The organism is Thermoanaerobacter siderophilus SR4, from assembly GCF_000262445.1.
GTDB classification, from domain to species: Bacteria; Bacillota; Thermoanaerobacteria; order Thermoanaerobacterales; family Thermoanaerobacteraceae; genus Thermoanaerobacter; species Thermoanaerobacter ethanolicus.
The window spans coordinates 1207487-1265157 of sequence record NZ_CM001486.1 but is presented as its reverse complement, the minus strand read 5'-3'; the positions used below and the strand labels follow the sequence as shown (position 1 = coordinate 1265157).

The 57671-nt window shown below is 33.1% G+C and carries 51 protein-coding genes, 5 pseudogenes and 1 other annotated feature (2 of these 57 running past the window's edge); of the genes and pseudogenes, 43 read left to right on the top strand and 13 right to left on the bottom strand.

What is annotated here, in order from left to right:
- The 3 genes in view from THESIDRAFT1_RS06105 to ilvN are tightly spaced (at most 19 nt apart) and all read right to left on the bottom strand, a layout consistent with a single transcriptional unit that may run on beyond the window.
- Positions 1-930 carry the 5' portion of a 2-isopropylmalate synthase gene (locus THESIDRAFT1_RS06105; RefSeq protein WP_003869981.1) on the bottom strand. The gene continues 267 nt to the left of window position 1, outside the view, so the window shows 930 of its 1197 coding nt (coding positions 1-930); the start codon lies at positions 928-930; its stop codon lies beyond the left edge, outside the window.
- Between the two features lie 19 nt (positions 931-949).
- Positions 950-1945, bottom strand: a complete 996-nt coding sequence (gene ilvC, locus THESIDRAFT1_RS06100) for a ketol-acid reductoisomerase (RefSeq protein WP_006569852.1) — start codon at positions 1943-1945, stop codon at positions 950-952.
- Positions 1945-2448 (bottom strand): acetolactate synthase small subunit, encoded by a 504-nt coding sequence (gene ilvN / locus THESIDRAFT1_RS06095; protein ID WP_003869983.1) that lies wholly within the window; start codon positions 2446-2448, stop codon positions 1945-1947. The genes ilvC and ilvN overlap by 1 nt, the downstream gene beginning before the upstream one ends.
- Positions 2449-2487: 39 nt before the next feature.
- Positions 2488-2726 (bottom strand) — a binding site (T-box leader).
- Between the two features lie 275 nt (positions 2727-3001).
- Between ilvN and namA the strand changes: the two genes are divergently transcribed.
- Positions 3002-4015 (top strand): NADPH dehydrogenase NamA, encoded by a 1014-nt coding sequence (gene namA, locus THESIDRAFT1_RS06090; protein ID WP_003869984.1) that lies wholly within the window; start codon positions 3002-3004, stop codon positions 4013-4015.
- Between the two features lie 25 nt (positions 4016-4040).
- Here the strand turns inward: namA and gyrA are convergent, their stop codons facing one another.
- Together gyrA and gyrB are read right to left on the bottom strand one after the other, a co-directional pair.
- Positions 4041-6464: a DNA gyrase subunit A gene (gene gyrA, locus THESIDRAFT1_RS06085; RefSeq protein WP_006569851.1), complete on the bottom strand. Its 2424-nt coding sequence runs from the start codon at positions 6462-6464 to the stop codon at positions 4041-4043.
- A 14-nt stretch (positions 6465-6478) separates the two neighbouring features.
- Positions 6479-8380 (bottom strand): DNA topoisomerase (ATP-hydrolyzing) subunit B, encoded by a 1902-nt coding sequence (gene gyrB, locus THESIDRAFT1_RS06080; RefSeq protein ID WP_003869986.1) that lies wholly within the window; start codon positions 8378-8380, stop codon positions 6479-6481.
- A 192-nt stretch (positions 8381-8572) separates the two neighbouring features.
- Between gyrB and THESIDRAFT1_RS06075 the strand changes: the two genes are divergently transcribed.
- From THESIDRAFT1_RS06075 to THESIDRAFT1_RS06065, 3 genes are read left to right on the top strand one after another with little or no spacing between them, the layout of a single operon-like run.
- On the top strand, positions 8573-8902 hold the full coding sequence (locus THESIDRAFT1_RS06075; RefSeq protein WP_003869987.1) for a tRNA-binding protein: 330 nt from the start codon (positions 8573-8575) through the stop codon (positions 8900-8902).
- Positions 8903-8933: 31 nt separating this feature from the next.
- Entirely contained in the window at positions 8934-10289 is a 1356-nt protein-coding gene (locus tag THESIDRAFT1_RS06070) for a Mur ligase family protein (RefSeq protein WP_003869988.1), read from the top strand.
- Positions 10286-11017, top strand: coding sequence for a type 1 glutamine amidotransferase (locus THESIDRAFT1_RS06065; RefSeq protein ID WP_006569850.1), 732 nt, complete (start codon positions 10286-10288; stop codon positions 11015-11017). The genes THESIDRAFT1_RS06070 and THESIDRAFT1_RS06065 overlap by 4 nt, the downstream gene beginning before the upstream one ends.
- Positions 11018-11034: 17 nt before the next feature.
- On the opposite strand, the gene THESIDRAFT1_RS06060 is transcribed toward THESIDRAFT1_RS06065, so the two are convergent.
- The 6 genes from THESIDRAFT1_RS06060 to dnaA all read right to left on the bottom strand — a co-directional run bounded on the left by THESIDRAFT1_RS06060 (position 11035) and on the right by dnaA (position 17580).
- The gene (locus tag THESIDRAFT1_RS06060; RefSeq protein WP_006569849.1) at positions 11035-13293 is read right to left on the bottom strand and encodes a glycoside hydrolase family 31 protein; all 2259 of its coding nucleotides are present in this window, start codon (positions 13291-13293) and stop codon (positions 11035-11037) included.
- A gap of 12 nt (positions 13294-13305) precedes the next feature.
- On the bottom strand, positions 13306-13563 hold the full coding sequence (remB, locus tag THESIDRAFT1_RS06055) for an extracellular matrix regulator RemB (protein WP_003869991.1): 258 nt from the start codon (positions 13561-13563) through the stop codon (positions 13306-13308).
- Positions 13564-13574: 11 nt separating this feature from the next.
- Positions 13575-14663 carry a DNA replication/repair protein RecF gene (recF, locus tag THESIDRAFT1_RS06050; protein ID WP_006569848.1) on the bottom strand — a complete coding sequence of 363 codons (1089 nt, stop codon included), beginning with the start codon at positions 14661-14663 and terminating at the stop codon, positions 13575-13577.
- A gap of 10 nt (positions 14664-14673) precedes the next feature.
- On the bottom strand, positions 14674-14880 hold the full coding sequence (yaaA, locus tag THESIDRAFT1_RS06045) for a S4 domain-containing protein YaaA (protein WP_003869993.1): 207 nt from the start codon (positions 14878-14880) through the stop codon (positions 14674-14676).
- 20 nt (positions 14881-14900) lie between these two features.
- Entirely contained in the window at positions 14901-16013 is a 1113-nt protein-coding gene (dnaN, locus tag THESIDRAFT1_RS06040) for a DNA polymerase III subunit beta (RefSeq protein WP_004399505.1), read from the bottom strand.
- Positions 16014-16248: 235 nt separating this feature from the next.
- Positions 16249-17580 (bottom strand): chromosomal replication initiator protein DnaA, encoded by a 1332-nt coding sequence (gene dnaA / locus THESIDRAFT1_RS06035; RefSeq protein WP_004399506.1) that lies wholly within the window; start codon positions 17578-17580, stop codon positions 16249-16251.
- Between the two features lie 509 nt (positions 17581-18089).
- On the opposite strand from dnaA, the gene rpmH reads away from it, so the two are divergent.
- The 17 genes and pseudogenes from rpmH (at position 18090) to cphA (ending at position 34083) form a co-directional block, all read left to right on the top strand.
- Complete coding sequence (gene rpmH, locus THESIDRAFT1_RS06030; protein ID WP_003867410.1) at positions 18090-18224, top strand: 50S ribosomal protein L34; 135 nt, start codon at positions 18090-18092, stop codon at positions 18222-18224.
- A 36-nt stretch (positions 18225-18260) separates the two neighbouring features.
- Positions 18261-18610 (top strand): annotated as a pseudogene (gene rnpA, locus THESIDRAFT1_RS06025) (ribonuclease P protein component).
- The gene (gene yidD, locus THESIDRAFT1_RS06020; protein WP_004399512.1) at positions 18607-18816 is read left to right on the top strand and encodes a membrane protein insertion efficiency factor YidD; all 210 of its coding nucleotides are present in this window, start codon (positions 18607-18609) and stop codon (positions 18814-18816) included. Before rnpA ends, yidD begins: the two are co-directional and overlap by 4 nt.
- 17 nt (positions 18817-18833) lie before the next feature.
- Positions 18834-19454 (top strand): YidC/Oxa1 family membrane protein insertase, encoded by a 621-nt coding sequence (locus THESIDRAFT1_RS06015; RefSeq protein WP_006569847.1) that lies wholly within the window; start codon positions 18834-18836, stop codon positions 19452-19454.
- Position 19455: 1 nt separating this feature from the next.
- Positions 19456-20076 (top strand): RNA-binding cell elongation regulator Jag/EloR, encoded by a 621-nt coding sequence (gene jag / locus THESIDRAFT1_RS06010; protein ID WP_006569846.1) that lies wholly within the window; start codon positions 19456-19458, stop codon positions 20074-20076.
- A gap of 94 nt (positions 20077-20170) precedes the next feature.
- The gene (mnmE, locus tag THESIDRAFT1_RS06005; RefSeq protein WP_208854066.1) at positions 20171-21553 is read left to right on the top strand and encodes a tRNA uridine-5-carboxymethylaminomethyl(34) synthesis GTPase MnmE; all 1383 of its coding nucleotides are present in this window, start codon (positions 20171-20173) and stop codon (positions 21551-21553) included.
- Positions 21554-21562: 9 nt separating this feature from the next.
- Entirely contained in the window at positions 21563-23464 is a 1902-nt protein-coding gene (mnmG, locus tag THESIDRAFT1_RS06000) for a tRNA uridine-5-carboxymethylaminomethyl(34) synthesis enzyme MnmG (protein WP_006569844.1), read from the top strand.
- Complete coding sequence (rsmG, locus tag THESIDRAFT1_RS05995) at positions 23445-24167, top strand: 16S rRNA (guanine(527)-N(7))-methyltransferase RsmG (protein ID WP_006569843.1); 723 nt, start codon at positions 23445-23447, stop codon at positions 24165-24167. The genes mnmG and rsmG overlap by 20 nt, the downstream gene beginning before the upstream one ends.
- Before the next feature lie 442 nt (positions 24168-24609).
- Complete coding sequence (locus tag THESIDRAFT1_RS05990; protein ID WP_003870002.1) at positions 24610-25056, top strand: NUDIX domain-containing protein; 447 nt, start codon at positions 24610-24612, stop codon at positions 25054-25056.
- Between the two features lie 101 nt (positions 25057-25157).
- Positions 25158-25965, top strand: a pseudogene (gene noc / locus THESIDRAFT1_RS05985) (nucleoid occlusion protein).
- A 121-nt stretch (positions 25966-26086) separates the two neighbouring features.
- Entirely contained in the window at positions 26087-26854 is a 768-nt protein-coding gene (locus tag THESIDRAFT1_RS05980) for a ParA family protein (protein ID WP_003870004.1), read from the top strand.
- A gap of 24 nt (positions 26855-26878) precedes the next feature.
- Positions 26879-27739, top strand: a complete 861-nt coding sequence (locus THESIDRAFT1_RS05975; protein ID WP_006569841.1) for a ParB/RepB/Spo0J family partition protein — start codon at positions 26879-26881, stop codon at positions 27737-27739.
- Between the two features lie 256 nt (positions 27740-27995).
- A pseudogene (locus tag THESIDRAFT1_RS05970) lies at positions 27996-29137 on the top strand (aminotransferase class V-fold PLP-dependent enzyme).
- A gap of 19 nt (positions 29138-29156) precedes the next feature.
- Positions 29157-29660, top strand: coding sequence for a DUF4446 family protein (locus THESIDRAFT1_RS05965; protein WP_006569839.1), 504 nt, complete (start codon positions 29157-29159; stop codon positions 29658-29660).
- 19 nt (positions 29661-29679) lie between these two features.
- Positions 29680-30552: a diacylglycerol/lipid kinase family protein gene (locus THESIDRAFT1_RS05960; protein WP_003870008.1), complete on the top strand. Its 873-nt coding sequence runs from the start codon at positions 29680-29682 to the stop codon at positions 30550-30552.
- Positions 30553-30635: 83 nt separating this feature from the next.
- Complete coding sequence (locus THESIDRAFT1_RS05955) at positions 30636-31457, top strand: cyanophycinase (RefSeq protein WP_003870009.1); 822 nt, start codon at positions 30636-30638, stop codon at positions 31455-31457.
- A pseudogene (gene cphA / locus THESIDRAFT1_RS05950) lies at positions 31454-34083 on the top strand (cyanophycin synthetase). Before THESIDRAFT1_RS05955 ends, cphA begins: the two are co-directional and overlap by 4 nt.
- A 2-nt stretch (positions 34084-34085) precedes the next feature.
- On the opposite strand, the gene yyaC reads toward cphA, so the two are convergent.
- Positions 34086-34643 (bottom strand): spore protease YyaC, encoded by a 558-nt coding sequence (gene yyaC / locus THESIDRAFT1_RS05945; protein ID WP_006569838.1) that lies wholly within the window; start codon positions 34641-34643, stop codon positions 34086-34088.
- Between the two features lie 149 nt (positions 34644-34792).
- Between yyaC and mscS the strand changes: the two genes are divergently transcribed.
- The 19 genes from mscS to THESIDRAFT1_RS13940 all read left to right on the top strand — a co-directional run bounded on the left by mscS (position 34793) and on the right by THESIDRAFT1_RS13940 (position 52764).
- Positions 34793-35647 (top strand): small-conductance mechanosensitive channel MscS, encoded by an 855-nt coding sequence (gene mscS / locus THESIDRAFT1_RS05940; RefSeq protein WP_003871387.1) that lies wholly within the window; start codon positions 34793-34795, stop codon positions 35645-35647.
- Positions 35648-35725: 78 nt separating this feature from the next.
- Positions 35726-35932 (top strand): DUF951 domain-containing protein, encoded by a 207-nt coding sequence (locus THESIDRAFT1_RS05935; RefSeq protein WP_003867429.1) that lies wholly within the window; start codon positions 35726-35728, stop codon positions 35930-35932.
- 67 nt (positions 35933-35999) lie between these two features.
- Positions 36000-36287, top strand: a complete 288-nt coding sequence (gene rpsF, locus THESIDRAFT1_RS05930; protein ID WP_003871386.1) for a 30S ribosomal protein S6 — start codon at positions 36000-36002, stop codon at positions 36285-36287.
- A 31-nt stretch (positions 36288-36318) separates the two neighbouring features.
- On the top strand, positions 36319-36771 hold the full coding sequence (locus THESIDRAFT1_RS05925; protein ID WP_006569837.1) for a single-stranded DNA-binding protein: 453 nt from the start codon (positions 36319-36321) through the stop codon (positions 36769-36771).
- Between the two features lie 15 nt (positions 36772-36786).
- Positions 36787-37053, top strand: coding sequence for a 30S ribosomal protein S18 (rpsR, locus tag THESIDRAFT1_RS05920; protein WP_003867432.1), 267 nt, complete (start codon positions 36787-36789; stop codon positions 37051-37053).
- Positions 37054-37133: 80 nt separating this feature from the next.
- Positions 37134-37442 (top strand): MazG-like family protein, encoded by a 309-nt coding sequence (locus tag THESIDRAFT1_RS05915; RefSeq protein WP_006569836.1) that lies wholly within the window; start codon positions 37134-37136, stop codon positions 37440-37442.
- A gap of 8 nt (positions 37443-37450) precedes the next feature.
- A complete protein-coding gene (locus THESIDRAFT1_RS05910; protein WP_006569835.1) occupies positions 37451-38359 on the top strand; it encodes a YybS family protein in 909 nt (302 codons plus the stop codon).
- Between the two features lie 18 nt (positions 38360-38377).
- Positions 38378-40345 (top strand): DHH family phosphoesterase, encoded by a 1968-nt coding sequence (locus tag THESIDRAFT1_RS05905; RefSeq protein WP_006569834.1) that lies wholly within the window; start codon positions 38378-38380, stop codon positions 40343-40345.
- Positions 40342-40785, top strand: coding sequence for a 50S ribosomal protein L9 (gene rplI / locus THESIDRAFT1_RS05900; RefSeq protein WP_006569833.1), 444 nt, complete (start codon positions 40342-40344; stop codon positions 40783-40785). Before THESIDRAFT1_RS05905 ends, rplI begins: the two co-directional genes overlap by 4 nt.
- Positions 40786-40807: 22 nt before the next feature.
- Positions 40808-42136: a replicative DNA helicase gene (dnaB, locus tag THESIDRAFT1_RS05895; RefSeq protein ID WP_003871293.1), complete on the top strand. Its 1329-nt coding sequence runs from the start codon at positions 40808-40810 to the stop codon at positions 42134-42136.
- A 36-nt stretch (positions 42137-42172) separates the two neighbouring features.
- The gene (locus THESIDRAFT1_RS05890) at positions 42173-42850 is read left to right on the top strand and encodes a Crp/Fnr family transcriptional regulator (protein WP_006569832.1); all 678 of its coding nucleotides are present in this window, start codon (positions 42173-42175) and stop codon (positions 42848-42850) included.
- A gap of 504 nt (positions 42851-43354) precedes the next feature.
- Complete coding sequence (locus tag THESIDRAFT1_RS13380) at positions 43355-43528, top strand: hypothetical protein (protein WP_003871591.1); 174 nt, start codon at positions 43355-43357, stop codon at positions 43526-43528.
- A gap of 253 nt (positions 43529-43781) precedes the next feature.
- Positions 43782-45116, top strand: a complete 1335-nt coding sequence (locus THESIDRAFT1_RS05880) for a radical SAM/SPASM domain-containing protein (protein WP_006569831.1) — start codon at positions 43782-43784, stop codon at positions 45114-45116.
- Positions 45117-45469: 353 nt separating this feature from the next.
- Positions 45470-46861, top strand: a complete 1392-nt coding sequence (locus THESIDRAFT1_RS05875; protein ID WP_039929221.1) for a S41 family peptidase — start codon at positions 45470-45472, stop codon at positions 46859-46861.
- 30 nt (positions 46862-46891) lie between these two features.
- A complete protein-coding gene (locus THESIDRAFT1_RS05870) occupies positions 46892-48541 on the top strand; it encodes an ABC transporter ATP-binding protein (protein WP_006569828.1) in 1650 nt (549 codons plus the stop codon).
- Positions 48542-48910: 369 nt separating this feature from the next.
- Complete coding sequence (locus THESIDRAFT1_RS05865) at positions 48911-50638, top strand: ABC transporter ATP-binding protein (RefSeq protein ID WP_006569827.1); 1728 nt, start codon at positions 48911-48913, stop codon at positions 50636-50638.
- Between the two features lie 459 nt (positions 50639-51097).
- Entirely contained in the window at positions 51098-51427 is a 330-nt protein-coding gene (locus THESIDRAFT1_RS05860) for an ATP-binding cassette domain-containing protein (RefSeq protein ID WP_004399565.1), read from the top strand.
- Positions 51428-51593: 166 nt separating this feature from the next.
- Positions 51594-52028 carry an ABC transporter transmembrane domain-containing protein gene (locus THESIDRAFT1_RS13945; RefSeq protein ID WP_157632013.1) on the top strand — a complete coding sequence of 145 codons (435 nt, stop codon included), beginning with the start codon at positions 51594-51596 and terminating at the stop codon, positions 52026-52028.
- The gene (locus THESIDRAFT1_RS13940; RefSeq protein WP_244262778.1) at positions 52018-52764 is read left to right on the top strand and encodes an ABC transporter ATP-binding protein; all 747 of its coding nucleotides are present in this window, start codon (positions 52018-52020) and stop codon (positions 52762-52764) included. The genes THESIDRAFT1_RS13945 and THESIDRAFT1_RS13940 overlap by 11 nt, the downstream gene beginning before the upstream one ends.
- Before the next feature lie 418 nt (positions 52765-53182).
- On the opposite strand, the gene THESIDRAFT1_RS05840 is transcribed toward THESIDRAFT1_RS13940, so the two are convergent.
- Entirely contained in the window at positions 53183-54466 is a 1284-nt protein-coding gene (locus THESIDRAFT1_RS05840) for a helix-turn-helix domain-containing protein (RefSeq protein WP_006569826.1), read from the bottom strand.
- A 203-nt stretch (positions 54467-54669) separates the two neighbouring features.
- Here THESIDRAFT1_RS05840 and THESIDRAFT1_RS05835 point away from each other — a divergent pair, with 203 nt between their 5' ends.
- The 3 genes and pseudogenes from THESIDRAFT1_RS05835 to THESIDRAFT1_RS05825 form a co-directional block, all read left to right on the top strand.
- Positions 54670-55374 carry an ATP-binding cassette domain-containing protein gene (locus tag THESIDRAFT1_RS05835; RefSeq protein ID WP_003871196.1) on the top strand — a complete coding sequence of 235 codons (705 nt, stop codon included), beginning with the start codon at positions 54670-54672 and terminating at the stop codon, positions 55372-55374.
- 77 nt (positions 55375-55451) lie between these two features.
- Positions 55452-56453, top strand: a pseudogene (locus tag THESIDRAFT1_RS05830) (MFS transporter); the annotation flags it as partial.
- Positions 56454-56848: 395 nt separating this feature from the next.
- Positions 56849-57671 carry the beginning of an ABC transporter ATP-binding protein gene (locus THESIDRAFT1_RS05825; RefSeq protein ID WP_006569825.1) on the top strand. It continues 863 nt past the right edge of the window, so only the first 823 of its 1686 coding nucleotides appear in the window; the start codon lies at positions 56849-56851; its stop codon lies off the right edge, out of view.

Genomic DNA, 57671 nt, shown 5'->3' with positions numbered 1-57671 from the left:
AGCTCTGTTGTTTATAACTCCATGTTGGTGAATTCCCGCTTGATGTCTAAAAGCATTAGCACCTACAATTGCTTTATTAGGTTGGAGTTTAATTCCTGCAAGTTCGCTTACCAATTTGCTTGTATTGTATATCTCTTTAGTGTTTATTCCGTGAACAAGGCCAAAATAATCTTTTCTCGTATTTAATGCCATCACTACTTCTTCCATAGCTGCATTTCCTGCCCTTTCTCCTATTCCGTTTACAGTCACTTCTACCTGAGTTGCTCCGTTTTCTATGGCAGACAAAGAATTCGCTACAGCCATTCCTAAATCATTGTGACAATGAGCACTTATCATTACTCCATCGATGTTGGGAACATTATTTCTGATGTATTTTATGAGTTCTCCAAATTCTCTTGGCATCGCATATCCCACAGTATCGGGCACATTTATTACATTTGCTCCTGCATCAATTACCTCACTAAAAACTTTTACTAAGAAATCCCAATCAGTCCTTGAAGCGTCTTCTGCTGAAAATTGAATCTCATCAAATTTTCCTTTTGCGTATTTTACCATTTCAACGGCTTTTTCAAGCATTTCTTCTCTTGACATCTTAAGTTTGTATTTAAGATGTATATCAGAAGTTGCGATAAAAACGTGTAATCTCGACCTTTCAGCATTTTTCAAAGCGCTGCTAGCTCTGTCTATATCCTCTTTTACAGACCTTGCCATTGCAGCAATAGTAACACCTTTCAATTTATCAGCAATATTTTTAACTGCTTCAAAATCTCCATTAGAAGCTGCTGGAAATCCTGCTTCTATGACATCAACTCCTAAGGATACCAACTGTTTTGCTATTTCAAATTTATCGTTAATGTCAAAGTTGACGCCAGGAGTCTGCTCACCATCTCGTAACGTAGTGTCAAAAACAATGACTCTTTTGACCCCCATCGCCTATCTACCTCCTTATTCATTCTTTTTTAATCCAAGCCATCATTTCTCTCAAACCTTTGCCGACTTTTTCAATAAGATGATTTGCCTCTTTATCTTTTATAGCATTATACTGTGGTCTTCCTACCTGATTTTCTAAAAGCCACTCTTTTGCAAATTTTCCTGATTGTATTTCTGACAAAACTTTTTTCATCTCTTTTCTTGTTTCCTCTGTTATTATCCTCTTGCCTGTCATATAATCTCCAAATTCTGCAGTATCAGAAATAGAATATCTCATATAACTAAAACCGCCTTCGTATATGAGGTCAACTATAAGTTTCATTTCATGCACACATTCGAAATAAGCTATTTCTGGCTGATAACCAGCTTCTACCAATGTTTCAAATCCTGCTTTCATGAGTTCAGTAACTCCACCACAAAGGACAGCCTGCTCCCCAAAGAGGTCTGTTTCTGTCTCCTCTTTAAAAGTAGTCTCAATAACACCTGCCCGTGTACCTCCTATTCCTTTTGCATAGGCTAAAGCTATTTCAAAAGCTTTCCCTGTATAATCCTGGTATACTGCTACAAGATTTGGAACTCCTTTCCCTTCCTGGTATACTCTCCGAACTAAATGTCCCGGACCTTTTGGAGCCACCATAAACACATCCACATTATCAGGAGGAACAATCTGTTTAAAATGAATGTTAAACCCATGAGCAAAAGCGAGAGCTTTACCTTCTGTAAGATTTTTTTCTATGCTTTCTTTATAGACTTTTGCCTGCTTTTCATCCGGTATCAGCATCATTATGATATCTGCTACTTTAGCTGCTTCCTCAACTGTATAAACTCGCAGCCCTTCTTTTTCTGCCTTTTCTTTTGATTTGCTTCCCTCGTAAAGGCCAACTACTACATCAAGTCCAGAATCTCTTAAATTTAGTGCATGAGCATGACCCTGACTTCCAAAACCTATTATTGCGATTTTTTTGTTTTTGAGTAAATTTAAATCTGCATCTTTGTCATAATACATCTTTGCCATTACAATTCCCCCTCATATTCTTTTAATGCTTTATTGCCTCTTTCCAAAGCTACAAGGCCTGTTCTTACCAGCTCTTTTACTTCAAATTTGCTTATGAGATTTATAAAAGCATTAATCTTTTCACTATCTCCGGTAATTTCTATAATCAATGAGTCCATTGAAATATCTATAACTTTTGCTCTAAAAGTATCTACAATGTGCATTATGTCATCCCTTGTATTTGAATCATAACCTACTTTAACTAACAACAATTCTCGAGAAACATTATCCCTTGCTCCTATGTTTTGTACTTTCAGCACATCTACAAGTTTATTAAGTTGCCTTATCACCTGGATAACTGTATAATCATCTCCTTTCACTGTCAAAGTTATCCTTGAGATGTCTTCTCTTTCTGTCGTACCTACTGCAAGGCTTTCAATATTATAGCCTCTCCTTGAAAAAAGACCTACTACCCTTGACAAGACTCCTGGATGATTGTTCACAAGGACAGATATAATGTGCAAATTATCACCCCCTATATAAAAATCATTCCCCGCCCTAAATTACAGGGCGGGGATTTCCTCCACGCGGTACCACCTGTTTTCGCTATTACCTCACGGCAATAGCCTCACCAAGTTATACAACTTGACCTGTAACGGGTAATCCCGGTATAGCCTAATAAGCTTACCGCCGTTCAGCTATACAGCTCCAGAGCGATCTAATATGCGCCTCGGCACCGGTTTGCACCATCCACCGGCTCTCTTGAGCCTCAACGCATACCCCTCACCTTCATCGCTTTTATCCTTTATCATTTTAAAAATACAAATCCAAATAAAGTTACTTGTTATTTTAGCAGCATCTTTTACTTTAGTCAACTAAATTATTTGTAAATTTTCAATAATCTATCGTTTACATTTACTAAAAAATTTTAAATATCTCCCAAAAAAATTACTCTTTTTTTAACTATCATTAAAAATTGCTTAAATCGCATGCAGCTTAAACATTTTTGTCAAATTTGGTTTTTAAAAAGATATGTATTATGATTAAAATTAGAAAGTTCAAGAAGGGAGAGTGTTTATGAGTATTTTACATATGCCTTTAAAGATAAAGGATATTACAATAAAAAATAGAATCATGATGTCTCCTATGTGTATGTACTCAGCTTCTACAGATGGGATGCCAAATGACTGGCATATAGTTCATTACGCCACAAGGGCTATTGGTGGAGTAGGACTCATTATGCAAGAAGCCACAGCTGTTGAGAGCAGAGGAAGAATAACTGACCGTGACCTTGGGATATGGAATGATGAGCAAGTTAAAGAATTAAAAAAAATTGTAGACATCTGTAAAGCAAATGGCGCTGTAATGGGAATACAGCTTGCTCATGCAGGAAGAAAATGTGATATACTTTATGAAGATGTTGTAGGACCTTCCCCTATTAAAGCAGGAAACCACTACAAACTTCCAAGAGAATTAACCATTGACGAAATAAAATCTATAGTAAAAGCTTTTGGGGAAGCTGCTAAAAGGGCTAACTTAGCAGGTTATGATGTAGTTGAAATACATGCAGCTCACGGCTATTTAATCCACGAATTTCTTTCTCCTCTTTCAAATAAGCGAAAAGATGAATACGGTGGTAGCATTGAAAATAGAGCAAGATTTTTAATTGAAGTGATAGATGAAGTTAGAAAAAATTGGCCTGAAAATAAACCTATTTTCGTGCGGGTATCTGCAGATGATTACATGGAAGGCGGAATAAACATAGATATGATGGTAGAATATATCAACATGATAAAAGACAAAGTTGATTTAATTGATGTAAGCAGTGGAGGACTTTTAAATGTTGATATAAATCTATATCCTGGATATCAAGTTAAATACGCTGAAACAATTAAAAAGCGCTGTAATATAAAAACTTCTGCGGTAGGATTAATAACGACACAAGAGCTTGCAGAAGAAATTCTTTCAAATGAAAGGGCAGACTTAGTTGCACTTGGAAGAGAACTTTTAAGAAATCCCTATTGGGTTCTGCATACCTACACTTCAAAGGAAGACTGGCCAAAACAATATGAAAGAGCTTTTAAAAAATAAGCCCCCAAAAATTGAGGGCTTATTTTTATTCTTCATTTTCTATTCTTGCAGTAGAAACAACCCTGTCACCATCATCAAGCTTCATAAGGGTTACTCCTCTTGTATCTCTGTGCATCTTAGAAATATCTGACACCTTCATTCTTATAAGAATCCCATTTGCAGAAATTATCATAAATTCATCTTCTGGATTTACTGACCGTATAGACACCAATTTACCAGTCTTTTCGCTAAGCCTTATTGCAATTATTCCCTTTCCTGCTCTTGTTTGAAGCCTGTATTCCTCTAAGTCCGTTCTCTTCCCAAATCCATTTTCTGTTACTACTAAAATTTCGCTGTTGGGATGAACAAGGTCCATTTCTACCACTTCATCGTCTTCTCTCAAGGAAATAGCTATTACACCTTTTGCTACTCTTCCCATAGGTCTTATGTCTTTTTCATTAAATCTTATAGCATAGCCTCTGGCAGTCCCTATTATTATTTCTCTTTCTCCATTTGTTAATTTTACATTTATAAGCTCATCACTTTCTTCCAACGTGATAGCAATTATACCATTTCTCTTAATTGACCTGAACTCTTCTATAAAAGTCTTTTTAATTATGCCTTTTTTAGTGCACATCACAATATACTTAATATCTTCTGACTTTTTAAGAGGAATAACCGCTGTGACTTTCTCTCCTTGAGCTATCTGTATGAGATTGACAATAGCCGTGCCTTTTGCTTGTCTTCCTGTCTCAGGAATGTCTATTGTCCTTAAACTATATACTTTCCCTTTGTTTGTAAAGAACAACAGTCTGTCATGGGTTGTAGTGATAAATATATCCTCTACAAAGTCATCTTCTCTTGTAGATATACCTAATATGCCTTTCCCTCCACGTTTTTGAGCCTTATAAGTATCAAGAGGCATTCTCTTTATATATCCATAGTGTGTCATTGTCACTACAACATCTTCCAATTGAACCAAATCCTCTAAATCTAACTCTTCTTCTTTTGCCACAATGCTTGTCTTTCTCGGAGTAGCATATTTATCTTTTATTTCCAAAAGCTCTTTTTTGATTATTTCCAGCACTTTTCTTTCATCTGCCAAAATTTCCTTTAATTCTTTTATCTTTTCAATTAACTCCTTAAGCTCATCTTCTACTTTTTGCCTTTCAAGCCCAGTCAACCTTCCTAATCTCATGTCAACTATCGCTTGTGCTTGTTTTTCGCTTAACCCAAACTTGTCCATTAAATTTTGTTTAGCAATTGCTTCTGTCTTCGAACTTCTTATTATGTTTATCACTTCATCAATGTGGTCAAGGGCGATTTTTAACCCTTCTAAAATATGGGCTCTTTCTTCTGCTTTTCTTAAGTCAAACTTGGTCCTTCTCGTTACAACATCCGCTTGATGGTCCACATACTTTTCTATAATCTGCTTTAAATTTAGTATTTTTGGCTCTCCATCTACAAGAGCTAACATTATAGCTCCAAAGGTCTGCTGCATTTGTGTGTGCATATAAAGTTTATTAAGTATCACCTTTGGATTGACATCTCTTTTTAGCTCTATTACAATTTTCATTCCATTCCTATCAGATTCATCTCTCAAATCAGAAATCCCTTCTATGTGCTTGTCACGGACTAACTCAGCTATTTTTTCAATTAACTTAGCTTTTAAAACCATATAAGGAATCTCTGTAATTACAATTCTCGTCTTACCGTGGTGTTCTTCAATTTCTGCCTTTGCCCTAACGACAATTTTACCTCTTCCTGTCTCATAAGTCTCTTTTATACCGTCTCTTCCTAGAATTATTCCTCCTGTAGGAAAGTCAGGTCCTTTTATATATTTCATCAGTTCATCTACTGAAATATAAGGATTGTCTATATAAGCGACAATTCCATCTATGACTTCTCCTAAATTGTGAGGAGGAATATTCGTAGCCATACCTACAGCAATTCCTTGAGAGCCGTTGACTAAAAGATTAGGAAATCGAGAGGGAAGTACAACTGGTTCCTTTAAAGTCTCATCAAAGTTTGGTACAAAATCTACTGTCTCTTTGTTGATATCTGTAAGCATCTCAAGGGCAATTTTTGAAAGCCTCGCCTCTGTGTACCTCATGGCAGCCGGAGGGTCTCCATCTATGCTTCCAAAGTTTCCGTGCCCATCTATCAAAGTTTCTCTCATTGAAAAATCCTGTGCTAGTCTCACTAAAGTATCGTAAACAGCTGCATCACCGTGAGGATGGTATTTTCCTAAAACTTCACCAACAACTGCAACGCTCTTTTTATATGGCTTGTCAGGGGTTAATCCCAACTCATTCATAGCATAGAGAATCCTTCTATGAACTGGTTTTAAACCATCTCTCACATCTGGCAATGCCCTTCCAACAATTACACTCATCGCATAATCTATATAAGATTTTTTCATTTCATCTTCAATGTCTACTGGGATTACTTTCTCTTTTTCTTCACTCATCTATTTCACCTCTTTTATATGTCCAAGTTTCTAACTGTTTTTGCATATTTTTCTATAAATTCCCTTCTTGGTTCGACTTTATCCCCCATCAAAATGGTGAAAATTTCATCTGCAGCTATCGCATCCTCTAATGTAACTTTAAGCATCGTCCTCTTCTCTGGATCCATAGTTGTATCCCATAACTGGTCAGCATTCATTTCTCCAAGACCTTTATACCTTTGAACAGTATAATTTTCCCTTCCAATTTCATTTAAGATCTTGTCTAATTCTCTATCCGAGTAAGCATAATATACCTTTTTGCCCTTTGTAATTTTATATAAAGGTGGTTGAGCAATGAACACATTTCCATTTTCAATTAAAGGTCTCATAAACCTATAGAAAAATGTTAAAAGTAATGTCCTAATATGGCTTCCATCTACGTCTGCATCTGTCATTATAACTATTTTGTGGTACCTTAACTTACTTATATCAAAATCATTCCCTACGCCAGTACCTAAAGCAGTTATCATTGCTCTTATCTCTTCATTAGACAATATCTTGTCAAGTCTTGCCTTCTCTACATTTAAAATTTTTCCTCGGAGTGGAAGTATCGCTTGAAATCTACTGTTTCTACCTGATTTAGCAGAACCTCCTGCAGAGTCACCCTCTACCAAGAAAAGCTCACATTTGGAAGGGTCTTTCTCCGAACAGTCGGCAAGTTTACCCGGCAAAGTAGTATTTTCAAGAGCAGACTTTCTTCTGGTAAGCTCTCTGGCTTTTCTCGCAGCTTCCCTTGCTCTTGCTGCTTGAGTAGCTTTTTCTACTATAACTTTTGCAACTGAGGGATTTTCTTCTAAAAAAGCCGAGAGTTTTTCTGTTACTACATTTTCTACAATAGACCTCATTTCAGAATTTCCTAATTTTGTTTTAGTCTGTCCTTCAAACTGTGGATTTTTTAATTTTACACTTACAATAGCTGTAAGTCCTTCTCTTACATCTTCACCCTGTAAATTTTTCTCGTTATCTTTTATAATCCCGTATTTTCTTGCGTAATCATTAATGACTTTAGTCAAAGCTGCTTTAAAGCCTACTAGATGGGTACCGCCTTCTCTAGTATCAATATTATTAGCAAAACTAAAGATATTTTCATTATAGCTGTCATTATACTGCATGCAAACCTCTACTTCATAGTCGCTATTTTTCGCTTCCATGTATATAGGCTCTTCATGGAGGACTTCTTTATTTCTATTTAAATACTTTACAAAAGATATAATTCCACCTTCGTAGTTAAAGACCTCTTCTTTTCCGTGTCTTTCGTCTATAAGCTTAATATTTATACCCTTATTTAAAAACGCTAATTCTCTCAATCTTTGAGCTAATACATCATAGTCGAATACAGTTTCTTCAAAAATCTCCTTATCCGGCTTAAAAGTAATAGTTGTACCTGTCTCTTCTGTCTCTCCAATAACCTCTAAATCCGTTTTTGGAACTCCTCTTTCATATATTTGCCTATAAATTTTCCCATGTTGTTTTACAATAACTTCTAATTTTTCAGATAATGCATTTACAACAGAAACACCTACTCCATGCAATCCTCCAGATACTTTGTAAGCGTCATTATTAAATTTTCCACCTGCATGTAACATCGTTAAAGCTACTTCTACAGCCGGTTTTCCAACTTTTGGGTGAATATCTGTAGGTATACCTCTTCCGTCGTCTTCAACCGTTATAGAATTATCTTTGTGTATAGTAACTACTATATTTTTGCAATAACCGGCCAATGCTTCATCTATACTATTATCGACTACCTCGTATACAAGGTGATGCAGTCCTCTGCTACCAGTAGAACCTATATACATTCCTGGCCTTTTTCTCACAGCTTCTAAACCCTCTAATATTTGTATTTGACTTGCAGTATAAGTTTCATCCTTTGCCATATTCACAACCTCCGCAAATTTATCCAACAGTTTTATTTTATCATTCTTTTAAGAATTGCTCAATTCAAAACATTTCCCGAAAAATTTCCCGGGAAATGAAGAGGAAATAATTTTATTTTTATTATTGCCTATAATATAATATACTTAACAAATATACCTATAATATAATATACTTAAATTGAGGTGAATTCAATGGCTACTTATGAAGATTTTTTAAAACTTGACATACGTGTAGGAAGAATAATTGAGGTAGAAGACTTTCCAAAAGCAAAAAAACCTGCTTATAAGTTAAAAATTGACTTTGGCGAATTAGGAATCAAAAAGTCCAGCGCTCAAATAACAAAATTGTACAAAAAAGAAGAGTTGTATAATAAATTGGTGGTCTGCGTAGTTAATTTTCCTCCAAAGCAAGTAGTAGATTTTATATCTGAAGTATTGTTGCTTGGAGTTGATGACGAAGATGGGAATGTCGTCTTGCTTCAACCAGAAAGAGAAGTAAAAATAGGCAATAAAATCTATTAATGGTTTTATTTTTTATGGAAGGTGGTAAATAGTGAAATTTTTAGGTGTCAACATAGGTAAACTCATCAACATATCCTGCAAAATCACAGGAAAAGGTGGAACATCTCTTCCCGGAAAAATCGCACTAAAGTACGATTCTAAATTAATTGAAAAACTAATAGGGCCCATAAAAAACAACAAAGTAATAATAACAGGTACAAATGGCAAAACTACAACTTCCGGATTAATAGCCTCTATTTTGACCACTGCTGGGAAAAGTGTTGTACACAACAAAGAAGGAGCAAATATGAAAACGGGAATTGCGACTGCTTTAATAAAAAGCAGCAATTTTTTGGGAAATTTACAAAAAGATGCGACCGTTTTTGAAGTAGATGAAGCAAACATGCCCATTGTGATAGAAGATGTAAAACCCAATATAGTAGTAATAACCAACTTTTTTAGAGACCAATTAGACAGATATGGAGAACTAGATACAACAGTAGAAAAAGTAAAAAAAGCCCTTTTAAACCTGCCACAAGATTCTATAGTATTACTAAACGCTGATGAACCTTTTACAGCTTCAATAGGAGATGAAATAAAATCGAAAGTTTTTTACTATGGAGTTGAAGACAACATTGAAGGAATTAACTCCTCTTCTTTTGAACAAAAATACTGTCCAATTTGTGCCCACAAATACGAATATAAAAAAATATATTACGGGCAACTGGGAGACTATTACTGCCCCAATTGTGGCAAAAAGCGGCCAAATCCTCATTTTAAAGCCACTAATATATTTTTAAATGAAGATGGAATAAATTTTAATCTATACTATAAAGATAAAATTTTTACAGTTAAAAGTAGATTAATAGGCTTATACAATGTGTATAATTTATTAGCAGCTATATCTGCTGGCATTTTGTTGAACATAGACTTTAGCACTATATTAAAAGCAATAGAAAGCTATTGGCCAATAGAAGGAAGATTACAAAAAACTAAAATAAAAAGCAAAAGGACAATAATAAATTTAATCAAAAACCCCATCGGTTTTGAAAGCACTTTAAATATGCTATCTCAATTTAATAAACCCTTAAACCTTTTAATTTCTATAAATGATAATTACGCTGATGGAAGGGATGTGTCTTGGCTGTGGGATGTAAACTTAGAAAGCTTTTTATCAAAGACAAAAGTAAACTATATAGTAACTTCAGGTTTAAGGGCAGAAGACATGGCAGTAAGATTAAAATATGCCGGCTTTGATATTAAAAAAATAAAAATAATAAATTCTATAGAAAAAGCTCTTGACACTATAGCTGATTTAACAGAAGAAGAATTAATAGCTGTACTTCCCAACTATACTTCTTTGTATGATGTAAGCAAATATTTAAAATTACAGGAGGCAAAAAAATGAAATTAGTCGTTGGCCACATGTATCCTGATTTATTAAACTTATATGGAGACATAGGAAATATTGTAGCTTTAAAAAAAAGATGTGAATGGAGAAAAATTGAAATAGAGATAAAGCCAATAACTTTAGATTACACTGAAGAATTTACTGACATAGACCTTCTATTCTTAGGAGGAGGGTCAGATAGAGAGCAAAAAATTGTAAGTGATGATTTAAAAAATAAAAAAGGTAAAAATTTGAAAACAGCTATTGAAGATGGTTTGACAGTATTAGCTATATGTGGAGGATATCAATTACTTGGAGAATACTATCAAACTCTGGCTGGTAGCAAATTAGAAGGTTTAGGAATTTTAAAAGCCTGGACAATAGCTGGTAATAGGAGATTGATAGGAAATATAGTTATAGAGACAAATATAGCCGATAAAAATTTTAAAATGGTAGGTTTTGAGAATCACTCAGGAAAAACTTTTTTGGAAAAAATAGAGCCTTTAGGTAAAGTAATAATTGGAAATGGAAATAATGGAGAAGATAAAACAGAAGGATGTATCTATAAAAATGTGTATGGAACATATCTCCACGGTCCAGTACTACCCAAAAATCCTGAATTTGCAGATATTTTAATTGAAACTGCTTTAAAGAGAAAATATGGAAAAGTAGAATTAACTCCCTTGGATGACTCTTTAGAACAACAAGCTAAACAATCTTTGATAGAAAGATTTGTAAAAAAATAGAGGCTTTTGCCTCTATTTTACAATTCAATTTCACAACTTTCCTTCTCAACTTTTTCACCATTTATCTTAATCTCTTTGATGTCGTCAAAATTTTTAAATATAAATTTATACTTTTTAACTCCTTTGTCATAGCCAAAGTGAATTTTATCAAATTTTATATCCATTCTTCCTTCTTTATAACAAAAACTTATATCGAAGAGGTTATAAACCCCTTTAGTATAATCGAAAGATTTTCCATCATCTTCATAATGGAGATAATGTCCCTCTTTCCCTTTGTATATCTCCACTGTTAATTCTTCCAGCTTCTTTTCCCCTATAAAAGACTGAGGCTGCTGTTTTAACAGTATTCCTCCTTCTTTTACAAAAAGAGGTATTACTTCTATAGGAGCATCCACAAGGTAATAGTTTTTTCCTTTGAATCCTTTTCCCGTCCAGTAATCATACCAGATTCCTTCAGGCAAATAAACTTCTCTTCTTTCTTTTGAAGGAAAATATACAGGAGCAACTAAGAGACCTTCTCCAAACATAAATTCATCATATATCTTATGAGTATTTTCATCTTTTTGATATTCAAAAACCAAAGGCCTCATAATAGGATAGCCTTTTTGAGATGCAATGTAAAACAAATCATATAAGTAAGGCAAAAGTTCATATCTCATTTTTATATATTTTCGAGAAATATCTTCTGCTCTTTTACCAAAAGACCATGGCTCTTGGTCTTTTGTTCCTATTGCAGAATGAACTCTTAAAAACGGAGTAAATACCGCAGCCTCTATCCACCTTATAAAAAGTTCTTCATGGCAATCTCCTTCAAATCCTCCAACATCTGCTCCTGCAAACGGTTGTCCAGATAAACCTATGTTCATTATCATTGGCATCATCATAAGAAGATGCTCATACAAGCTTCTGTTGTCTCCTGTCCACATTGCAGCATACCTTTGTATCCCTGAAAAAGCGGCTCTTGTCAAAACAAAAGGCCTTTCATTAGGTCTTATCCTTAGAAAACCATCTCTTGTGGCCATCGCCATGTAATTTGCATAGACATTGTGAGCCTCTTTGTGAAGTACCTTTTCTCCATCTAAAATATGAATATTATCCTCTGGCATTGTTTTTGTAGGTGTTTCAAAAACAGCTGGTTCATTCATATCATTCCATATACCATCAATGCCATCATTTATAAATTCTCTGTGCTTTTCACCCCACCAATATCTCACTTCTTCTTGTAAAAAGTCAGGAAAACAAGCTTCCCCTGGCCATACTTTTCCAACGTAGGTTATACCGTACTTATCCTTTACAAAATAACCCTTTTCAATTCCTTCTCTGTAAACATGGTAGTCGTAATCTCTCTTAACTCCTGGATCTACAATTGTCACTACTTTAAATCCCTTTTCTTTAAGCTGTTTTAACATTTCTTTGTGGTTTTTAAACGTTTCTTTATTCCATGTAAAAACTCTATACCCTTCCATGTAATCTATATCGAGATATATCACATCACAAGGAATATCTTTTTCTCTAAAAGTTTTTGCAACCTCCAGTACTCTCTCTTGTGGGGTGTAACTATATCTGCTTTGTTGATTACCTAATACCCATAATGGCGGAAGACTTATCCTTCCTGTAAGATATGTATAATTTTCCACAACCTCTTTTATGTCTTCTCCGTATATAAAATAGTAGTTCATTTGGCCGCCATATGCTCCAAAAAAGTAATATTCTTGACTTTCTTGACCCATATCAAAAAAAGACCTAAAACTGTTGTCCAAAAATATTCCATAAGTGTGATAATCGTTCATTCCTATGAAAAAAGTGTAAGACTCATATAAAAGTTTTGTAGTCTGGTTGTGAGTCATAAATTCATCTGTATTCCACATCTCCAGCCTTTCGCCTTTTTTGTCGAGATATCCTGCTTTTTCTCCAAAACCGTAAAAATGGTCTTCTCTTAACTTTTTATAGCACCTTACATCTGTTTCATTGAACTTTGCTCCTCCATTGTAATCCTCATTAATTATATTTCCATTTTTATCTAGGAAACTCACAGAAAGGTCATTTTTATTTATTTTTACTTTCAATGAATTAGTCTCAATTAATATGCTTTCTAATTCATCACTTATACTAAACTCAGGAATATCGTATTCTTTCCTTTCTATCGCAATTGTATCCTTTCTTTTTTCCTCTTTATTACTTACAAAAACGTTAATAATTTTATCACCTAATACTCTAAGCTCTAACTTCTTTCCTTCATTTCTCACAACAATTTTTTCCGATGTTTTTTGATACAATTCAATACCTCCCTATTCCTCTATTTTTTGTGTCCTTCTTATAAGAGTAAAGGCAGAAATTGGTGATAAATAAATAATACTCCTCTTATCCCTTTCTGTGATTATAAAAGACTTTGGCTTTTCGTCAGAAATTCTGACCACAAATCCTTCTTCTTCCGCTACTCTCAGAAACTGAATAGTAGCTTCAGAAGTGGTTACAATATTCATATCAAAAATGCCTATAATTTCTTTATCGGGTACTACCACGTTGCCGCCTAAATGGACATACATTTTTTGACCCCCTATTCCTTAATGACAACCCCATTAGATATCTTAAAATAACAATCTCCTTTTAAATCTCTTTTTGTAGTATGGGTTATAAAAGTCTGAAAACCTTGCAATCTTTCTAAGATATATTTCTTTCTATTTTCATCTAACTCTGACATTACATCATCCAGAAGCAGTATGGGTTTTTCACCAGTCTCCTTTTTTAAAATTTCAAACTCTGATAATTTAAGGCATAAAGCCACTGTTCGCTGTTGGCCTTGAGAAGAATATACTCTTGAATCATAGCCGTTTATAATAATCTTAAAATCTTCCCTATGAGGTCCTACTTGTGTTGTAAGATACTTTAAATCTAAATCTATATTCTTTAATAGTTTTTCTTTTAATCTTTTTTTAACTATTTCTTCATCTGAAGCATCTTTAAGTCCAACACTATTTAGGTAGACAATTTCTGCTGTCTCATTGGAAATTTCAAGTAAAAATTTTTTTATATTAATTTCTACATTTTTTAAGTAACTTTGTCTCACCACAATTATTTTTGCACCGTATTCTACTAATTGGTCATCAAAAATTTCTAGTATACTTCTATTTTTTCCTTCTTTTATAGTCTTTAATAGTTTATTTCTATTTATTAGTATTTTGTTATATTGCATGAGATTATAAAGATAATTCTTTTCAACCACAGATATACAAGAATCTAAATATTTCCTGCGATAGGAAGGTCCTTCTTTTATTATGTTTAAATCTTCAGGAGAAAAAATGACTGTCAAAAGTTGACCTAAAAGTTCGGAAGTTGACTTTATTTTATTGCCATTTACTTTAATGACTTTATTTTCATTTTTCTTGTATCCAAATTCTATTTTTTTATCGTTATTTTCTTGACAAATTATTGCTTTTACATAAAAATAATCTTCTCCAAATTTTATTAGTTCTGTAGTTTTGCTCCCTCTAAAAGACCTTCCCATACTTAAAAGCCTAATACTTTCTAATAAATTGCTCTTTCCTTGTGCATTTAAACCATAAAATATATTTATTCCTTCGCAAAATTCTATTTTTTGCTTTTGTAAATTTCTAAAATTGTCGACAAATAGCTCCTTCACATACAAGTTAAATTCCTCACTTTATGATATAAGTTTTACCCTCTACCTCAATTATATCATTTTTGCGAAGTTTTTTACCTCTTTTTAATTCTATTGCGCCATTTACTTTAACTTTTCCTTCTAAAATAAATTGCTTTGCTTGTCCTCCAGTTTGACATATTTTCATATACTTTAAAAATTGCCCTAAGGTAATATATTCCGTCTCTATAGGCACTTCTATCATTTAAAAAACACCTCTTATTTTTAATTGAGTTTTACAGGAAGTATCATATAAAGATAATCTTTACTTCCTATAGGTTTTATTATTAACGGATTTATACTATTTATGAAATAAAGCGTTATTTCCTCTTCATCGATGGCTCTTAAAGAATCTAATAAATATCTTGAGTTAAAAGCGATCTCAAGAAACATTCCTTTTACATCGACTTCTATCTTTTCTACCATTTTACCCTTTTCAGAATTAGAAGAAACAGTAATAAATTTATCACCAATCTCAAACTTAATCAAATTATTTTTGCTTTCTGCAATTAGTGAAGCTCTTTCAATACTTTCAGTTAAAACTTCTCTTTTGACTACCACTTCAGTCTTATAATCCTTTGGTAAAACAGCATTGTAGTTTATAAAGCTTCCTTCTAAAAGCCTCGATATTACCTTTGTATTTTCAATTTGGAATAACACTTGATTAGCAGTGTGGTATATCTCTATCTCTGTTTCCTCATCTTTTAAGATTCTGTATATCTCTTCTAAAGTTTTACCTGGAATTACTATAGAATATTTTTCTATATCCTCGTCAAAGAATTTTTCCTCACTCTGATAAGAATATATAGCCATTCTAAATCCATCTAAAGCTACTGCTTTAACTTCATTTTGAAACACTTCGAATAGAACACCTGTCAAAATAGGTCTTGTTTGCTCCTGGGCAATACAAAAGACTGTTTTTCTTATTAGGTCTTTTAGAATATTTTGCGTCAACTTAAAAGAATTTTCTCTAGATACTTGAGGGATTTCAGGAAATTCTACAGCGTCGCTTCCTGCAATAGTGAAATTTATGCTATCGCAAACTACATTTACCGTGTTTTGAGAATCACTTTCTACTTTTACTTCTCCCTCTGGCAATTTTCGAACTAATTCTGAAAAAATTTTTGCAGGTACAACTATTTCTCCCTCTTCTTCTACCACTGCAGGAATTTGACACTCTATCCCTATGTCCAAATCAGTTCCTGAAAATTTGACTTGACCTTTCAAAGCTGAAATTTTGATACCTTGAAGAATAGGAAGAGTAGTTCGGGAAGATACCCCCCTTATTGCAATATTTACTCCTTCAAATAATGAATTTTTATCACACACAAATTTCATTTTTTTCACTCCTGTTTTTGAGAATATTTTTTTGAATCAAATCATATAATAAATAAGATAAGCATTTAGTAGTCGTAGTAATAGAAAGTGTTAGTTTGTTAGTAATGGTTTGTGAAGCAGAGAAAAAGTCGATAATTGTCTGTGAATAACTTTTGGACAATTATTTAAAATTATTAACAATATTCACAGACAAAAAATTTTAAAACATATAAACAGGGTTATCCCTGTTTATATGTTAAAAACCTTTTATTCTCTTTTTAAGTTCCTCAATCTGCCTTGAGAGAAGTTCGTCTTGTTTTATTTCATTAGAGATTTTTTCATAGGCATGTATTACAGTAGTATGGTCTTTTCCAAATTCTTCTCCTATCTTTGGAAGAGATAAATCTGTCAATTCTCTTGCTAAGTACATGGCAATTTGTCGAGGATAAGCTATGTTTTTTGTTCTCTTGCGGGACCTGAAGTCTTCTAGTTTTATGTTATAGTACTTGCAAACTTCTTCTTGTATGAGTTTTACAGTTATTTCCCTTGTTTTATTAGATACAATTTCCTTTAGGGCATGCTTAGTTAATTCTAAGTCTATATTAGATTTTGTAAGATTTGAAAAAGCTACGATTCTTATTAGTGCTCCTTCTAACTCTCTTATGTTTGATTGGATTTTTTCTGCCACATAGGCTAAAACTTCGTCGGGGATATTGAGATTTTCTGTTTGAGCTTTCTTTTTAAGTATTGCTATTCTTGTCTCATAATCTGGTGGCTGTATATCCGCGATTAAACCCCACTCAAACCTTGACCTTAGCCTTTCTTCTAAAGTTGGAATTTCTTTTGGTGGTCTGTCACTAGAGATAACTATTTGCTTGTTTGCTTCGTAAAGGGTGTTAAAAGTATGGAAAAATTCTTCTTGAGTTCGTTCTTTTTTGGCTATAAATTGAATATCATCTATTAGAAGGACATCAATATTTCTGTACTTGTTTCTAAATTCTTCATTTTTATCGTCTTTTATGGAGTTAACTAACTCGTTTGTAAACGTTTCTGACGTAACGTACATTATTTTGTAGCCACTTTGATGTTTATTGATAAAGTGCCCTATTGCATGCATTAAATGGGTTTTGCCTAAACCTACTCCTCCATAAATAAATAAAGGGTTATAAGCTTTTGCTGGAGCTTGAGCTACTGCAAGACATGCAGCATGAGCAAGTTTATTGCTGTTTCCAACTACAAAAGTATCAAAAGTATATTTTGGATTTAGAGTGGAAAGAGTGGTGGATTCAGTTAGGTTTTCTTTTTCTAAGGATTCTTTGATTTCTCTATATTCTTCTTCGTCTTCTGATAATATTTTTATCTCGTATAGTTTATTTGTAGCTTTTGAAGCAGCGTCGTAGATAATATTTATATATCTTCCATTTATTATATTTTTTGTAAAAGTATTAGGAGTGCTTAAAAATAATACATCATCAATGATTGCTAAGGGTTTTATGTGAACTAACCAGGTGTTATAGCTGGTGGGGGTAAGCTCACTCTTTATGACCTCCACTATCCTCTCCCATATTTGACGATGATCTCCATACATTGTATGACCTCCTAAGCCCATCAATAAAATGTGGATAACTTATTTAAAAGGGTGGCATAATATATTATCGGTATAAGTTAGTTGTTAATAAGTTAAATTTAGTTTTGTGAATTTTTTAATTTGATAACTTTTGCAAAAACACATGTGCAGATATTGTTGATAAAAGATATTTTGATAAAAAAACTGATAAAAAAATTAAAATACATTGATTATAAATATAATGAATAAGAAAACTAACATTTAAATAACAACTTATTCACAAATTTATCAACAACCTGTGAATAAGTTGTTATTTTTGTGGCTACAATTTATTTAAGTTATCAACAGTTTAATTTTATAATAGCAAATTATCAACAGATTATCAATAAGAAAAATAATTTTGTCTACAGCTGTGTGTAGATAATTCTTAAGTTGTTGATAATTTTCTTATTTTAAAAAGTCTTGTTGACATCCTCCTTAATTAACGTTATAATTTTTATAGCATTTTTTAGGTTTTAGGAGGTGTGGCAATGCTTCGCACTTATCAACCCAAAAAAAGACATAGAAAAAAAGTGCACGGTTTTAGAAAGAGGATGTCTACCAAAAGTGGTCGCAATGTTTTAAAAAGAAGAAGACAAAAAGGTAGACATAGATTGACAGCGTGAGGCCTTTAGGGCCTTTTTTACAATCCGGAGGTATAAATGAGTAACAAGATTATAAAAATTAAAAAAGTTATGAATTTAAAAAGGTTTATTCAAATGGAAAATCTGTTGCTAATCAGTTTGTTGTAATGTATTATATGGAAAATAATTTAGGTTTTAATAGAGTTGGCTATTCAGTGAGTAAAAAAATAGGTAAAAGTGTGGTAAGAAATAGAGTTAGAAGGCTTTTACATGAAAGTTTTAGACTTTTAGATATTGAGATAAAAACAGGTTTTGATATAATTTTTGTCGCAAGAGGGAAAATTGTAGAGGCTGATTTTCACACTTTAAAAAATTCCATGAGAAAATTGATTATGAAAACACCTCTTTATGCGGGGAATGAAAGATGAAAAATGTTGTTATTTTTTTAATTAAGTTGTATCAAAGATATATTTCGCCTATGAAGCCAAGGACCTGTAGATTTTACCCAACTTGTTCTCAATATTCTATAGAAGCAATATCAAAGCATGGACTTTTAAAGGGCGGAATTATGTCAATTTGGCGGATTTTAAGGTGCAATCCCTTTAATCCCGGGGGATATGACCCTGTAAAATAAATTTTTGGAGGTATATTATGGCAACAATTGCTATGTATTTAGGACAATTGTTAGAATTTATACATCATTATGTGGGAAATTATGGTATCGCTATAATTATTTTTACTATTTTAATAAGGATACTTCTTTTGCCTTTTTATATACAGCAAATGAGCACAATGAAAAAGATGAAAGAAATACAGCCTCTTGTAGAAGAACTTCAAAAGAAGTATGCTAAAGACCCTCAAAAATTAAACATGGAAACAATGAAATTGTATCAAGAGAAAAAAGTAAATCCTTTCGGTGGATGTTTACCTATGCTTTTGCCTTTGATAATATTGTGGCCGCTTTTTTCGATGCTTAGAACCTATCCAGCTTTTTCAACTGCTTCTTTTTTATGGATGCATAGCCTTGCACAAAAGGACCCTTATTATATAATTCCTATTTTAGCTACTGTGACTACTTATATATCTTCTGCAATGGTAGCAACAGACAAGAGTCAAAATTCTATGAATATAATGATGTCAATTTTTATGGGATGGGTAACTGTTTCTTTGCCGGCAGGGGTAGGAATATATTGGGTTACAAGCAATATATTCCAGATAGTGCAGCAGTATATTTTTATGAGAGAGACCAATACTGCTAAGGGGGAATCATAAGTTGAAAGAGCTTATAAGGACAGGTAAGACGGTGGAAGAAGCTGTAAATCTTGCGTTGCAGGAATTTGGCGTACCGAGGGAAATGGTAGAAGTAGAAGTGTTGGATGAAGGGGGTAAAGGTTTTCTAGGTCTTATAAGCAAGCAGGCAATAGTTAAAGTGATTTTAAAAGATGTAGTAAAGGAGAGTGCTAGAAATTTTTTACAGCAAGTAATTGAAGCGATGAAATTAGATGTTAAATTTGATATAGAAGAAGATGAGGATACTATAAAGTTTAATTTATATGGAAAAAATGTAGGGTTGCTGATAGGTCATAGGGGAGAGACATTAGATTCATTGCAATATCTTGTAAATGTCGTTGCTAGCAAGTATAGAGAATATGATAGATATAGAAGGATTATATTAGATGCAGAAAATTATAGAAAAAGAAGGGAAGAGACTCTAATTAGGCTTGCAAAAAAATTAGCCAAACAAGTAATGGACACAAAAGAAAGCGTTGAGTTAGAGCCGATGAGTCCTAATGAAAGGCGAATAATTCACATGGCTTTGCAGGACCATCCATATGTAGAGACTTATAGTGAAGGAGAGGAGCCTAACAGAAGAGTCATAATAGCTTTAAAATAATACCCTGTCAAGGGGGTTTTTTTATATTTGTGATTGAAAAGCCAAAAACATTGGTATATTATTTTATAAGACAATTTTTTGGTTGGTGATGAAAATGGTTTTTGATACAATTGCAGCTATTTCCACTTTTCCGGGAGAAGCAGGAATTGGAATAGTTAGAATAAGTGGAGATGATGCTTTAGAGATAATTTCAAAAATTTTTAAACCCTATAAGCCTAAAAATATAAAAAAGGTGAAAAGTCATACTTTGCACTATGGACACATAGTAGACCCAGAAACAGAAGAAGTATATGACGAGGTTTTAGTATCTATTATGAAAAAACCTAATACCTATACCAGAGAAGATATAGTTGAAATAAATTGTCATGGAGGTATAGTAGTTACTTCTAAAATTTTGGAATTAGTATTAAAACAAGGTGCCCGTTTAGCTGAACCAGGGGAATTTACAAAAAGAGCTTTTTTAAATGGGCGAATTGATTTATCTCAAGCCGAAGCAGTTATAGATATAATTACCGCTAAGACTATGCTTGCTAATAAATACGCTCAAAAGCAGTTATCAGGTCATATAGGACAAAAGATGAAAGAATTAAAAGACAAAATCATGGGTCTATTAGTCCATCTTTTAGCTTTAATAGATTTTCCTGAAGATGATGTGGAGGAACTTGAGAGAAAAGAAATGTTAGAAACTGCCAAGGAAATAGTGGAAGACATCGATAAACTCATTGTATCCTCTGAAAGTGGAAGGATTATAAGAGAAGGACTTAAAACTGCTATAATTGGTAAACCAAATGTTGGTAAATCCTCTCTTTTAAACGCCTTATTGAAAGAAAATAGAGCTATTGTCACAGACATACCAGGAACTACCAGGGATATTATTGAAGAATATGTTAATGTAAAAGGTATTCCAATAAAACTTATTGATACGGCAGGAATTAGAGATACAGACGAATTGGTGGAAAAAATAGGAGTTGCTAAAAGCAAAGAAGTTCTGGCGGAAGCAGATTTAATATTGTTTGTGCTGGATGCCTCAAGAGAGTTAACTAAAGAAGACTACGAAATTTTCGACATTTTGGTAGGTAAAAATATTGTATTTGTGTTGAATAAAATCGATTTACCTAAAAAAATTGATGAAAAAGAATTAAAAAATCTTACCAAAGATGGTATAATAATAGAGGTTTCCACTGCTGAAAAAATTGGGCTACAAGAATTGGAAGACACAATATACAATTTGGTTTTTAAGGGAAATATAAATGTTAAGGAAGACGAAATAATTACAAATTCAAGGCACAAGGAAGCCCTTATCAATGCAAAAAAATATATGGAAAGTGTTGTAGAAGCCATTGAGAGGGAGTATAGTGAGGATTTAATTACAATTGATTTAAATGCAGCTCTTGAGCAAATAGGGAAAATTACTGGTGAAACAGCAACTGAAGATTTAATAAATCAAATTTTTGAAAGATTTTGTGTTGGAAAGTAGGTGAAAAGTATGAGATTTATTGCTGGAGAATATGATGTGGTAGTTGTTGGGTTGGGACATGCGGGCAGTGAGGCTGCTCTCGCTTGTGCAAGGTTGGGACTTAAAACAGTAGGTTTTGCTGTAAACTTAGATTCTATTGCTTTGATGGCTTGCAATCCTTCTATTGGTGGCCCTGCCAAGGCTCAGTTGGTGAGAGAGATTGACGCTTTAGGTGGGGAAATGGCTATAAATACTGACAAATCGCTACTACAAATTCGCACTTTAAATACCAGTAAAGGCCCTGCTGTAAGGTCTTTGAGAGCACAAGTTGACAAAAAACTTTACCAGATGAACATGAAGTACACTTTAGAAAGACAAGAAAACCTTGATATAAAACAGGCGGAAATTGTAGACATTTTGGTAGAAGACAACAAAGTCACGGGGGTTGTGACAAAATTAGGTGCGATATATAAATGTAAGGCTTGCATTATTACTACAGGGACCTTCTTAAAAGGAAGGGTTATAATTGGTGACGTAAGTTTTAACAGTGGACCTAGCGGGCTTTTTCCAGCTAATGAGCTTTCTGAGACTTTGAAAAGATTAGGTTTTAAATTGATGAGATTTAAAACAGGTACTCCTGCGAGAGTTGATAAAAGAAGCATTGATTTTTCCAAAATGGAAATACAGCCGGGGGATGAAGTTATTACTCCTTTTTCCTATATGCATGATAAAATCGAAATAGAACAGTTACCCTGTTGGCTCACTTATACGAATAAAAGAACTCATGAAATAATAATGGCAAATATTGACCGTTCTCCTCTTTTTAGTGGTGAAATAACAGGGGTAGGAGTAAGATACTGTCCCTCTATTGAAGATAAAGTTGTAAAATTTCCCCACAAAGAAAGGCATCAAATTTTTATTGAACCAGAAGGATTAAATACTTATGAGATGTATGTACAAGGCATGTCTTCTAGTTTACCTGAAGATGTACAACTGGAATTTTTGAGGACTGTTCCCGGTCTTGAAAATGTAAGAGTGATGAGGCCAGCTTACGCTATTGAATATGACTGTATAGACCCAACACAATTAAAAGCTACTTTAGAATCTAAAAAAATTGAAGGGTTGTACTTTGCAGGACAAGTCAATGGCACATCTGGATATGAAGAAGCGGCTGCTCAAGGTTTGATGGCGGGAATAAATGCTGCTATGAAGCTTTTAAACGAACCTCCTGTAATTTTGGATAGGTCTCAAGCTTATATAGGAGTGCTAATTGATGATTTAGTGACAAAAGGTACAAATGAGCCTTATAGGATGCTTACTTCGAGAGCGGAATATAGACTTCTATTAAGACAAGATAACGCAGATTTTAGATTGACAGAGCTAGGGTATAAAATTGGCCTTGTAACAGAAGAAAGATATCAAAAATTTTTAAAGAAGAAGATCCAGTTAGAAAAAGAGATGCAAAGACTTCCTGGCGTCATAGTAAAACCTTCTGAGGAAGTCAACAATTTCCTCATATCTAAAGGAAGTACTCCTTTAGTTACAGGAATTGACCTTTATACTTTGTTAAAGCGACCTGAAATTGATTATAAGTCTACTAAATTTTTGGATAAAGATAGACCGCATGATATTTTAGATAGTGTGGCTGAGCAAATAGACATAAATATTAAATATGAAGGATATATAATGAAACAACTGAGACAAGTTGAACACTTTAAAGCATTGGAAAACAAAAAAATTCCAGAAGATATTGATTATTATCAAATTCATGGTTTGAGCAATGAAGCAAAAGAAAAATTGACAAAAATAAGACCTACTTCAATTGGACAGGCTTCTCGTATTTCAGGAGTTTCGCCTGCTGATATTTCTGTGCTTTTAATTTACATGCAGCAGTTAAGGAGAAATAAAGAAGATGAAGAACAAATCGGTTGATATGCTAATTGAGGGCGCTAAAGAGTGGGGTATATTTTTGGAAATGTTCCATGTGGAACATTTCCAAAAATATTATGCTCTTTTATTAGAATGGAATCAGAAGATGAATTTAACGGCAATTACAGAAGAAAGTGAAGTTGTGATTAAGCATTTATTAGATAGCTTATCTGTGGTTAAGAGTGGGAAAATAAAAGGGGAAGAAAAAATTATAGACGTTGGTACAGGGGCTGGTTTTCCTTCTATTCCTTTAAAAATTGTGTTTCCTAAATTAAAAGCTACTCTTTTAGACTCTTCTAAAAAAAGAATTACTTTTTTAGAAGAGGTTATAAATAAATTGGGTATAAATGAAATAGAATTAATTCATGGAAGAGCAGAAGATATAGGAAAAGACATAAAATATAGAGAACAATTTGATTTATCTGTGGCAAGAGCTGTTGCACCTTTAAATGTTTTATTGGAATATACTCTTCCTTTTGTACAAGTAGGTGGGTATTTTATTGCTTTAAAAGGAAGAGAAGTTGAGGAAGAAATAAAAAGCAGTCAAAAAGCTTTAAAGGAGTTAAAAGGTGAAATTGAGGAGGTAAAGCAAATCAGACTTCCTTTTAGTGATATACTTCATCATTTGATAATTATAAGAAAAGGAGATAACTGTCCTCTGAAATATCCCAGAAAGGCCAATGCTATAAAAAGGTCTCCTTTGTGAAGTTAGAAGTTTGTCATCAATGCACTTTACGCATAAAAGTGTAATGTCTTTATGATATGTTGGCATTTTGCATAAGTGAGTGACTTAACAGCCCGGCACTCAACTTAAACATGTTAGAAAAAAGTAATAAGAGAGAGGACTAGCGTGTTCAGTTGAGTGCCGGGAAACTTAGCGAGACAGAGAGAGGTCGGCGGAGCCGCAGCCTTGTGAGGGCGGAGGCGGGCACCTGAGGAAAGGATGCCGCTGACGCAGAAGCCCCGCCTGAGTCCGAGGCCGAGCGCTAGTTTAGTCTGTAATGTTACCGGAGCAAACGATGCAAAATGCCAACAAAAATAGAACTTTGTCAACAAACTGAGAACAGGTTAGACTGTTCTTTTTATTTTTATAAAAAATTTTTGTGGTATAATTTTAGTATATCAATCTTGGAATGAGGGAAGAAAAAATGTTAAAATTTAGAGCGAGCTTTTTAGTTGCGAGAGTTGTCATTGTTGAAAAAGGAAAAGTTCTTTTAGTAAAACATCAAGAGGGGGAGGAAGTAGCATGGGTTTTTCCAGGAGGTAGGGTAGAAGAAAATGAATCAGTAGCAGTTGCCGCTATAAGAGAATGTAAAGAAGAAACAGGCTATGACATTAAGTTGAACGGAGTGTGTTATATTCAAGAATATGATATTTACTATGTAACATATTTTTATTCCTCTATTATTGGGGGAAAATTGACCTTAGGAAGTGACCCTGAATTACCTAAAGAGAAACAGGTTTTAAAAGAAGTAAAATGGGTTGATCTTAAGGATTTGAAAAACTATCAAGTTTACCCTCAAAAATTGGCGGAACTCATACAACAAAAAGATTTTTTCAATTGTCTTATTCCTATTCCTGAGACTTTTTTATAATTTAAACAATATATTTGAATTTAAGGAGGAATTTTACATTATTTGTCGAATATATATGTTAGAAAATCTATTATTGTTTTAAAAAAGTGGGGTGTGTAAAGGTGTTGTCGAGCAAAATGCAGGAAATCTCTTATTTGCCGATTGACTCTATAAGACCTAGTCCTTATCAGCCCAGGAAGACTTTTGATATAAAAAATTTACAAGAATTATCCGAATCAATCAAAGTTTATGGAGTGCTGCAACCTATTACTGTGAGAATGGTAGGTAACAATTCCTATGAATTAGTAGCGGGGGAAAGGCGGTTAAGAGCCTCAAAGTTAGCAGGACTTACTGAAATACCGGCAATAATTGTAAATGCTCAAGATGAAGATGCAGCTGTTTTAGCTTTAATTGAAAACTTACAAAGAGAAGACCTGAATTTTATCGAGGAAGCTGAAGGATATTACAATTTGATAAACGATCACCATTTGACGCAGGAACAGTTAGCAAAAATGTTGGGCAAAAGTCAATCGACTATTGCCAATAAGCTGAGAATTTTAAAGTTAAGTAAAGAAATAAAAGAAAAGTTATTAGAAAATGATTTAACAGAAAGACATGCCAGAGCCCTTTTAAGGCTTCCTGATGAAGAATTGCAAAAAAAAGCTTTAGAAGTAATTGTAAAGAAAAAGTTAAATGTAAGCCAAACGGAAAAACTTATACAAGATATGATAGATAAAATTACTAAACAACAGGAAGAAACAAAAAAGGCAAACAAAAAGATGATGAAATTTTATAAAGACATAAGAATTTTTGTAAATACAGTGAAACAAGCTGTAGATTTAATGAAAAAAATCTGGTGTGCCGGCAGAATATATTGAAAATGATATGGAAGAATATGTAGAGTTTGTAATCAAAATTTCTAAAAAGTAAAAAACTTTTTCACCCCCCTTGATAATGTTCCATGTGGAACATTGGTATAAACAATGATATAATAGACATATAAGTTTAGCATCCTTAAAGAGGTATTTGTACGCAAAAGGGGGTGAAAAAAATGGGCAAGGTTATTGCTATTGCAAATCAAAAAGGTGGTGTAGGTAAAACTACTACAACTATAAACTTAGGATATTCTTTAGCAGTGCAAGGGAAAAAAGTTTTATGTATAGATATAGATCCTCAAAGTAATATGACGAGTGGCTTTGGGATAAACCCGGCTTCTTTAAAACACACTACATATACGGTATTGATTGAAGAGGAAGACATAAGAAATGCAATAATATATTTGAATGATTTAAAGGTTTCAATAGTTCCCTCCAGTATTCAATTGGCAGGAGCAGAAATCGAATTAGTTCCTATGCTTTCGCGAGAATATAAATTAAAAAATGCTGTAAATCAAATTAAAGATGGATTTGACTATATATTAATAGATTGCCCTCCATCTCTTGGACTTTTGACTATAAACGCTCTTACTGCTGCTGATTCAGTAATTGTTCCAATTCAGTGCGAATACTATGCTTTAGAAGGACTTACTCAGCTTATGAACACAATCAATCTCGTAAAAAAGAGCTTGAATCCTGAATTGGAAATAGAAGGTGTAGTTCTTACTATGTTTAACGCTCGGACAAACTTATCTATACAAGTGGTAGATGAGGTGAAAAAATTTTTTAAAGACAAAGTTTATAGAACGATTATTCCACGAAATATTCGCTTAGGAGAAGCACCAAGTTTCGGAAAACCAATTTCTATATATGACCCTAATTCTAAAGGAGCAGAGGCTTATGATGAATTGGCATTAGAAGTGATAGAAAGGGCAGGGATATGAAAAATTTACAAAGGTGGTGATGAAATGGCTGGTAAAAAGGGGTTAGGTAGAGGATTACAGGCTCTTATACCGGAATATCAAACAGAAGAACTGCAAGGGGTAGAAACGATAAATATAGCCTATATTTATCCCAATCAATACCAACCGAGAAAACAATTTGATGAAGAAAGTTTAAAAGAATTAGCAGAATCTATTAAACAACATGGAGTTATTCAGCCAATTATAGTAAGAAAGGTAGATTCTGGATATCAAATAGTAGCAGGGGAAAGACGCTGGAGAGCTGCTAAAATTGCGGGACTTTCGGAAATACCAGCAATTGTGAAGGATTTTGATGATTTACAGGTTATGGAAATAGCCTTGATTGAGAATTTGCAAAGGGAAGATTTAAATCCCATCGAGGAAGCTAAAGCATATAAAGCATTGATAGAACAATTTAATCTTACACAAGAAGAGATATCTAAAAAAATTGGCAAGAGCCGTTCGGTAATTGCAAATAGCATAAGACTTCTCAATCTCGACGATAGAGTGCAAGAAATGTTAGTGAAAGGTGATATAACAATAGGCCATGCAAAGGTTATACTTTCTTTACCAAATAAAAGTTTACAGTATGAAGCAGCAAAAAAAGTTGTTGAAGAAAATTTAAATGTAAGAGAAACAGAAAATTTAGTAAAGAATCTATTGCGTAAAAATGAAAAAATCACGAAAAAGCTAAAGTTGGACAAGATAGATGTGCATGTTAAGGAAATAGAAGATAATTTATGCAGTTTTTTAGGAACAAAAGTAAAAATATCTCAAAGAAGTAAAGATAGAGGAATTATACAAATAGAATATTACAGTGAGGAAGATTTGACAAGAATTATTGAAATCATTTATGGAAAGGGCTAAAAAGCCTCCTATTTTTATGGAGGCTTTTAATTTTATCCAATTTTGCAGCAATTTTACCATTTTTAAAGCAAAACGAGGGATTTAATTAGGTACGTGCAAAATGTCAGCATATTATTCACCTATTAACTTTTGACACACACTTTAATTAGTTTTTTGTTGCTAATGAGAAAAAATAAATATAAAATATAGTTAAGAACTCTAAAAGGAGGTTTGCATATATTAATAGCGGGAGATTTAATTTAAAGGAGATAGGACTATGATTTATTTTGATAATGCTGCTACTTCTTGGCCTAAACCCGAGGGAGTGTATAGGGAAGTAGAGAAAGTTTTAAGAAACTGCGGAAACCCTGGAAGAGGCGGACACAAAATGGCACTTGAATCAGGAAGGGTTATTTTTGAAGCCAGGCAAGAGATATGCAGCATTTTCAATATTAAAGACCTTATGAGAGTGGTATTTACATCTAATACAACAGAAGCTTTGAATATTGCGTTAAAGGGCCTTTTGAAAGAAGGAGATCATGTAATAACTTCTAGTATGGAGCATAATTCTATGATAAGGCCCCTTATGGCATTGAAAGAAAAAGGAATAGAAGTTACAATTGTGAAAGCAAATGAGGAAGGAAAGATTGACCCTGAGGATATAAAGAAAGCAATTACAAAAAAACAAAAATGATTGCAATAACCCATGCTTCCAATGTGACAGGTACGATAATTCCTATTGAGGAAATAGGAAATATTGCCCGGGAAATGAATTTAATTTTCTTGGTGGATGCAGCTCAGACGGCGGGAGTATTGCCTATAGATGTAGAAAGACAAAACATCGACCTTTTAGCTTTTCCTGGCCACAAAGGATTGTACGGTCCTCAAGGTACAGGAGGATTATATGTAAGAGAAGGTATAGATGTATTGCCTCTTGAAGAAGGGGGAACGGGAAGTAAGTCAGAGTCAATGTATCAACCTGATTTGATGCCAGACAAATTAGAAAGTGGTACTCCTAATACTCCAGGGATTGCAGGACTAAAGGAAGGAGTGAAATTTGTAAAAAACATAGGTGTAGATGCTATATATCAACATGAAAGAAAGCTTACTAAAATGTTGATAGAAGGATTGGAGCAAATAAAAGAAGTTAAAGTATATGGTCCACAAGAAATAGAAGAAAGAGTTGGAGTAGTTTCAATAACATTAAAAAATAGAGATGTAGGAGAAATAAGTTATATTTTGGATAGAGACTTTGATATAGCTACTCGAGCGGGATTACACTGTGCTCCATTAGCCCATTCAACAATTGGCACACTAAAGACTGGCACTTTGAGATTTGGAATTGGCTATTTTAACACTGAAGAAGAAGTAGAAAAAGCTATAAAAGCTATTGAAATAATTTCGCGAAAAACATTCTGACGAATTGGAGGAGAAACTTATGCAAAATTTTTTAAACATTATTTCTCAAAATGCTACGCTGATTATCTTGTTTTTATCAGTTTTATCAATTATAGAATTAATTTTCATACTTATAATTAATGGGAAATTTTTAAGATTAAACAGGACTTATAATAAGGTAATTAAAACATTGGAAAAAGGAGATGTCTTTGATATTTTTTCTAGAATCCTTACAGAGAATGAAGAGATAAAAAACAAATTAGACAAGTTAAAAATTGATTTAAATTCTTTAGACAAAGAAGGAAAAACAGCAATTAAAAAAGTGGGAATGGTGCGGTATAATGCTTTTCCTGATGTAGGCTCTGATTTAAGCTTTTCTATTGCCCTATTAGATAGCAATGACGATGGTATTGTTTTGTCTGGAATATACGGAAGAAATGAGACGGCTACTTTTGCAAAACCTATTGAAAGAGGGCAATCTAAATATCCTCTTTCTGCTGAAGAAGTACAAGCTATAGAAAGAGCCAAAAGAAAAGCTTTGTAAAAAACAGGGAGTGATAACTTTGATTGCGTTTATTGTGAACCCAGTGGCGGGTGGAGGAAGGGCCTATCGGAAGATTCCAGAAATTAGAAGGATCATGAAAAAGAAATTAATCGATTACAAAATTTTTATAACAAAATATGCAGGGGAAGGGAAAATATTAGCAAGAAAAGCAGCTCTTAGTGGATTTAAAGTTGTGGCGGCAGTAGGAGGAGATGGTACTGTACTTGAAGTAGTAAATGGAATAAAAGGTACACAGGCTGTACTGGGAATTATTCCTGTAGGGACAGGAAATGACTTTGCAAGATTTTTCCACATACCTAAAAAGTTAGAAAAGGCTATTGATGTGCTTATAATGGGTAATATTAAAATTATAGACGGAGCTGTGATAAACGATATATTAACTTTTGGAAATATTACAAGCACAGGCATCGCTTCTGAAACAGCGGCAATGGCTGTGCGGTTTAAAAAGTTTTTATCTGGAATATGGGTTTATTTGTCTGCACTTTTAAACGTCCTCTTTAAGTACAAGCCCTATTCTGTAAAGATAAAGATGGATGATAAAGAGTTAAATAGAGAAATAACAATTTTTGCAGCGGGAGTTTTAAGCTATTATGGAGGCGGCTTAAAGCTTTTGCCGGGTGCTGATCCTAATGATGGCTATTTAGATGTCATGATTGTTGACAAAATAAGTAAGATTAAATTATTGGTTTTATTGCCCTTAGTTCTTTTTGGAACCCATACTAAACTTAAAATTGTAGAAGTTTATAGAGCAAAAAAAGTAGAAATAGAGGCAGATCGAGAAGTACCTGTTACTGTCGATGGTGAAATATTATATATCAAAAACCTGGAAATAAAAGTGGAAAAAGATGCAATAAAATTATGCACTCTGTAAATTTAATAGAGTATATTGCGTTAAACTCTCAGGAATAATAAATTATGAAACCTGAGAGTTTATTATTTTTTGGAGGCGGATAAATGGCGGAGAAAGTAAAAGGAAAGTTGATTATCATAGGAGGAGCAGAAGACAAAGAGGACAAATGTGAAATATTGAGAGAAGTTGTAGGTTTAGCTGGGGGAAGAGAGAGTAGAATAGTTGTAATGACAACAGCCACAGAAAAACCTGTGGAAGTGGGCAATATGTACATTTCTATTTTTAAAAAATTAGGGGCAAATGATGTAAAAGTTGTAAACATAAATTCAAGGGAAGACAAAGAAATAAACTATGCAAGGGATGTACTTGAAGATTGCAGTTGCGTTTTTTTTACAGGTGGTGACCAATTGAGGATAACCAGTATTTTAGGAGGAAGTGGCATAGATAAATTGTTAAAACAATTGCACAAAGAAGGAACTTTGATTGTAGGTACAAGTGCAGGGGCTTCGGTGATGTCACAAACTATGATTGTGGAGGGAAATGATGAAGATTCTCCCAGGAAATGCACTATCAAAATGGCTCCTGGATTAGGTTTATTAAAAGATGTAATAATTGACCAACATTTTGCACAAAGAGGGCGCATTGGAAGGCTTCTTGCAGCAATTGCTCAAAACCCAAACAATCTCGGAATAGGGATTGATGAAGATACTGCCATAGTTGTAGAAGAAAATGAATTTAGGGTAATAGGGTCAAATGCTGTGACAGTAGTGGAGGGAAGAAAGCTAAAACACTCTAATGTTTCTGAATCAAGTCCTAATGAAATTTTAGCCCTCACCAATGTTATACTTCACATATTGCCATCCGGTTATGGTTATGATTTAGAAAAATGGATACCCAAAGTCAAGCTCAAGGAGGATAAAGTATGATTATTAAAGATATAAGGGTATATCGAGGGAGAAATATATACAGCCATAGACCTGTAATAAAAATGGTAGTAGATATAGAGAGATTGGATATTCCTACAAAAGATATACCCAACTTTAATGAGAGATTGATAAAACGGCTTCCTAGCCTATCAAAACATAGTTGTTCTTACGGATATGAAGGGGGATTTCTAAAGAGATTAGAGGAAGGCACCTATTTACCCCATGTGACAGAGCATATAATTTTGGAACTACAAAATATGTTAGGGTATGATGTAAAATTTGGAAGAGCGAGAAATATAGAAGGGGATTTGTATTATATAATTTATGAATATGGATTAGAAGAGTGTGGCATAAGAGTGGGGAAATTAGCGGTTGAAATGGTAAATAAATTTATACAGGGGGAAGAATTTGATTTAGAAGAAAGACTAGAAAGAATACGCAATATAATTGCTGAGATAGAACTAGGGCCTAGCACAATGGCTATAAAAAATGAAGCTTTAAAAGCGGGAATCCCAGTTACAAGGGTGGGAAATGGAAGCATTTTGCGGCTAGGTTATGGGAAATATCAAAAAATGATTGAAGGCACAATTTCACAAAATACTAGTTGTATTGCTGTAGACATAGCATCAGATAAAATCTTGACAAAGCAGATTTTAAGAGACCATGGATTTCCTGTGCCGGAAGGAGATGTTGCTTACAATGAAGAAGAAGCGATTGCTATTGCGGAAGAAATTGGATATCCTGTCGCTATAAAACCTTACAACGGAAATCAAGGCAAAGGAGTTCATTTAAACATAACCAATAAAGAAGAAGTAAGTATAGCCTATAGAAACGCCAAAGCTTACAGTGACCTTGTTATTGTAGAAAAACATATAAAGGGAAAACATTACAGAGTATTAGTTGTAGGTGAAAAAGTAGTAGCGGTAGCTGAAAAAATTCCTGCCCATGTGATAGGAGATGGAATTCATACTATTGAAGAATTAGTAGAAATGGAAAATAAAAATCCTTTAAGAGGAAAAGGCCATGAAAAACCCCTTACCAAACTCACAATAGATACGATTTCTAAAATGATCCTTAAAAAACAAGGATTTGATCTAGAAGATATCCCTAAAAAAGGGCAAAAAGTGTTTTTAAGGGAAAGCGCAAACTTAAGTACAGGAGGAATTGCAATAGACAAAACAGATGACATTCACCCATATAACATAGAAATTGCTGTAAGAGCGGCAAAAGCCATTGGCCTTGATATAGCTGGTATAGACATTACAATGGAGGACATAAAAAAGCCTCTAACTAAAGAAAATGGAGCAATAATTGAAATAAATGCATCTCCGGGCATAAGGATGCACCATTATCCTAGCAAAGGTAAACCTAGAAATGTAGCAAAAGCGATTGTAGATATGCTTTTCCCTAAAGGAAGCAAAGCTACCATACCTATTATATCTATTACGGGTACAAACGGGAAAACTACAGTCACCAGGATGACAGCTCATATTTTAAAAACCTATGGCTATACTGTAGGAATGACTTGTACTGACGGCATTTATATCGATGACACCTGTGTCTACAAAGGTGACAATACTGGTCCTAAAAGTGCAAGAACTTGTCTTGCTGATAAAAACATAGATGCTGCAGTGTTAGAAACAGCAAGAGGAGGTATTATAAGGGAAGGTTTAGGTTACGATTTGGCAGATGTAGGGGTGATAACCAATATTTCAGAAGACCATCTTGGCATTGATGGGATAGAGACTTTAGAAGACTTGGCTTTTGTTAAGGCTTTAGTGGTGGAAGCGGTAAAAGAAGACGGTTATAGTGTTTTAAATGCTGATGACCCGATGACCACTTATTTGGCCCAAAGGGCAAAAGGGAAAATAATATATTTTTCAATGTACGATAATAACCTCACTGTAAAAAACATATAGAAAAAGGCGGAATAGCAGTATACGTTAAAGACGGTGTCATCGTTATAGCGAATGGGCAAATAATTCCTGTTGTAAAAATAGAGGAGATTCCTGCAGCTTTGTCAGGGAAAGTTTTGTACAACGTGGAAAATGCTCTTGCAGCTATCGCTGCTTCTTATGGAGTAAAAGTGCCTGTAAATATTATTGCAAAAGGTATAAAGACATTTTACTGCGATACTACACACAATCCTGGGAGGTTTAACTTGTTTAATGTAGGTAATTTCCGTGTATTAGTAGATTATGGCCACAACATAGCTGGAATAAAAAGTGTAATAGAAGCAGCACAAAAACTTGATGCGAACAGGCTCATCGGTGTGATAGGAGTTCCAGGAGATAGAATAAATTCTAGCATATTAAAAGTAGGAGAAATTTGTGGTCAAGGATTTGACTTTATATATGTAAAAGAAGATTTAGATTTAAGAGGTAGAAAACCGGGAGAAGTAGCTAAATTATTAGAACAAGGTGCAATAAAAGGGGGTATAGATAGGAAAAAAATAAAGACTATTTTAAAAGAGACAGAAGCATTAAGGGCGGCTATGTACAATGCTGAAGGAGGAGATTTAATAGTAGTCTTTTATGAAAAATATCAGCCAATTATAGAGGTGATAGAGGAGTTTATCAAAAACAAAGATTTGAAAAATATTGAAATAAAATTAGAAAGGGCTTGAGTTTAAGCCCTTATCTTATTTTGTTCATATATTTCATTTATTGTCTTGTATATTCCCACAGAAATTATATCTGCCATTTTCATTACAGTTCTAAGTCTTGTATTTTGAAGCACCATGTATTCCATAAAACCAGAGATATTGACAATTCCTGTAACAAACATATCTCCTACAGGAGGCAGGTCTTTAGAAACCCCCGCTCCAGGCTTTATAGGTCCTTTTCCAACAGAGATATGACCTACGTGGTTTAAAGAACCCAAACAAGCGTCTATCGCTATCATAAAAGGACGTCCATAATTTAAATTTATGTACTTTAAAACCTGATGTATGTTTTTTGCATGTAGTGGTTCTTCTAAAGTACCAAAGACATGGGCTTTTCCTTTAAGAAGAGGCTTTAGTTTATGACCAATTAAAGGTCCCAAGCTATCCCCTGTGGACCTATCAGTCCCTATACACAGCAAAACTATTTCTTTTCGATAATCATATAGTTCTGTCAGGTAGTTAGAGAAAAATTTATAAAAATGCCCTACAGCACTTTTGTCTTCAATATTTATTAACTCCATATGTTTCTCCTTTCTTAAGTTGATAAGTCTTACAAATATATTTTTGTCAACTATGTAAAATTAAATACAGGTAATTTCCGGTTTTAATTATTGAAAAACCTTTCTTACTTGTGTAATATATAAAATATAAAGGGAATGAAGCGGGTGATATGATGGAGACAATAGCTCAACTATACCAAAAATTTTCAAGTCTTTACGATATAAAAATATTAAAAGTAACTTTCGATATCATAAAAATTTTGGTTATAGCTTTTATAGGTATAAAAATAGGAGACATACTTATATCAAGGTTTTACAAATTACAGACAAAAGGAAAAATACAGCTTCCTGAAAGAAAGATAGGCACTTTAATGTCTCTTACCAAAAATATATTGAGATATGTCATTTATTTCATAGCAGCTGCTTCAATACTAAAAATTTTCAACATAGAAATGACATCAATATTGGCAGTTGCCGGAATTGGCAGTTTGGCTATAGGTTTTGGTGCTCAAAATCTAGTCAAAGACGTAATTTCGGGGTTTTTCATAATATTTGAAGATCAGTTTGGAGTTGGGGATTATATAACGATAAATAATTTTTCGGGTCTTGTTGAAGAAGTAGGACTTAGAACAAGCAAAATAAGGGATTTTTCGGGCGATTTACATATAATACCAAATGGAGAAATAAAGACTGTAACAAACCATACACGAGGCAGTATGAGAGCGCTTGTAAATGTAGGTATTCCTTATGAGGAAGATATTGATAGAATAATAAATGTGCTCACACAAATTTGTGAAGATATAAAAAAATCCAGGAATGATGTGATAGAGGGCCCTACAGTCTTGGGAATTACGGATTTTCAGGACTCGCAAGTTTTAATAACGATTATTGCGAAAACAGAGCCTATGAAACAATGGGAAGTTGAAAGGGATATAAGATACAGGATAAAAAAAGTATTTGATAGAGAAAAGATTACATTTCCGTATCCGCATACAGATGTTACAATAACAAATATTGACACATAACTTGGTTAGTAATGTGTGAAAATCAAAGCACCTTTTCAGTTGGTTTATTAAGTTCATAAATTAATTGAGGTGATTGTTTTGCCAAAAGAACTCCATGTAGGAGATATTGTAAAGATGAAAAAAAAGCACCCTTGTGGTTCTGACGAATGGGAAATTTTAAGAGTGGGCATGGATATTCGCATAAAATGCCTAAAATGCGGAAGAATGGTTTTGATGCCGCGAGCTAAATTTGAAAAGAGCATCAAAAAAATTTTAAAAACAGTTGAAAATCCCTCTGGACAATGATAGAATATGGATATGGATTGCCGCCTTGCCCTTTTTGGGGCCGTTTAGTCCAAAAGGAGGTGAAAAGATGAGGTCATACGAGACAATGTACATTCTCTCTCCAGATTTAAGTGAAGAAGAAAGAAAGGGCTTAATAGAAAGATTTAAAAACCTCATCATTGAAAATGGTGGAGAAATAACCAATTTTGATGAATGGGGTAAGAGAAAATTAGCCTATCCAATTGACAAAAAGCCTGAGGGATATTATGTACTGATGAACTTTAACAGCAACTCAAAGGTTTCTCAGGAATTGGAGAGAGTTTATAAGATCACAGATGGCGTTTTGAGATATTTAATAATAAGAACTGACGAATGATCGTTTATTAATATAAAAAGGTGGGTTAAAAATGTTAAATAAGGTTATTTTAATAGGCCGTCTTACAAAAGACCCTGTGATGAGGTATAGTGCTAACATGGTTCCTGTTACTACATTTACATTAGCGGTTAACAGGAATTATGTCAGTCAAAGCGGGGAAAGGCCTACAGATTTTATACCCATCGTAACTTGGAGAAAACTTGCAGAAATTTGCGCTAACAATTTAAAAAAAGGCAGATTAATAGCGGTAACTGGAAGCATTCAAACCCGAACATGGGATGATAATAGCGGCAATCGACATTGGGTTACTGAAGTTGTAGCAGATGACGTGAGATTTTTAGAGCCGAAATCTGGTTTTGGCAGCAGTGGCAATGCTGAAGAAAATAGAGATTTTGATGAAGACTTTGACAGTGTATTTGAAGATATACCGGAAGAGTTTGAGGGTTTTACACCTATAGAGAGTGAAGATGATTTACCTTTTTAAAAAGGAGGTTGAAGGATGACAACAGCTAATACGACGGCGAAAGATAACGCAGCTACTAAAAAAAGAGGCAGAAAAGCGAAAAAGCGCGTTTGTGCTTTTTGCACAGATAATATAGATAAGATTGATTACAAAGATGTAGCAAGGCTCCGCAAGTACATCACAGAAAGAGGAAAAATTCTGCCGAGAAGAATTACAGGAAACTGTGCAAGGCATCAAAGGCAGCTTACAAAAGCTATTAAAAGAGCAAGACAGATTGCACTACTACCATATACAGTAGAATAATGATATAATAATAAGAGGGCGATGCCCTCTTTTAGTTTACTATTTAAAAAAGCTGTCAAAAATAAAGGTGGAATAAAAGTATGAAAAATAATCTTGAGATTGCCAAAAATATTATGAGTATTGAAAATTTAAAAATAAACCTTTTAGGAAAAGTATATTCTCTCTTTAAAGCTTTTAACGAAGATGAAGATGGAGAAATATTAGTAGACAATCTTTGTGATATTTTAATTTCTGCGTACTTATTAGGAGAGAAATTAGGCTATGACTTTGAAGAAATAGATGAAGCGCTTCAAAAAAAACTCAAACTTCAAATTATTGATAAAGACTTTGAAGGAGAATATAATTTTTCTGGATTAGAGAGATACATAAAGGGTAGAAAGCGGGAGTGATTGATTTAATGGATTTACGAAAACTTACCAATGCGGCAATGATGACAGCAATGGCTGTAGTAATGACATTAATAGGAGTGTATATTCCGCCCTTATTTGTGCTATTTTTTTTGATACCAGCTCCCATTGCTATAACTTGTATAAGAAGTTCTGAATCTTATGCTATTGCATCATCTTTTGCTGTATTTATTGTAAATGTAATTTTTACAGATATAGGTACAGCTTTTACAAGTTTATTTTTTGCCTTACAAGGATTTGTTATGGGGTATTTAATATCGAAAAAACGTAAAGCTAGTGAGACACTTATAGATACTTCTGTTGTGTCAATATTTGGTGTGATTGTAATATTTTATTTCATAAAAGTGGCTTTCAAAATAAATGCACTCGATCAGTTTTTTAAGGCAATTGATATGAGCACAAAAGAAGTATTATCTATTTATCAGGGACATCCAAACTTTTCGGCTATAAAAAGCAATTTATTAACAATTGAAGAAATGCTAAAAATGACTTTACCTGTATCTATAATAATCGCGGTCGTAGCTGTCATTTTAATTAATTATATAATTATATACAAAATCTTGAAAACTCAAAGGGTTTATATAGATGCACTTCCACCTTTTGAAGAATGGAAAATGCCTTATGTCACAGGATGGATTTTTATTGGAGTGTTGTTATATCAATATTTTCTAAAGCAACCTGAAGCAATAACTACCAATATAATAGTATTGCTTTCTCTAGGTTTTACTTTAGGAGGCTTGGCGGTAGTAAAATATTATTTAACTCATAAATTGAATATGAAATCATTGGCTGCTAACTTAATCCTTGTATTTTTATTTCTTTTTCCTCTTACCTCTTGGCTATTCACCATAATAGGTATTGCAGATACCAGTATGGATTTAAGGAAATACATGAGTTAGAAAATGAGAGGTGTTTTTGTGGATAAGAAATTTTATAAAATAATTTCTTCTGTCAATGTGATAAATATTTTACTATCAGCTTTATTAATAGCTTTAATGTTTTACTACAACGAGATAATTGCTTCTATTTCATTAATCATCTTTCTTTATGTGCTTTTAAGTGAATACTATGGCGTAAAGAAAAAGCGATTAGAATTGGATAAATATATAGAAAATATATTTTTCAATGTTGATAAGGCATCAAAAAGCGTTTTAGCAAAGATGCCAATTCCTGCCGTTATTTTAAATGATAACGGAGAAATCCTGTGGTATAATTTAAACTATTCTCAGGTCTTTAATGAAAATGAAGAGATAAAGAAATTGATAAAAAAATATGCTGGAAACAAAATAGATGACAAAAAAAACCAAATAGAGTTCAATGGCCGGTACTATTCCGTGTTAAAAGTAGATTCTCAAGCAAAAAGAAAAAAAGGGAAGGACCTAAGCTGTACTCTTTTATTCCTTGATAACACTGAATACATTCAGCTTAAGAAATCTTTAGCTTTCGATAGACCTGTGGTAGGGCATATAATAATTGACAACTACGAAGAAGCGATGATGGCAATAGAAGATATTAAAAAAGCGGTGGTTTCTTCAGAAATAGAAAAAAAACTTTCAGAATGGGCTTCCTCAATAAAAGCTTTTATGAAAAAATATGATGATGATAAATACTTTGTCGTATTTAAAGAGGAAGGATTAAAAAGCTTAGAAGAAAATAAATTTGAAATATTGGATAAAGTGAGAGAAATTGGAGAAGAGATAAAAATCCCTTTAACTTTAAGCATAGGAATTGGAGCAGATGCCAATGACTTTTTAGCCTTAAATGAATATGCCTCTAGCGCCTTAGACTTAGCATTAGGGCGAGGAGGAGACCAAGCAGTAATAAAAAGAGGAGATAAAATTTCGTTTTATGGAGGAAGAACACAAGCTGTTGAAAAGAGGACAAAAGTAAAGGCGAGAGTAATTGCCCACGCTATAAAAGAGCTCATAAAAGAATCCTCTACCATTTTCATAATGGGTCACAACTTTATGGATTTCGACTCATTAGGGGCTGCAATTGGCATGTATAGAGCCAGCATGTCTTTAGGCAAAAAAGCCTATATAATATTAGATAAATCTAATGTAGCAATAGATGAATTGGTAAAGAAAATACAAAACACAAAAGGCTATGAAGATTTATTTATAAAAAGCAGTGAAGTTAAAAACATGGTGGACCAAAACAGCCTTTTAATAGTTGTTGATACCCATAGACCCAGTTATCTTACTTATCCCGAAATTGTAGATATTATAGACAGAATAGTTGTTATAGACCACCATAGAAGAGGGAAAGAGTTTATTGACAAAGCCTTGCTTGTCTATTTAGAGCCTTATGCTTCTTCTGCTAGCGAATTAGTCACAGAAATTTTGCAGTATATGGTAGACAAGATTGACATAAAACCTATAGAAGCTGAGGCTTTAATGGCAGGAATATCAGTGGATACAAAAAATTTCACTTTCAGGACAGGTTCCAGGACTTTTGAAGCAGCCTCCTTTTTGAGGAGAAAAGGGGCAGATACAACCTCTGTTAAGCAGCTTTTCCAAAATGACTTAGATTCTTACATAATAAAAGCTTCAATAGTGAAAAATGCCGAGATATTGGATAACGGCATTGCAATAGCAGTTAGCCCTCCAAATGCCAACAATCTCATCATAGCCCAGGCTGCTGATGAACTTCTTACAATAAAGGGAGTACAAGCCTCTTTTGTCCTTTTAAAAAGAGAAGAAGATGTAGCCATAAGCGGACGCTCTCTTGGAGACATAAATGTTCAAGTTATCCTTGAAAAGCTTGGTGGAGGAGGACATTTAACTGTTGCAGGAGCTCAGGTCAAAAAGCCTATAGAGGAAGTACTGCAAGACTTAAAAAATGCTATTAAAGAATATTTTGAAGAGGAAGGTGAAGACAAATGAAAGTTATATTAGTAAAAGATGTTAAAAATGTAGGAAGAGCAGGAGAAATTGTAAATGTCAGCGACGGGTATGGGAGAAATTATCTCCTTCCAAGAGGACTTGCCATAGAGGCTACAGAATCCAACATAAAAGTGCTTAATGAAAAGAAAAAGGCAGAAGAGAAAAAGAGACAGCAAGAATTAGAGGAAGCAAAAGAAATGGCCCAAAAGCTTTCAAACTTAAGCTTAGTTTTAAAAGTAAAAGCAGGAGAAAATGGTAAACTTTTTGGATCTATCACTTCAAAAGACGTAGAAGAGGCTTTAAAGGAGAAAGGCTTTGACATTGATAAGAAGAAAATATCTTTTGACGAGACTGTAAAGACTACAGGTACCTATTATGTAGACATAAAACTTTATCAAGGAGTCATAGCAAAAGTGAAGGTAGATGTTGTGACAGAGTAATTAAAGCAAGGGGGGAATAAGGATGGAGTGGAGCAAAATCCCTCCCCAAAACATAGAAGCTGAACAATCCGTCTTAGGGTCAATGCTTTTATCTAGGGATGCTATAATAGACGTTTCTGAAATAATAAAAGCCGACGACTTTTATAAAGAATCCCACAAAAAATTATTCGATGTAATGATGGAGATGTTTGAAAAAGACATCCCCGTTGACCTTGTGACAGTAGTTGATGAACTTAGAAAGCGAAACATGCTGGAGGCTGTTGGCGGAATTGATTATATAGCAAGCCTGTCTTCCAATGTTATTACCACTGCTAACGTATCTTACTATGCAAAGCTTATAAAAGAAAAGGCCACATTGAGAAGGCTCATTGAGGCCTCTTCAGAGATTATGGAGTTAAGTTACGAAGGGGATGACGTAGAAACTGTCCTTGACATAGCAGAACAAAAAATATTTGATATAGCTCAAGGAAGAAACACTACTAATTTTTCACCTATAAAAGACGTGTTAATGAATACCTTTTATAAAATAGAAGAACTTTACAAAAACAAAGGACAGCTTACGGGAATTCCCTCTGGCTTTCCTGACCTTGACTTAAAAACTGCCGGCTTTCAGCCCTCTGACTTTATATTAGTCGCAGCAAGACCTTCAATGGGAAAAACCTCTTTTGCTTTAAATATTGCTCAAAATGCAGCTCTTTTGACAGGCCTTCCTGTTGCCATATTTAGCTTAGAGATGTCAAAAGAGCAGTTGGTAAACAGGCTTATCTGTTCTACTGCCAATATAGATAGCCAAAAGCTTAGGACAGGAAATCTTGATGAAGACGACTGGATGAAACTGGCGGCTGCGATGACTCCTCTTTCTAAAGCTCCTATTTACATTGACGACACTCCTGGAATTGGCGTAATGGACATAAGAGCAAAGTGCCGGCGCCTTAAACTGGAAAAAGGATTGGGCTTGGTGATGATAGATTATCTGCAGCTTATGCAGGGAAGAGGAAGGGCAGAAAACAGGCAGCAAGAAATTTCAGAAATATCGAGGTCTCTTAAAAGTTTAGCAAGAGAACTCAATGTTCCTGTAATTACCCTTTCACAGCTTTCCCGCGCACCTGAGTCTAGGTCAGACCACAGACCTATTTTGAGCGATTTGAGAGAATCTGGAGCAATAGAGCAGGACGCTGACATAGTAATGTTTTTGTACAGAGATGATTACTATCATAAAGATTCTGAAAAGAAAAACATAGCAGAAGTTATAATTGCAAAGCACAGAAATGGACCCACAGGTACAGTTGAACTTTTATGGCTTGCACAGTATACAAAATTTGTAAGTCTTGATAAATATAGAACGGAATAATCTTTAGTTTGCTTTTAAGAAGGGATGAAAGTCATTATGGCTCATTTTGATTACCTTAAAAAAGTCCCTTATTTTAATGAACTGGAGGACAAATCCCTTGAAGAGATACATAAAATTTCAACTATCAACTTTTTTAAAAAAGGGTCTATTATTTTCATGGAGGGGGAAAAGGGAGAAGCTATATATTTTGTAAAATCCGGCAAAGTTAAAATATCAAAAACATCTTCTATCGGGAAAGAGTACATTATTAAAATAATGGAAAAAGGGGACATATTTGCTGAGTCTATTCTATTTGCCGGTGGAGAATATCCTGCAACTGCAGAGGCTATAGAGGACTCCGAAGTGATTATGCTTAAAAATCAAGACATAGAAAACTTGATACTAAAAAACAGCGAAATAGCCTTAAGCATTATTAAACTTATGGCGAAAAGATTAAAAAATGTGTCATATATAATAGAGAACCTTGCTTTAAGAGATTCAATAGGAAGGACTGCCTCCGTGCTTTTGACCTTTGCTAAGGAAAGAGGAGTAAATGTTAAAGAAGGGATTTTGCTAAATCTAAATTTAAACAGGCAGGACCTCGCTAACATAATAGGTATATCTAGAGAAACTGTAACAAGAGTTCTAAGCCAAATGGATAAAGAAGGGATTATTAAATTAAATAGAAATAAGGTAATAATAAAAGATATAGAGAGATTAAGAGAAATGTTGTAAAAATTTCGCCTCAAGTGGGTTATACCATAGACACCGGGGACGGTTCTTGTTGTCCGGAAACAAAAAGCTCTCCAGAAGATGGGGAGCTTTTTGTTTTATTGCCTATTAGAAGACATCATTTCATCAACGGCGGAAACAAAAGCATTGAAAGTTTTGTAATTATAACGTTTATAGCCACAAAAAGGGATACATAAGAAATCAAAATAAACATATAAAGTTTAAATTTTCAGATAATTAACTTTAAACATCACTTATTAAGCTCTGAAAAGCTTTATTTTACTGCCTTTGAAGACATTTTTACAAATTTAGCCTATTGTAACTTCCAGTTACAAAATTAAAATTTTTCACTGGCGATATATGAAAAAAAGAGAAAAAGAAAGGAAAATATAGATAACTTCGCCAAAACGAAATATTGGGAGGGCTTATAAGCATTTTTGCCATTTTACTGGAAAGAGGTAAGAATGGTAGGATAAAATTGAAAGAAAATTTGGGAGGTGAAGAAAATTGAAGAAAGCTATAGCTTTATTGGCATTAGTAGCTTTTTTACTTGGGATAGTGACGTACATTAACGTAAAGCCCTCCTATATAAATGATAAAAAAGTAATGCAACAATACATGTTAGCAGAAGAAAGAGAACCAAGGGTACATGGAGATATAAATAATCCATGGGGTGGATAGAAGCTTAGAAATTGAAAAATATTTTTAATATCCAATGCTTACATACCGTAGAAGATAAAAACTCAAGAAGGATAAAAAGATATCTATAGAACGGCTTAGATGAAAGCTTTTGAATTTTCCCCAATCTATTATAAATAAAAAAGATGCAAAGCAAAAATAGATTTCAGGCAGGCTGAAGGCACATCTTAAAACTTTTATGTAAAAAGTTTTTGAGATGGGCTCAGCATAAAAATTCTTTAAGGGGAGAAAGAAAATGAAACCGTCTAGATATAACTTTTTCTTTGACTTTCCTGAAGAGCCGGAGAAAATAGTAGCTTATAATTCAAGAACAGGAGCTTTAGCCTTAATGGAAAAAAATAATTACGATAAGTATAAAAATTATGTGGAAAAAGGCATTCCAATTGATGACAGTAAATTAATAGAGGACTTGAAAAAAGGGCAATTTCTCATAGATGACAATGTTGATGAACTCCAGTTGTTACGTTTCAATCTCTGGCGGAGTAGATTTAATGACAAAAATTTGGGTTTAACTATTGCACCTACACTAGGGTGTAATTTTGCCTGTGTATATTGTTATGAAAAGGATAGTCAGAAAAATGTATTTATGAGTGAAGAAGTACAAGATAAAATAGTTGAATATATAAAGCGGCAGATAAAGTATTTGCAGAGTGTAAATATTACTTGGTATGGAGGGGAACCTTTATTAGCTTTTGACATTGTCAAAGATATGTCAGAAAAAATTATAAAGCTCTGTGATGAAAATGAAGTTATGTATGGAGCATCTATTATAACAAATGGATATAACTTGACAAGGGAAGTAGTGGAACAATTTAAGAACCTGCGATTATCATTTATACAAATAACATTGGATGGTCCCCAGGATGTACACGATAAAAGACGTCCTTTAAAAAGTGGGCAGGGAACTTTTGAAAAGATACTAACTAACATAGAAGAAAATATTGATATAATGCCAAATATTTCTTTAAGGATAAACGTAGACAAAGAAAACGTAAACAGAGTTAATGAAATATTAGATGGGTTGGAAAGAAGAGGATTGAAAAATAAACTTAGTGTTTATTTGGGATATGTAGAACCTACAAATGATTGTTATGTACCAAATAAGTGCCTATCTATGCATGAATATTCTAAGGTTACTTATATGTTTGAAAAAGTGTTAAAAAAAAGAGGTTTTTCAAATAATTTGATGCATAAGTATCCCTATTTAAAATACAATTTTTGTGGAGCAGATAGTGTAAATTCAATGGTGATAGACCCGGAGGGATACATATACAAGTGCTGGTCTGATATAGGGATAGAAGAGTATAGGGTAGGAAATATATTAAACGACACATCCTTAGTTTCTTTAAATGTTGATAAGTATATGGAATATCTTCTTTATGACCCTACAATGGACGAGATGTGTACTGATTGCAAACTACTGCCAATTTGTATGGGAGGGTGTCCAAGGAGAAGAATAGAAAGAATGACAGAAAGATGTGGAGATTATAAGTATGTTTTAGAAGAATATTTGAAGGATATAGCAAAAGAGCTATTAGAGAAAAACAAGAAAGGGTTTAAACCAATGTGAATTTGATGTTTTAGGGTATTAATTTTGATTAGAATGTGCGCACATTCTATATAAAAATAAAAAGAAAGGGGGGTAGGAGGAAATGGAATATTTAATAGAAGGATATAATTCTATGAGTAACAGTATATGTGATTGTCTTATCATGGTCTGCAACGTTCATATACCAGAAATATGCGTATGTAAAGATAATTCAACGCTTTGTGCTTCCTATTGTGGAGATTGGACATGTATGTGCAGAGGTGGCAGTAGAATGGAACCATATATGAAATAGCAGATATAATTTTCTGCACTCGCTAGTCTAATACTATGCTATTAGACTAGCGAGCGTTATTTCCTAAATAATATGTGAGGAGATGTGGTTAGTTTTGAAGAAGGGATTATCAATCTTTGTTTTTATATCACTGTTTTTAGTGGCATTTTCAATAGGATTTTTTACAGGCATATATACTTCAAACACTCTATTTAGATCAAAGGAATTAAAGGAATTAAGAGAGAAAGAGAAAATAGAAGATTTTGAGTATATGTATGAGATTTTGAAAGATAATTATGCACATTTTTATGAAGTAAAGAAAATGTACGGCTACGACTGGCTAGCCCATAAGGAAGAGTTTATAGAAGAGATAAAAAATACAAGGAATAATATTGAGTTTTATAATAAATTAAATGAAATTTTAGGGAAATTGCATGATGGGCACCTTTATGTAGCAAGTCCTAGCTATTTTAATTATTTTTTAAAGTTAATCGAAGATGAAGCGATAAGAGATTTTGTTGAATTAAAGCCTTTTATAAAAATATTTAAAGATTCCAAGAAAAATTATGAAAAATGGAGTGAATTGCTAGGAAGTGTAAATCCCAATTATAATAGTAGCTTTTTTGTTCAAATGAGGAGAGGACAGAAAAATATAAAAACAGAAATTTTAGAAGAGGATAAAATAGCGTATTTAAGAGTTAATTCTTTTTTGATAGATAAAGATCAGAACAGTAAAAATTATCGGGAAGAGAAAAAAGAAATATACAACTTTTTAAAAACTATCAAAGATTATCCTTATTTAATTATAGACATTAGTGGAAATGTAGGAGGTTCTTCAGAATACTGGATAGATGCTATAGTAGCTCCACTGATAGGAGAAAGAGGTTTGGAATATTTAAAATTGGAATATTTAGAAAATGAGGATAAAAATACATATTTTTATTTATCGCGAAAGGGGAATTATACGCAAAAAAATTTCGGGAGATGTGTAATATTTTATGACGAAGATAAATTCAGAGAGAGTCCTATATACGATAAACTTTCAGAAGAGATGAAAAAAGATTTTACAATCTATGAATTTAAAGAAAACCTATTTAAACAAGAGGAAAAGTATATAGAAAAGTTTTTCAAATCAAATGAATATGTAAATTTCAAAGGGAAGATATTTCTAATAATAGACAGAGCGACTTTTTCTGCAGCCACAGAATTTGCCAAGTTTTGTAAAGAAACAGGTTTTGCTACATTAGTGGGAAGAAATACTTTAGGCCATGGTTCACTTACCTCATATATGAGACTTCCCAACAGTGGATTGATTGTGAGATTTGAAGCCGGCACAATTTTAAACCGAGACGAGGGTTCATTTTTTATAGAAGGTGTGAAACCGGACATAGAATTAGATGTTCCAGATACAAATGCTGGCTATCCAGAAGTAAGAGCAGAAATATTGAAGCAAAAGACAGTTGAATTAATTAAATCTTTAGGAAAAGAGAAGTAATTTCTAAAAAATGCAAGAGAGTTGATCAATATGAAAATATTTAACTTTGTTAAAAAATTTATATTTAGGTACAAAGGTTCCCTGATAGTATTTCTGATTTTTAGTATCATTGGTTGGCTTATGTCAATTATAGTGCCTTACATTACAGGTAATTATATTGACCTTCTATTGCAAAGTAAAGATTTCAAAGTAATTTACGATTTTACAGTAAAGATAATATTAATTGGCATAACCACTATATTCACTTCTTTTATAGTGAGCTATACCTATGTTAAAATTCAGACCAAATCAATGACAGACTTAAACTTTTACGTATTGGACCATGTAACTAAATTGCCTATTCTTTACTTTAAAGGAGTAGACAGTGCATATCTAAATCAAAGAATAAACTCTGACAGCAATACTGTAGTTTCTTTTGTATTAGCCAATATGCTAGATATTCTTACTAATGCTTTAACTATTATTTTCTTGGCTTATATTTCCATGAGAATAAATGCCAAATTAACTTTAGAATTAATGGCTTTAATTCCCTTATATATATTTCTTTACTTTGTGTTTAGAAAACCTCTATATATACGAGGCTATGAATTAAAAGAAAAACAGAACGAATTTTTTTCAAAAATGAATGATAATTTGCAAAATGTAAAAGTTATAAAACTAAATGCCACTTTTAAGGAAGAAACAGAAAGATTAAATAGCGCATTTGAAAAAATGTTTAATTCATTACTAAGGTATACAAAAGTTTCTTATCTTTTTAATAGCAGCAATTCAATGGTGACTACTATTGCAAGGGTAATAATATTTTTTGTTGGCGGAATGGAAATAATAAATGGTAATTTGACAATAGGAGATTTTACGATAATTAGTAGTTATTTTTCAATGATGATAGGAAGTGTTGGATATTTTTTAAACTTGGGTAAATCATATCAGGATGCTTTAGTTTCCTATGACAGATTAAGACAAATATTAGATGAGCACCAAGAGATAAATGGTACTATCAGATTAGAAGGGATAGACACTATTGAGCTTAGAAATGTTTCCTTTGCTTATGACAATTCTAAGAAAATTATACACGATTTCAATTATGAATTTAAAAAAGGAAAGATATACTGCATTGTTGGAGATAATGGAGCTGGCAAAAGTACTCTCATCAATGTAATCCTTGGTATTTTGGTAAATTACTATTCAGGTGAGATATATTACAATTCAATAGAACTTAAGGAACTAGACATGTATTACATAAGAAGGAAAATTATTGGAGTTACTGAACAGGAACCAAAATTAGTTAATGACACAATTATCAATAACTTAATATATGGGGTGGAGGTTTACGATTATAAAACTATTGATAAACTGCTAAAAGATTTAAATGTAAATATAGATAAATTTCATGAAGGATTGAATACAAAACTAAATGAAGCCTCCAGCAACATTTCAGGAGGAGAAAAATTAAAGATAGCGATTGCCAGGACATTTTTAAAAGATCCAGATGTTATAGTGTTAGATGAGCCCACGTCTGCCTTAGATGTTGTTAGTATTGAGAAATTAAAATCTATGCTAACAGCACTCAAGAAGGAAAAAATAATTTTAATTGTTACTCATAATCAAGAGTTTTTAAATATAGCGGATGAAGTGATAGATTTAAATAGAATTTCTAAAAAGGTGGAATGTTTGGTGTAAGAAGACGTCAATATAAGTATAAATGGCTTTTACATTTGGGTTGTAGCTGAAATTGTAACTTACAGTTACAAAATTAAAATTTTTCACTGGCGATATATGAAAAAATGAGAAAAATGGAGGAAAGTATGGATAAGTTCACCAAAATGAAATATCAGGAAAGTTTATAGACATTTTTGCTATTTTACTGGGAGAGATAAGAATGTTAGGATAAAATTGAAAAAGTTGTGGCTTTATTGATGATATTCACTTTTTTGTTTGGGATACTGACATATATGGCGCAATTTCAGCTTGTATAAAAAACGAATTGTCTTAATTTAAAGGGGAAAGTTTAATTTGATATTGCAACTTTATTCCAGGGAGGTTATATAAATGGAGACGATAAAGAAATACATCTTAAAGTATAAGTTTTTAATTCTGGTAAACGCTATACTTGTAATTTTTGTATCAGCCCTTAAAGCCCTGCAGGCGATACTTTTTAAAATAATTGTTGACACATCAGTTGGAAATTTAAATTACAGTATTTCTGCCTTAATATGGTATTCAGTAGGGTTTTTAATAGCAGTATTTACAGCTGAAACTTTGTCAAAGGCAGCTTCAGCAGCTTTTAACAAGAAAGTATTAATAGACTACAAACAATCCATCATAGAAAGTTTCATAAATTCTAGAAGAAGAAAAATTACAAGTTCAGAATTGATATCTTTACTTAGCAATGATGTGAGAATGATAGAGAGTAATTACTTAACAAGTCTCATTAACATTATGGAAGACGTTTTACTATTTATCGTGTCTTTATATCTAATACTTCGAATAAACGTTTATCTCACTATAGTCATTTTCATTTTTGGCTGGGTTCCAGTGATTGTACCTCAGCTTTTCACAAAAATAAATCAAGAGCTAAAAGGACAGTACCTTAAAAAACTTGAGAGGTTTACCAACAGGATAAAAGAGATGGCTCAGGGATTTGAAGTAATAAAAGCTTTTAACATAGAGAGCAAAATCCTCAATATGGCATCAAAAGATAACAAAGATGCAGAAATGGCAGGGTATAAATCCGATGCATTTCAAGGATTTCAAGGAGCTTTGTCTATTGTGTCAGGATTTGCGATGTTTTTTGTAAATATTCTCGTAGCCACATATTTGGTCTTAAGAGGTTATATCACAGTAGGTTCTATGATTGCCGCTGTACAGCTTATGAACTACATAGTAAATCCTTTAATTTCTGCATCTGTATATGCTACAAAGATAAAATCTGTTGAAAAAATAGCAGATAAAATCCAAAAAGAAATAATAGATGTAAGCAAGGAGAAAGTTTCACAGGGAGATAAACCTTTTGAATTTAAAAATTCTATAGAAATCAAAAACCTAATCTTTTCTTACGATGGGAAGAGGAATGCTTTGTCAAACATAAACATAAAGCTTGATAAAGGCAAAAAGTATACATTAGTTGGAGAAAGTGGGTGTGGAAAGACCACACTGCTCAGAGTGCTATTAAATCACATTACAGATTATGAGGGGCAAGTGCTCATTGACGGAGTAGACATAAGAGAATTTGACCCTGCCTCCTATTACAGGAAAGTTAGCATTATACAGCAGAATGTCTTTATGTTTAGCGACACATTAAAGAATAACATTTGCCTTTACAGTGAATGTGGGGAAGAGGAACTCATTGAAGCATTGAGACAATCTGGTTTAGTTCAGGTTGTTGAGAAACTTCCCAAAGGACTCGATACAATAGTAGGAGAAGGGGAAGTAGAGCTATCAGGAGGAGAGAGACAGAGGATAGCAATTGCAAGAGCACTAATCAAGAAAGCGGAAGTACTGCTGATAGATGAGGCTACAGCAGCTTTAGACAAAGTTACAGCGAGCGATATAGAGAGGACGCTTATAAATTTAGATGCGACAGTGCTTGCTGTAACCCATAAGTTAGACCCAGAGATACTTAAAAGGTATGATGAAATATTTGTAATGAGAGATGGAGAAATCATTGAAAGAGGCACATTGGATGAGCTATTAGAGAAGAGAGGGTATTTCTATTATATGTATAATTATGGGATTGATGAGAAAGAAGAGATTGAGACTGTAGAAGAAACTGTATGAAAAAGAATTTGTGTGAAATACCAGAGAAACGAAAAAGAGAGATATTTATAGTTTAAAAGGTGCACTAATATAGGCTGTAAGAGATCTAGATTGGTGTATTTTCTGGAAATATGAAAGATGTGCAATTGAAGAGAAGAAGAGCCATAGTTATATAGTTAGCAGAAGGGCAGAATATAAAATTTTACTTTCTGCTTTTTATTTTATGCAGATAAACAAAGAAAAATTGAGGGAATTAAAGGGATTGAGAGTTAAATTGATTAAATGAAAGATAAAAGCGTTTTTTGATACTTTAATAAGTTTTATTATAAATTTAAATAATGTTATTATTAGTGCAGATAAATTTAAAAAATTAATTCAGAATTTATATAATTTTAAATTTGATTGATTTTAAGTAGCATAGAAGTGCCATATATAAAAAACATGTGTATATATGAGAAGAGCAAATAGATTTGATTTTATTTGTCTACTGGGGAAAAGCAGCGTTTAGCATTAGCGCGGGCAATTTTAAGGAAGCCAACATTATTAGTATTAGATGAAGCTTTATCAGGGGTTGATACTGAAACAGAAAGTATGATATTTAAAAACATAAAAACTATTGTCCAAAATTTAATTGTGATTTCCCATAGGTTATCAACAGTTCTCCAGTGCAAGGAAATTTATGTGCTCGATAAAGGGAAAATTGTCGCTAATGGAGCTCATGAAGAATTGCCCAGTTCATGTCCTATCTACAGAGAAATTATTAAGGAGCAACTTATAGAAACTAAAAATAGCAATGTTTCTATTTTATAGTAAACTATAACTTTTTTCTATATATTTCAATTTTTTAACACACCACCCAGAATCAATTCGGGTTGAAATTGTTTCACTTACCAGATATTATATGGGCAAGAGAAGGGAAAGTAAAGGGAAAACAAACAAATTGTCAACTATTATATAAAAGGAGAGAAAGACCTGTATGAGAGAATTTTTATTCAAGTACAAAAAAGAGTTTGTGCTTGCAGTATTTTTCTTAGTAGCTTCTGTATTGATAAATATTTACTTTGCTTTTATTTATAAAAAACTCATAGATGTAGCAACTACACGTGATTTGGTGAAATTTTATTCTGTTGTCAAATTCGCAGTAATGTTTACCATATTGGAAGCAGTAGTTGGATGGTTAAATAGAACAACTCGATTTCATTACATGAAAAAAACTTTGATATACCTAAAAGACAGGTTATTTAGAGCAATCATTAAAAAGGATGTGGAACATTTTAATGAAGTTAATACAAGGAAGTACATTTCAATTATTTCAAATGATGTAAAGATTGTAGAAGAGGATTATTTTAATAATTTCTTTAGACTTTTAGGTAGTGCAGTACTCAATAGAATTCAAAAACGTGTCTTTTAGCTATACGGGAGATACAAAAGCTCTTAAAAACATAAACTTTACAATCAAAAAAGGAGGAAAGTACGCATTAGTAGGGACGAGTGGAGCAGGGAAATCCACAATACTCAAGTTATTGTTAAAACAATATGAAAACTATGAAGGAGAAATAAAACTGGATGGGATAGAATTAAGGAGAATAGACAAGAAAGACTTATTCAAAATAATTACGCTATTACATCAGAACGTATTCATATTTGACGGGACAGTAAAGGATAACATAACCCTATTTAATGACAAATACACAGATGAAGAAGTAATAAGAGCAGCGAAGACAGCAGGATTAGGGCCATTGTTAGAGAAATTGCCAGAGGGCATATTAAGCGATGTAGGAGAAGGGGGAAAACTTCTATCAGGAGGGGAGAGGCAGAGGATAGCGATAGCGAGGTCAATAATAACAAATGCGTCAATACTAGCACTGGATGAGGCAACAGCGGCACTGGACAATGAAACGGCATATTTAATAGAGAAGACGATACTGGAGATGGACATAACGGCGATAGTGGTGACACACAGGTTGTGGAGTGAGCTACTAAAGAAATATGATGAGATAATAGTATTAAGAGATGGTAGGATTGTAGAGAGGGGCAAGTTTGACGATTTAATAGAGAGGAAAGGATACTTTTACAGTTTATTTAACATAGAGAAGCTGGATAAGGTAGAGGAACCAGTGAAAGAAGGGGGAATATTTGTGGTATAGATTGAGGGCCTCTTAATCTAGGTGTATACTCGGAGATTTGTCAAGAATTTTGTGTCTGGTTAAAGTAACGTAACTGGAAAAGTTGTTGTATTTCATAGATATGGCCATTTGTCATTGGAACCGGCTTTTTCACTTTTGTCTGTTTTAAATTTTTTCTCTGGAGATAAATATTAATTTCAAGGCCTCAGCGGAATTGAAATATTCACCTGTTTTTATGCGGGTTTTCTCGATCAGGCTATTGACACTTTCTATAATATTACTTTCTATAATATTAGTGGTATAAATATGCTTTCTTAAATGTTCAAGGTATTTAGTAAAAGCTAAATAATACTCTGTTTTTTCCATAAGGAGATTCATATAAAGGAGGAACTCATTATTATGAGGAGGGTTCCTGCTTTTTGCTATACAGGACATTTGCTTATTTTATAATTACATTTTTCCTACCTGATTTATTTTTTACTGCCAATACTTTTTCTCTATAATTAACATCACCTGTAATTGCGTATAAGTCTTCATAGATAACAGATAGGTCATTGTAAAAAATCTCTTCAGCAAAATATTTTTCGCATTTTTTAAGAAATCTATAAGCCTCCTCAAATTCTTTATTCAAGTATTTTATATGACCTAATATGAAAGCGAGCTCTTTTTTCCCTCTCATGCTGAGTAAAGAAGTATTAATGCTTTCTGAAAGTTCAATAACTTTTTCATACATACCGATATTAAAATAAAGAATCATCTCTTGAATTTTAAACTTGTGATAAAGTTCAGCGTCATCTTTGTAATCATTCTTAGCTTTTTCAAGCACTTCAAAGGCTTCTTTAAATTTGCTACTGTGCCTTAAGGTATTTATATAGTTCAGGTAGCATTTTCCAGCTTCTAAATGATCGCCCTGAAACTCAAATAAAAGTATCGCTTTTTTTATATAGTAAAGGGCTTTTTCATAATTTCCTAAGTTGTAATAGGCGATATTTAGAGAAGTATATATATCTGGCATAATTTTAAGGCTTATAATATCATTATTGTAATTAATGAAATTTTCCAATATAATTACTATTTTTTGGAATTGACACGTTTTGAGGTAAGTGTAAGCTAAATTATTATGTATTGCAAAACTTACAGGTAAACTCAAGGCATTAAATTGATAAAGATACTTTCTTGCAAGCTCTAAGTAATGAATTCCCTTTTCATAGTTTTTATTTTTAAGCATTATTTTAAAAAGAGAGTTTAAGGCATCAGAAAATTTTTCTATATTTTCCCTTTTAAAGTCTGTGCTTGATTTAGTAAAAGCATTTATATATTTTTTCAAAATTTTTAAAGCTTTATCAAAGATATTGGAGTAAAAATAAGACATGCCAAGATAGTAGTATTTATTAGAATCTTCTACTTCACAAAAAGCATTGTGATTTTCCTCGGACCATTTAATAATTTCGTAATAATCTTTGGCTAAAAACAAGTCTTTAAGTAAAGACGAATTTTTCTCAAAAAGTATGTATTTTTCTCCTGTAGAATCACTAAAGAAATAACTTACAGGTACTTCTAATTTTTCGGCGAGGTAAGCTAACTGTTCTAATGAGGGGAGTGCTTTCCCGTTTTCAATTCTGCTCAAGACCACTCTACTCATAAAATTTCCACACAATTCACTTTGTGAGAGATTTTTTTGTAGTCTCAAAGCTTTAATTTTATCGCCTATAGAAGAGAGCATAATTTCACCACCAGAGGGGATGAAAATGTTTAAGTGTTTTTTATAATTATAGCATTTATGGCCATAAAATGGAATACACAAAATTGACGAGTAAACAAACGGCAGGGACGGTTCTCTTTGTTTGAAAATTTCCATATTTTACTTCTAAATATCTTCATTTATTTAGATGAAAGAATTTAGACAAAAGACAAGTCCCTGTCCCTTTGTCTGCAATCAAAAAAGGTGGAAAATACGCTTTAGTAGGAACAAGTGGGGCAGGAAAATCGACTATACTGAAATTATTGTTAAAACAATATGAAAACTATGAAGGGAAGATATTATTAGATGGGATTGAATTAAGGCAAATAGATAAGAAAGACTTGTTCAAAATAATTACGTTATTACATCAAAATGTATTCATATTTGACGGCACAGTAAAAGACAACATAACTCTTTTTAATGACAAATACACAGATGAAGAAGTAATAAGAGCAGCAAAGATAGCGGGGTTAGGGCCATTGTTAGAGAAATTGCCAGAGGGGATATACAGTGATGTAGGGGAAGGAGGTAAATTATTATCAGGAGGGGAGAGGCAGAGGATAGCGGTAGCCAGGTCAATAATAACAAATGCATCGATTTTGGCGTTAGATGAGGCGACAGCAGCGTTAGACAATGAGACAGCCTATTTAATAGAGAAAACGATATTGGAGATGAAAGATATAACAGCAATAGTAGTGACACACAGATTATGGAGTGAGTTACTGAAGAAATATGATGAGATAATAGTATTAAAAGATGGGAAAGTAATAGAGAGTGGGAAATTTGATGAGCTATTAGATAGGAAAGGATATTTTTACAGTTTATTTAATATAGAGAAGTTGGATAAAGTAGAGGAGCCAGTGAGGGAAGAAGGAATATTTGTGGTGTAAAGAAACACCCACAGTAAAACATTGTTCAAAAGACAAGGGGACAGGGACCTGTCTGTTTTTAAGCTCTTGCGGATACATATAGTCGAAAATTTTCTGTTCTTTTATCTTTGTTGATTGGCAGTTTGACTTCTATCGGTATATACTTTAATACCTCTTTTGCAGTTTTATTATTTCTCTATTTTTTATCAGGGGTTGGAGCTACCCTCAACTCTGGGGCCTTTGAATCTTGGTTTGCTGATTCGATTCTTTTTAGTGAAAAAGACGTAGACCTTACAAAATACTGGGGACGTCTTACAAGTTATAATTACTTGGGAAGCACAATGGGTTTTTTAGGAGGGAGTATTTTAGTACGCTATAACATCTTCAGAGAAATTTGGCTAATAGAAGGTATAGGAATTTTTCTGGTTTTTATTTACGTATTTTTAACAGGCAAAAAAGATAAATCACAGAAAAAAGAGGTAGAATACAGTTATAGAGAATATTTTAGTAAAATTTCTAAAGGAACTGGATATCTATTTAAGCATCGGATTTTATTATCTATTACAATTGGAGCATTTTTCTTCTTTTTTTCTTCGGGAATTTTGTCAATGTTGTGGCAGCCCTATTTTGAAAAAGCAGGTATACCTGTAGAATGGTTTGGAGTCATATTAGCGTTAACCATGATACTTAGCATTATTGTCCCACGCTATGCTGACAGAATAGCTGAAAAATTTGGCGGGTTACTTCGGACATTAATGATTATAAGTATTATCTCGGCATTGTTTATATTTATGATGTATGTAATTCCAAGCTATTCATTTATACCTTATATTATTTATACAGTGATATATTCAGCTCATACACCAATTTTTATGCCATATTTTAATAAATTAATACCATCTTCAGAGCGTGCTACGATTATATCAATATACAGTCTGTTTATTAGTGTTTCGACAATTCTATGCACTTATTTATTTGGAATCTTAAGTGACAGAATGGGCCTTAATGCTGCACTTTTCTTATCTTTGATTACTGCTTTAATTTCCAGCATACCCTTTAAAAAGGCAATGGTATTGGAAAAAGAAGTAAGCATAGAGTAAACTGCAGAGCTTTTACTCTATGCTTTTTTTAATTTACACAGAAAAAAGGAATAAAACTTTAAAATTTAGAGAATTCATAAGCCAAATTCATTAAATGCGAAATAAAGGCCGTTTTTCGTGATTTAATAAATTTTACTGGAAATTTAAATAATGTTATTATTAAAGCAACAAAAATAAAAAAAATTAATTTTAAATTTGTATTATTTAAGATTAGTGTTGATTAGTTTAAGAAAAATAGGGGGGATACTTTGGGATTTATAAAGAAAGGCAAAATTTTTGTAGGATGCTTATTTATTGGTACAGGTTTAGGATACTTCTTGGACATTTCATGGGTGGTCTGTTTTTAGGAGTTGAAATGGGATTTGTATTAGTAGAGGCTTTAGGGAGGTGAGAGAATGAGGGAGTATTTTTTTAAGCATAAGTTACTACTTACAGCAAATATAATTTTCACATTGGCAGAAAGTATATTAACTGTTATGGTGGCATTTATTTTGGGAAGTTTTGTAGATGCAGCTGTACAATATAATATGGAAAGCCTTTATGGAACCAGTATAATTTTTGTATTGTATTTAATTGGAGTACTCATTGTATGGTATTTTTTGAGAGTTTTAAGGGCGAACTATGTAAGACAAATGCTTTACAATTTAAAAAATGACATATTTTCTAAAGTCATAAATAGAGAAATAAACCAGTTTCAAAAGGGCAATAGTGCTGCGTATATTTCTACTTTGAATAATGATATCACAATACTTGAACAGGATTATTTTAAGAATATACTGATAATGTTAGAGCAAATATTTTCTTTTATAATCGCTACTGTGGCGATTTTTAAATTAAATGTTTACATTGCTGTAGGAGTTTTTGTCATAAGTATTTTTCTCATAGTTATTCCTTATCTTTTTAGGGAGAAAATAAGTAAAGCTAAAAAAGATTTTTCTGATAGTTTATCTGATTTGACAGTGCAGACAAATGACATATTGTCTGGCTTTGAAATAGTCAAAAGTTTTAATGTGGAAAAATTGGTGGAGAAACAGTATCAGAAATACAACAAAAAAGTAGAAGACACTAGATTTTTCTTTGAAAAAATACTTGCTTTAGCAAATGCTTTGACGGAATTTTTTGGATCTTTAATGTTTTTTGTTTCACTGGGCGTTGGAGCCTATCTTGTGATAAAGCATGTTATAGAACCGGGATTGATGATAGCTGCAGTACAATTGA

What these genes read in the sequence shown, in the direction of transcription:
- ilvC (WP_006569852.1), bottom strand. Translation starts at nt 1,945, where the DNA reads ATGGCAAAGATGTATTATGACAAAGATGCAGATTTAAATTTACTCAAA.
- namA (WP_003869984.1), top strand. Translation starts at nt 3,002, where the DNA reads ATGAGTATTTTACATATGCCTTTAAAGATAAAGGATATTACAATAAAA.
- gyrA (WP_006569851.1), bottom strand. Translation starts at nt 6,464, where the DNA reads ATGAGTGAAGAAAAAGAGAAAGTAATCCCAGTAGACATTGAAGATGAA.
- gyrB (WP_003869986.1), bottom strand. Translation starts at nt 8,380, where the DNA reads ATGGCAAAGGATGAAACTTATACTGCAAGTCAAATACAAATATTAGAG.
- THESIDRAFT1_RS06075 (WP_003869987.1), top strand. Translation starts at nt 8,573, where the DNA reads ATGGCTACTTATGAAGATTTTTTAAAACTTGACATACGTGTAGGAAGA.
- THESIDRAFT1_RS06065 (WP_006569850.1), top strand. Translation starts at nt 10,286, where the DNA reads ATGAAATTAGTCGTTGGCCACATGTATCCTGATTTATTAAACTTATAT.
- remB (WP_003869991.1), bottom strand. Translation starts at nt 13,563, where the DNA reads ATGTATGTCCATTTAGGCGGCAACGTGGTAGTACCCGATAAAGAAATT.
- yaaA (WP_003869993.1), bottom strand. Translation starts at nt 14,880, where the DNA reads ATGATAGAAGTGCCTATAGAGACGGAATATATTACCTTAGGGCAATTT.
- dnaN (WP_004399505.1), bottom strand. Translation starts at nt 16,013, where the DNA reads ATGAAATTTGTGTGTGATAAAAATTCATTATTTGAAGGAGTAAATATT.
- dnaA (WP_004399506.1), bottom strand. Translation starts at nt 17,580, where the DNA reads ATGTATGGAGATCATCGTCAAATATGGGAGAGGATAGTGGAGGTCATA.
- rpmH (WP_003867410.1), top strand. Translation starts at nt 18,090, where the DNA reads ATGCTTCGCACTTATCAACCCAAAAAAAGACATAGAAAAAAAGTGCAC.
- yidD (WP_004399512.1), top strand. Translation starts at nt 18,607, where the DNA reads ATGAAAAATGTTGTTATTTTTTTAATTAAGTTGTATCAAAGATATATT.
- THESIDRAFT1_RS06015 (WP_006569847.1), top strand. Translation starts at nt 18,834, where the DNA reads ATGGCAACAATTGCTATGTATTTAGGACAATTGTTAGAATTTATACAT.
- mnmE (WP_208854066.1), top strand. Translation starts at nt 20,171, where the DNA reads ATGGTTTTTGATACAATTGCAGCTATTTCCACTTTTCCGGGAGAAGCA.
- mnmG (WP_006569844.1), top strand. Translation starts at nt 21,563, where the DNA reads ATGAGATTTATTGCTGGAGAATATGATGTGGTAGTTGTTGGGTTGGGA.
- rsmG (WP_006569843.1), top strand. Translation starts at nt 23,445, where the DNA reads ATGAAGAACAAATCGGTTGATATGCTAATTGAGGGCGCTAAAGAGTGG.
- THESIDRAFT1_RS05990 (WP_003870002.1), top strand. Translation starts at nt 24,610, where the DNA reads ATGTTAAAATTTAGAGCGAGCTTTTTAGTTGCGAGAGTTGTCATTGTT.
- THESIDRAFT1_RS05980 (WP_003870004.1), top strand. Translation starts at nt 26,087, where the DNA reads ATGGGCAAGGTTATTGCTATTGCAAATCAAAAAGGTGGTGTAGGTAAA.
- THESIDRAFT1_RS05975 (WP_006569841.1), top strand. Translation starts at nt 26,879, where the DNA reads ATGGCTGGTAAAAAGGGGTTAGGTAGAGGATTACAGGCTCTTATACCG.
- THESIDRAFT1_RS05965 (WP_006569839.1), top strand. Translation starts at nt 29,157, where the DNA reads ATGCAAAATTTTTTAAACATTATTTCTCAAAATGCTACGCTGATTATC.
- THESIDRAFT1_RS05955 (WP_003870009.1), top strand. Translation starts at nt 30,636, where the DNA reads ATGGCGGAGAAAGTAAAAGGAAAGTTGATTATCATAGGAGGAGCAGAA.
- yyaC (WP_006569838.1), bottom strand. Translation starts at nt 34,643, where the DNA reads ATGGAGTTAATAAATATTGAAGACAAAAGTGCTGTAGGGCATTTTTAT.
- mscS (WP_003871387.1), top strand. Translation starts at nt 34,793, where the DNA reads ATGATGGAGACAATAGCTCAACTATACCAAAAATTTTCAAGTCTTTAC.
- rpsF (WP_003871386.1), top strand. Translation starts at nt 36,000, where the DNA reads ATGAGGTCATACGAGACAATGTACATTCTCTCTCCAGATTTAAGTGAA.
- THESIDRAFT1_RS05925 (WP_006569837.1), top strand. Translation starts at nt 36,319, where the DNA reads ATGTTAAATAAGGTTATTTTAATAGGCCGTCTTACAAAAGACCCTGTG.
- rpsR (WP_003867432.1), top strand. Translation starts at nt 36,787, where the DNA reads ATGACAACAGCTAATACGACGGCGAAAGATAACGCAGCTACTAAAAAA.
- THESIDRAFT1_RS05915 (WP_006569836.1), top strand. Translation starts at nt 37,134, where the DNA reads ATGAAAAATAATCTTGAGATTGCCAAAAATATTATGAGTATTGAAAAT.
- THESIDRAFT1_RS05910 (WP_006569835.1), top strand. Translation starts at nt 37,451, where the DNA reads ATGGATTTACGAAAACTTACCAATGCGGCAATGATGACAGCAATGGCT.
- rplI (WP_006569833.1), top strand. Translation starts at nt 40,342, where the DNA reads ATGAAAGTTATATTAGTAAAAGATGTTAAAAATGTAGGAAGAGCAGGA.
- dnaB (WP_003871293.1), top strand. Translation starts at nt 40,808, where the DNA reads ATGGAGTGGAGCAAAATCCCTCCCCAAAACATAGAAGCTGAACAATCC.
- THESIDRAFT1_RS05890 (WP_006569832.1), top strand. Translation starts at nt 42,173, where the DNA reads ATGGCTCATTTTGATTACCTTAAAAAAGTCCCTTATTTTAATGAACTG.
- THESIDRAFT1_RS05880 (WP_006569831.1), top strand. Translation starts at nt 43,782, where the DNA reads ATGAAACCGTCTAGATATAACTTTTTCTTTGACTTTCCTGAAGAGCCG.
- THESIDRAFT1_RS05875 (WP_039929221.1), top strand. Translation starts at nt 45,470, where the DNA reads ATGTGGTTAGTTTTGAAGAAGGGATTATCAATCTTTGTTTTTATATCA.
- THESIDRAFT1_RS05870 (WP_006569828.1), top strand. Translation starts at nt 46,892, where the DNA reads ATGAAAATATTTAACTTTGTTAAAAAATTTATATTTAGGTACAAAGGT.
- THESIDRAFT1_RS05865 (WP_006569827.1), top strand. Translation starts at nt 48,911, where the DNA reads ATGGAGACGATAAAGAAATACATCTTAAAGTATAAGTTTTTAATTCTG.
- THESIDRAFT1_RS13945 (WP_157632013.1), top strand. Translation starts at nt 51,594, where the DNA reads ATGAGAGAATTTTTATTCAAGTACAAAAAAGAGTTTGTGCTTGCAGTA.
- THESIDRAFT1_RS05840 (WP_006569826.1), bottom strand. Translation starts at nt 54,466, where the DNA reads ATGCTCTCTTCTATAGGCGATAAAATTAAAGCTTTGAGACTACAAAAA.